At 68.5% G+C, this 55048-nt stretch carries 54 protein-coding genes, 8 pseudogenes and 1 riboswitch (1 of these 63 only partly in view); of the genes and pseudogenes, 27 read left to right on the forward strand and 35 right to left on the reverse strand.

The window, feature by feature from the left end; translation table 11 throughout:
* Positions 1-6: 6 nt before the first annotated feature.
* The 3 genes from RUTHE_RS13955 to RUTHE_RS13965 all read right to left on the reverse strand — a co-directional run bounded on the left by RUTHE_RS13955 (position 7) and on the right by RUTHE_RS13965 (position 1864).
* Positions 7-237: a hypothetical protein gene (locus RUTHE_RS13955; protein ID WP_021099120.1), complete on the reverse strand. Its 231-nt coding sequence runs from the start codon at positions 235-237 to the stop codon at positions 7-9.
* Complete coding sequence (gene mads1, locus RUTHE_RS13960) at positions 230-439, reverse strand: methylation-associated defense system helix-turn-helix domain-containing protein MAD1 (RefSeq protein WP_021099121.1); 210 nt, start codon at positions 437-439, stop codon at positions 230-232. Before mads1 ends, RUTHE_RS13955 begins: the two co-directional genes overlap by 8 nt.
* Before the next feature lie 270 nt (positions 440-709).
* A complete protein-coding gene (locus tag RUTHE_RS13965) occupies positions 710-1864 on the reverse strand; it encodes a tyrosine-type recombinase/integrase (protein ID WP_021099122.1) in 1155 nt (384 codons plus the stop codon).
* 221 nt (positions 1865-2085) lie between these two features.
* Between RUTHE_RS13965 and RUTHE_RS13970 the strand changes: the two are divergent.
* Both RUTHE_RS13970 and RUTHE_RS13975 read left to right on the forward strand, forming a co-directional pair.
* A pseudogene (locus RUTHE_RS13970) lies at positions 2086-3524 on the forward strand (DUF6880 family protein).
* A 123-nt stretch (positions 3525-3647) separates the two neighbouring features.
* Positions 3648-4304: a hypothetical protein gene (locus tag RUTHE_RS13975; RefSeq protein WP_021099124.1), complete on the forward strand. Its 657-nt coding sequence runs from the start codon at positions 3648-3650 to the stop codon at positions 4302-4304.
* Between the two features lie 647 nt (positions 4305-4951).
* Here the strand turns inward: RUTHE_RS13975 and RUTHE_RS17860 are convergent.
* The 11 genes and pseudogenes from RUTHE_RS17860 to puuE form a co-directional block, all read right to left on the reverse strand.
* A pseudogene (locus RUTHE_RS17860) lies at positions 4952-5498 on the reverse strand (ABC transporter ATP-binding protein); the annotation flags it as partial.
* Positions 5499-5857: 359 nt separating this feature from the next.
* Complete coding sequence (locus RUTHE_RS17865) at positions 5858-6484, reverse strand: hypothetical protein (RefSeq protein ID WP_021099127.1); 627 nt, start codon at positions 6482-6484, stop codon at positions 5858-5860.
* Positions 6485-6689: 205 nt separating this feature from the next.
* Positions 6690-7598, reverse strand: coding sequence for an oxidoreductase (locus RUTHE_RS17870; protein WP_021099128.1), 909 nt, complete (start codon positions 7596-7598; stop codon positions 6690-6692).
* Between the two features lie 194 nt (positions 7599-7792).
* Positions 7793-8788, reverse strand: a complete 996-nt coding sequence (locus RUTHE_RS13990) for a LysR family transcriptional regulator (protein ID WP_021099129.1) — start codon at positions 8786-8788, stop codon at positions 7793-7795.
* Between the two features lie 21 nt (positions 8789-8809).
* Positions 8810-9310: an aldehyde dehydrogenase family protein gene (locus tag RUTHE_RS17145; RefSeq protein ID WP_211217766.1), complete on the reverse strand. Its 501-nt coding sequence runs from the start codon at positions 9308-9310 to the stop codon at positions 8810-8812.
* Between the two features lie 50 nt (positions 9311-9360).
* Positions 9361-10036 (reverse strand): annotated as a pseudogene (locus RUTHE_RS14000) (DUF1028 domain-containing protein).
* A 64-nt stretch (positions 10037-10100) separates the two neighbouring features.
* Positions 10101-10523, reverse strand: a complete 423-nt coding sequence (locus tag RUTHE_RS16860) for a RidA family protein (RefSeq protein WP_169578846.1) — start codon at positions 10521-10523, stop codon at positions 10101-10103.
* A 192-nt stretch (positions 10524-10715) separates the two neighbouring features.
* Positions 10716-11954: pseudogene (locus RUTHE_RS14005) on the reverse strand (flavin-containing monooxygenase); the annotation flags it as partial.
* A 266-nt stretch (positions 11955-12220) separates the two neighbouring features.
* Positions 12221-12712, reverse strand: a complete 492-nt coding sequence (locus RUTHE_RS14010; protein WP_021099133.1) for an ureidoglycolate lyase — start codon at positions 12710-12712, stop codon at positions 12221-12223.
* Positions 12709-13530, reverse strand: coding sequence for a bifunctional allantoicase/(S)-ureidoglycine aminohydrolase (locus tag RUTHE_RS14015; RefSeq protein WP_021099134.1), 822 nt, complete (start codon positions 13528-13530; stop codon positions 12709-12711). The genes RUTHE_RS14010 and RUTHE_RS14015 overlap by 4 nt, the downstream gene beginning before the upstream one ends.
* The gene (puuE, locus tag RUTHE_RS14020) at positions 13527-14933 is read right to left on the reverse strand and encodes an allantoinase PuuE (protein WP_021099135.1); all 1407 of its coding nucleotides are present in this window, start codon (positions 14931-14933) and stop codon (positions 13527-13529) included. The genes RUTHE_RS14015 and puuE overlap by 4 nt, the downstream gene beginning before the upstream one ends.
* Before the next feature lie 78 nt (positions 14934-15011).
* On the opposite strand from puuE, the gene uraH reads away from it, so the two are divergent.
* From uraH to smpB, 3 genes and pseudogenes are all read left to right on the forward strand, one after another.
* Complete coding sequence (gene uraH, locus RUTHE_RS14025; protein ID WP_021099136.1) at positions 15012-15365, forward strand: hydroxyisourate hydrolase; 354 nt, start codon at positions 15012-15014, stop codon at positions 15363-15365.
* Positions 15366-15440: 75 nt separating this feature from the next.
* Positions 15441-16657: pseudogene (locus RUTHE_RS14030) on the forward strand (urate hydroxylase PuuD).
* Positions 16658-16728: 71 nt separating this feature from the next.
* Positions 16729-17199, forward strand: coding sequence for an SsrA-binding protein SmpB (smpB, locus tag RUTHE_RS14035; protein WP_021099139.1), 471 nt, complete (start codon positions 16729-16731; stop codon positions 17197-17199).
* A 5-nt stretch (positions 17200-17204) separates the two neighbouring features.
* On the opposite strand, the gene RUTHE_RS14040 is transcribed toward smpB, so the two are convergent.
* Together RUTHE_RS14040 and RUTHE_RS14045 are read right to left on the reverse strand one after the other, a co-directional pair.
* Positions 17205-18050 (reverse strand): SDR family NAD(P)-dependent oxidoreductase, encoded by an 846-nt coding sequence (locus RUTHE_RS14040; RefSeq protein ID WP_021099140.1) that lies wholly within the window; start codon positions 18048-18050, stop codon positions 17205-17207.
* Positions 18051-18118: 68 nt separating this feature from the next.
* Entirely contained in the window at positions 18119-18466 is a 348-nt protein-coding gene (locus tag RUTHE_RS14045) for an SH3 domain-containing protein (protein ID WP_021099141.1), read from the reverse strand.
* Positions 18467-18922: 456 nt separating this feature from the next.
* Here RUTHE_RS14045 and RUTHE_RS14050 point away from each other — a divergent pair.
* Positions 18923-21284 (forward strand): annotated as a pseudogene (locus RUTHE_RS14050) (DNA topoisomerase IV subunit A).
* 157 nt (positions 21285-21441) lie between these two features.
* Here the strand turns inward: RUTHE_RS14050 and RUTHE_RS14055 are convergent.
* The 5 genes from RUTHE_RS14055 to RUTHE_RS14075 all read right to left on the reverse strand — a co-directional run bounded on the left by RUTHE_RS14055 (position 21442) and on the right by RUTHE_RS14075 (position 26136).
* On the reverse strand, positions 21442-22629 hold the full coding sequence (locus RUTHE_RS14055) for a TRAP transporter large permease (RefSeq protein ID WP_021099143.1): 1188 nt from the start codon (positions 22627-22629) through the stop codon (positions 21442-21444).
* Positions 22630-22716: 87 nt separating this feature from the next.
* Positions 22717-23235 (reverse strand): TRAP transporter small permease, encoded by a 519-nt coding sequence (locus RUTHE_RS14060; protein WP_021099144.1) that lies wholly within the window; start codon positions 23233-23235, stop codon positions 22717-22719.
* Between the two features lie 77 nt (positions 23236-23312).
* On the reverse strand, positions 23313-24293 hold the full coding sequence (locus RUTHE_RS14065; protein ID WP_021099145.1) for a C4-dicarboxylate TRAP transporter substrate-binding protein: 981 nt from the start codon (positions 24291-24293) through the stop codon (positions 23313-23315).
* Between the two features lie 29 nt (positions 24294-24322).
* Entirely contained in the window at positions 24323-25390 is a 1068-nt protein-coding gene (locus RUTHE_RS14070; RefSeq protein WP_021099146.1) for an Ldh family oxidoreductase, read from the reverse strand.
* A complete protein-coding gene (locus RUTHE_RS14075; RefSeq protein ID WP_021099147.1) occupies positions 25387-26136 on the reverse strand; it encodes an SDR family oxidoreductase in 750 nt (249 codons plus the stop codon). The genes RUTHE_RS14070 and RUTHE_RS14075 overlap by 4 nt, the downstream gene beginning before the upstream one ends.
* Positions 26137-26256: 120 nt before the next feature.
* Here RUTHE_RS14075 and RUTHE_RS14080 point away from each other — a divergent pair, with 120 nt between their 5' ends.
* Both RUTHE_RS14080 and RUTHE_RS14085 read left to right on the forward strand, forming a co-directional pair.
* On the forward strand, positions 26257-27252 hold the full coding sequence (locus tag RUTHE_RS14080; protein WP_021099148.1) for a GntR family transcriptional regulator: 996 nt from the start codon (positions 26257-26259) through the stop codon (positions 27250-27252).
* Positions 27253-27338: 86 nt separating this feature from the next.
* Positions 27339-28544 carry a GTP-binding protein gene (locus RUTHE_RS14085; protein ID WP_021099149.1) on the forward strand — a complete coding sequence of 402 codons (1206 nt, stop codon included), beginning with the start codon at positions 27339-27341 and terminating at the stop codon, positions 28542-28544.
* A gap of 646 nt (positions 28545-29190) precedes the next feature.
* Here RUTHE_RS14085 and RUTHE_RS14090 read toward each other — a convergent pair.
* The 5 genes and pseudogenes from RUTHE_RS14090 to RUTHE_RS14110 form a co-directional block, all read right to left on the reverse strand.
* Positions 29191-29955, reverse strand: coding sequence for a 3-oxoacyl-ACP reductase (locus RUTHE_RS14090; RefSeq protein WP_021099150.1), 765 nt, complete (start codon positions 29953-29955; stop codon positions 29191-29193).
* Positions 29952-30758, reverse strand: a complete 807-nt coding sequence (thiD, locus tag RUTHE_RS14095) for a bifunctional hydroxymethylpyrimidine kinase/phosphomethylpyrimidine kinase (protein WP_021099151.1) — start codon at positions 30756-30758, stop codon at positions 29952-29954. Before thiD ends, RUTHE_RS14090 begins: the two co-directional genes overlap by 4 nt.
* Positions 30755-31372: a thiamine phosphate synthase gene (thiE, locus tag RUTHE_RS14100; protein WP_021099152.1), complete on the reverse strand. Its 618-nt coding sequence runs from the start codon at positions 31370-31372 to the stop codon at positions 30755-30757. Before thiE ends, thiD begins: the two co-directional genes overlap by 4 nt.
* Positions 31369-32156 (reverse strand): annotated as a pseudogene (gene thiM, locus RUTHE_RS14105) (hydroxyethylthiazole kinase). Before thiM ends, thiE begins: the two are co-directional and overlap by 4 nt.
* A gap of 58 nt (positions 32157-32214) precedes the next feature.
* Positions 32215-32313: riboswitch (TPP riboswitch) on the reverse strand.
* Positions 32314-32340: 27 nt separating this feature from the next.
* Positions 32341-33105, reverse strand: coding sequence for a VOC family protein (locus tag RUTHE_RS14110; protein WP_021099154.1), 765 nt, complete (start codon positions 33103-33105; stop codon positions 32341-32343).
* A gap of 335 nt (positions 33106-33440) precedes the next feature.
* Between RUTHE_RS14110 and RUTHE_RS14115 the strand changes: the two genes are divergently transcribed.
* From RUTHE_RS14115 to RUTHE_RS17160, 5 genes are read left to right on the forward strand one after another with little or no spacing between them, the layout of a single operon-like run.
* A complete protein-coding gene (locus RUTHE_RS14115; protein WP_021099155.1) occupies positions 33441-34883 on the forward strand; it encodes an aldehyde dehydrogenase family protein in 1443 nt (480 codons plus the stop codon).
* A 26-nt stretch (positions 34884-34909) separates the two neighbouring features.
* Positions 34910-35668, forward strand: a complete 759-nt coding sequence (locus RUTHE_RS14120) for a siderophore-interacting protein (RefSeq protein WP_021099156.1) — start codon at positions 34910-34912, stop codon at positions 35666-35668.
* A 40-nt stretch (positions 35669-35708) separates the two neighbouring features.
* Positions 35709-36389, forward strand: coding sequence for a Glycine cleavage system T protein (aminomethyltransferase) (locus RUTHE_RS18805; protein WP_021099157.1), 681 nt, complete (start codon positions 35709-35711; stop codon positions 36387-36389).
* Positions 36340-36843, forward strand: a complete 504-nt coding sequence (locus tag RUTHE_RS18810) for a hypothetical protein (RefSeq protein WP_021099158.1) — start codon at positions 36340-36342, stop codon at positions 36841-36843. Before RUTHE_RS18805 ends, RUTHE_RS18810 begins: the two co-directional genes overlap by 50 nt.
* Positions 36840-37064 carry a hypothetical protein gene (locus RUTHE_RS17160; RefSeq protein ID WP_021099159.1) on the forward strand — a complete coding sequence of 75 codons (225 nt, stop codon included), beginning with the start codon at positions 36840-36842 and terminating at the stop codon, positions 37062-37064. The genes RUTHE_RS18810 and RUTHE_RS17160 overlap by 4 nt, the downstream gene beginning before the upstream one ends.
* A gap of 97 nt (positions 37065-37161) precedes the next feature.
* Here RUTHE_RS17160 and RUTHE_RS14130 read toward each other — a convergent pair whose 3' ends face one another.
* The 5 genes from RUTHE_RS14130 to RUTHE_RS16710 are packed head-to-tail and all read right to left on the reverse strand — an operon-like array spanning position 37162 to position 39835.
* Positions 37162-37350, reverse strand: a complete 189-nt coding sequence (locus RUTHE_RS14130; RefSeq protein ID WP_021099160.1) for a hypothetical protein — start codon at positions 37348-37350, stop codon at positions 37162-37164.
* 11 nt (positions 37351-37361) lie between these two features.
* Positions 37362-38807, reverse strand: a complete 1446-nt coding sequence (locus RUTHE_RS14135; RefSeq protein ID WP_021099161.1) for an NAD-dependent succinate-semialdehyde dehydrogenase — start codon at positions 38805-38807, stop codon at positions 37362-37364.
* The gene (locus RUTHE_RS17165; RefSeq protein ID WP_021099162.1) at positions 38804-39103 is read right to left on the reverse strand and encodes an alpha/beta fold hydrolase; all 300 of its coding nucleotides are present in this window, start codon (positions 39101-39103) and stop codon (positions 38804-38806) included. Before RUTHE_RS17165 ends, RUTHE_RS14135 begins: the two co-directional genes overlap by 4 nt.
* Entirely contained in the window at positions 39100-39576 is a 477-nt protein-coding gene (locus tag RUTHE_RS17170) for an alpha/beta fold hydrolase (RefSeq protein WP_021099163.1), read from the reverse strand. The genes RUTHE_RS17165 and RUTHE_RS17170 overlap by 4 nt, the downstream gene beginning before the upstream one ends.
* Before the next feature lie 25 nt (positions 39577-39601).
* The gene (locus RUTHE_RS16710) at positions 39602-39835 is read right to left on the reverse strand and encodes a hypothetical protein (protein ID WP_021099164.1); all 234 of its coding nucleotides are present in this window, start codon (positions 39833-39835) and stop codon (positions 39602-39604) included.
* 220 nt (positions 39836-40055) lie between these two features.
* On the opposite strand from RUTHE_RS16710, the gene RUTHE_RS14150 reads away from it, so the two are divergent.
* The 3 genes from RUTHE_RS14150 to RUTHE_RS16545 all read left to right on the forward strand — a co-directional run bounded on the left by RUTHE_RS14150 (position 40056) and on the right by RUTHE_RS16545 (position 41744).
* On the forward strand, positions 40056-40514 hold the full coding sequence (locus tag RUTHE_RS14150; RefSeq protein WP_021099165.1) for a VOC family protein: 459 nt from the start codon (positions 40056-40058) through the stop codon (positions 40512-40514).
* A gap of 10 nt (positions 40515-40524) precedes the next feature.
* On the forward strand, positions 40525-40890 hold the full coding sequence (locus RUTHE_RS14155; RefSeq protein ID WP_021099166.1) for a GlcG/HbpS family heme-binding protein: 366 nt from the start codon (positions 40525-40527) through the stop codon (positions 40888-40890).
* A gap of 92 nt (positions 40891-40982) precedes the next feature.
* A complete protein-coding gene (locus RUTHE_RS16545; protein ID WP_021099167.1) occupies positions 40983-41744 on the forward strand; it encodes a hypothetical protein in 762 nt (253 codons plus the stop codon).
* Positions 41745-41868: 124 nt separating this feature from the next.
* Here RUTHE_RS16545 and RUTHE_RS16550 read toward each other — a convergent pair whose 3' ends face one another.
* From RUTHE_RS16550 to RUTHE_RS14175, 3 genes and pseudogenes are all read right to left on the reverse strand, one after another.
* Positions 41869-42402 (reverse strand): MBL fold metallo-hydrolase, encoded by a 534-nt coding sequence (locus RUTHE_RS16550; RefSeq protein ID WP_021099168.1) that lies wholly within the window; start codon positions 42400-42402, stop codon positions 41869-41871.
* Positions 42353-42751, reverse strand: a pseudogene (locus RUTHE_RS18710) (MBL fold metallo-hydrolase); the annotation flags it as partial. The gene RUTHE_RS16550 and the pseudogene RUTHE_RS18710, both read right to left, overlap by 50 nt.
* 4 nt (positions 42752-42755) lie before the next feature.
* Entirely contained in the window at positions 42756-43817 is a 1062-nt protein-coding gene (locus RUTHE_RS14175) for an Ldh family oxidoreductase (RefSeq protein ID WP_021099169.1), read from the reverse strand.
* A gap of 208 nt (positions 43818-44025) precedes the next feature.
* Between RUTHE_RS14175 and RUTHE_RS14180 the strand changes: the two genes are divergently transcribed.
* From RUTHE_RS14180 to RUTHE_RS14200, 5 genes are read left to right on the forward strand one after another with little or no spacing between them, the layout of a single operon-like run.
* Positions 44026-44433, forward strand: a complete 408-nt coding sequence (locus tag RUTHE_RS14180) for a cupin domain-containing protein (protein WP_040645887.1) — start codon at positions 44026-44028, stop codon at positions 44431-44433.
* Positions 44434-44436: 3 nt separating this feature from the next.
* On the forward strand, positions 44437-45330 hold the full coding sequence (locus tag RUTHE_RS14185) for a LysR family transcriptional regulator (RefSeq protein WP_021099171.1): 894 nt from the start codon (positions 44437-44439) through the stop codon (positions 45328-45330).
* 41 nt (positions 45331-45371) lie between these two features.
* Entirely contained in the window at positions 45372-46532 is a 1161-nt protein-coding gene (lhgO, locus tag RUTHE_RS14190; protein ID WP_021099172.1) for an L-2-hydroxyglutarate oxidase, read from the forward strand.
* Positions 46529-47707 (forward strand): MFS transporter, encoded by a 1179-nt coding sequence (locus tag RUTHE_RS15660; protein WP_021099173.1) that lies wholly within the window; start codon positions 46529-46531, stop codon positions 47705-47707. Before lhgO ends, RUTHE_RS15660 begins: the two co-directional genes overlap by 4 nt.
* Positions 47704-47937 carry a hypothetical protein gene (locus RUTHE_RS14200; RefSeq protein ID WP_021099174.1) on the forward strand — a complete coding sequence of 78 codons (234 nt, stop codon included), beginning with the start codon at positions 47704-47706 and terminating at the stop codon, positions 47935-47937. The genes RUTHE_RS15660 and RUTHE_RS14200 overlap by 4 nt, the downstream gene beginning before the upstream one ends.
* Positions 47938-47966: 29 nt before the next feature.
* Here the strand turns inward: RUTHE_RS14200 and RUTHE_RS14205 are convergent, their stop codons facing one another.
* On the reverse strand, positions 47967-48515 hold the full coding sequence (locus tag RUTHE_RS14205) for a carboxymuconolactone decarboxylase family protein (RefSeq protein WP_021099175.1): 549 nt from the start codon (positions 48513-48515) through the stop codon (positions 47967-47969).
* 242 nt (positions 48516-48757) lie between these two features.
* On the opposite strand from RUTHE_RS14205, the gene RUTHE_RS15665 reads away from it, so the two are divergent.
* The 6 genes from RUTHE_RS15665 to RUTHE_RS14235 form a co-directional block, all read left to right on the forward strand.
* Entirely contained in the window at positions 48758-49861 is a 1104-nt protein-coding gene (locus RUTHE_RS15665; RefSeq protein ID WP_021099176.1) for a VOC family protein, read from the forward strand.
* A gap of 45 nt (positions 49862-49906) precedes the next feature.
* Positions 49907-50920 (forward strand): TRAP transporter substrate-binding protein DctP, encoded by a 1014-nt coding sequence (gene dctP / locus RUTHE_RS14215; protein WP_021099177.1) that lies wholly within the window; start codon positions 49907-49909, stop codon positions 50918-50920.
* A 67-nt stretch (positions 50921-50987) separates the two neighbouring features.
* Positions 50988-51494, forward strand: a complete 507-nt coding sequence (locus RUTHE_RS15670) for a TRAP transporter small permease (protein ID WP_021099178.1) — start codon at positions 50988-50990, stop codon at positions 51492-51494.
* A 1-nt stretch (position 51495) separates the two neighbouring features.
* Complete coding sequence (locus RUTHE_RS14225; protein ID WP_021099179.1) at positions 51496-52797, forward strand: TRAP transporter large permease; 1302 nt, start codon at positions 51496-51498, stop codon at positions 52795-52797.
* Between the two features lie 121 nt (positions 52798-52918).
* On the forward strand, positions 52919-53776 hold the full coding sequence (locus RUTHE_RS14230; RefSeq protein WP_021099180.1) for an amidohydrolase family protein: 858 nt from the start codon (positions 52919-52921) through the stop codon (positions 53774-53776).
* Between the two features lie 91 nt (positions 53777-53867).
* Positions 53868-55048 carry the 5' portion of a thiamine pyrophosphate-dependent enzyme gene (locus RUTHE_RS14235; RefSeq protein WP_021099181.1) on the forward strand. Its footprint extends 526 nt past the window's final position, so 1181 of the gene's 1707 nt are visible here — the first part of the coding sequence; it begins with the start codon at positions 53868-53870; its stop codon lies off the right edge, out of view.

Raw genomic sequence — 55048 nt, forward strand, 5'->3', positions numbered from 1 at the left:
ATGAAATTACACCAGCTCCTCGGACGCTAACTCGTCATCCGCACCGAGGAGAAGTGCGCCCTGCTTCTGGCTTTTCCGCTGCTTCTTCGTCTTGGGCACCGGCGTGATCAGGTCCGAGCGGCGCCGTGACTCGATGATTCGGTTCGTTGGCTGGCCATCTGCATCCAGTTCCCAATGGCGGCCCGGATATTCGTAGGGGGAATTCAGGATTGGCTTTTCGAAGAACTGCTCAGACATTGGGGGAGTCCTTTGCCGCGTTCCCCTTCACCACCGCCTTCTGTTCATCGATCCACCGATCAATATCGTCGTGCTTGAACCGCCATTGGCCCCGAACCTTGAACGCCGGGATCTGGCCGGTTTGCGCCATCGTGTAGACAGTCTTCTCTGCAACCTTCAACAAAACGGCGACCTCTGGCAAAGTGAGAATGGGGTCCGTCATGGACCTGCTCCCTCTCGAATGTGATGAGGGGGAGGGTGCCAGACTTTGCCAGACATTGCTAGGGCATGATTGCTGCAGGTTGCGCACGGACATCCTGAAATCATTCTTTCGGGAAGCCCTGACGTGGTCGGCGTTGCGTGCTTTGCAGGACAAAGAGCTCGGAGCCTTGGCAAGCGACGCGCCTGCTGTCCCGCGGGTCTATGACGTCAAAGCACGAACCAACGATCCCAAGAGAAACGTTCAAGCGTGATAGCCGATCTCCAACACCAATTATCCCAAGGATTGCCGCAGGTTCTGCGCCACTGCGTCCGCCGCCATCCGCACCGGCTCGACCGCCAGATGGGCGTAGCGCCCCGTGGTCTGGACCTGCGTGTGGCCGAGGAGCTTGCCGATCATCGGCAGGCCCTGACCCGACGCCACGGCTGTGGACGCGAAGGTGTGGCGCAAGTCGTGGATGCGGACGTCCTTTACCCCGGCACGGGCGCGGACGCGCTGCCAGAAGGGTTGCAGATCACTCAGCGGCTTGCCGGGCAGGGTGCCGGTGATCACCCACGGGTTGCCGTCGATGCGCTGGGCATCCCGCAGCAGGTCTACCACTGGCTGGCCGACGTGGACGACCTTCGCCCCTGTCTTGGAATCCGGCAGGCGCAGGGCAGGGACGTCAAGATCGACGTACGCCCACTTCAACGTCATGATCTCGTTCAGCCGACACCCGGTCAGGATGAGGAGACGGGCGGCGAGGATGGCCGAGGGCAGTGCCACCCCTTCCGCCTCCATCTCGCGCAGCACTTCGCCGATGCGGCGGAGTTCGGCCGCGCTGAGGAACCGCTCGCGCTTCTCTTCGGGGTACTTCCGGATGTGCTTTCGCGGATTTGTGCTGTCCGGACGCAGCCCCCACATTTCTGCAAGGCTGAACATCTTCGAGACCACTTCGAGGCAGCGGTTCGCCTGATAGGGGATGTGACGCATGTCGTGATGGAACTTCGCCACGTCCGCCCGGGTGATGCCCGTGACCGTCAGCTGCCCGAGCGCGGGCAGGATGAAGCGTTCGAGGTTCCGGCGATATTCCTTGGCTGTGCTGGCCTTCACGCGGATCGCGATGTGTTCCCTGTCGAACCGCTCGGCCAGTTCCTTGATCGTGATCGCCTTGCGCCCCGCGTCGCGATCGGCGGCGGGGTCCGCGCCGTTGCGCGCGGCGGCGACGATGGAGATGGCGCGGTTGCGCGCCTGCTCGCAGGTCAGCACCGTGCTGGGCCCGAGGCTGATCCGCCGGGACCGGCGTCCGGCGCGGTACTGGACCGCGTAGCCCTTGCGCCCGCTCGGCAGCACCCGAAGTCCGAAGCCTGGGATGTCGCTGTCCCAGACGAAGTATTCGGTGGCGCGGGCTTCCGCGGCGTCGACGAGGCGTTTGGTGATCCTGGGCATGGCACTCTTCGGTGGTTCTTTCGCCGTTCCACAGTGCTGAAGCGCGGGCGACAGTCAACGAACACATTGAAATTGCGAAGAAAAAGGAAATTCCCCGTATTGCCGAGTAGGGGGATTCCACGCTCTGGCGCGGGGAATCGGTGAGCCCATCGAATCACATCGCAGGTTCCGGACCCTGCGACCCGCTGATAAGCTGGCCTGCAAACGATATCGGGGCTCCAATGGCTTCCAAGACTACCCTCAATGCAAAGAACCTCGAGGCGCTGGGTGCGGAGCGCCTGGCGCAACTCCTTATCGAGATCAGCACCGGCAATGCGGCCGCCAAGCGGAAGCTGCGGCTCGCGCTGGCGGGTGCGCAGAGCCCGAGGGAGGCCGCGCGGGAGATCACCAAGCGGCTGACCAGCATTGCCCGCGCCCGCAGCTTCGTTACCTGGAGAACCGCAAGGCATTGGTCGATGACCTCGAAACCCAGCGGCGCGCCATCGTCGAGCGGATTGCTCCCGCGGATCCGCAAGAGGCGCTGACGCTGATGTGGCGGTTCATGGGCGTCGCGACGCCGGTGTTCGAGCGCTGCGACGATTCCAGCGGCACGGTCATCGACATCTTCCACCAGGCCTGCGCCGATCTGGGCGCGCTGGCGAAGGTCGCCCGGCCGGAACCGAAGGCGCTGGCGCGGCAGGTTCTCGACGCGCTGCAGGACAATGGCTATGGCCAGTATGACGATCTGATCGCTCTCCTGGCGCCGGCGCTCGGTCCCGCTGGTCTGGAGTATCTGAAGGAGCTGGTCGAGGAGCTCGGGCGCACGCCGGTGCCCGTGCCACCGAAAGGCGATTGGGAACAGGTGGGCTGGGGCACTGGCGGCCCCCGATATGCCCACGAGATGGCGGAACGCGCGCGGCAGAGCACCGTCTCGATGGCGCTCAAGGACATCGGCGATGCGCTGGGCGACGTCGATGGTTTCATCGCCCAATATGAACCAGAGACGCGCCGGGTTCCGAAGATCGCAGCCGAGATCGCGCAGCGGCTTCTGGGCGCGGGCCGTGCGGAGGATGCGCTCGGCTTCATCGAGCGGGCCGAGTTCGGCAATAACGGCTGGATCCCGAGGGAATGGACCGAGACGCGCCTCGCGGTGCTTGAAGCGCTGGGCCGCTTAGACGAGGCTCAGGCCTTCCGTTGGGAAACCTTCGAGCGGACCCTATCGGTCGAGCATCTGCGCGCCTATCTCAAGCGGCTGCCTGACTTCGATGACATCGAGGCCGAAGAGAGGGCGATGGCGCAGGCCACGGCCCATCCAAGCTTTCTTGCTGCGCTTCAGTTCTTCCTCGACTGGCCGGCGCTGGATCGCGCCGCGGAACTGCTGGTGGCCCGGCATTCGGAGATCGACGGGGATCACTTCGAGTATCTGGTGCCCGCGGCGGAGGCATTGTCAGAGCGTTATCCACTGGCGGCGACGCTGGCGCTGCGCGCGATGATCGACTTCACGTTGACCAAGGCGCGCTCGAAACGATATCGCCATGCCGCCGACCACCTGACCGAGTGCGCCCGGCTCGCGGAGGATATCCAGGACTTCGGCGCATTCGAGACGCACGACGCCTACGTCGCCCGGTTGAAGGAAGAGCACGGCAGAAAGTTCGGCTTCTGGTCGCTGGCCGAAGGCTGATGACACGCGACCGCGTGGGGTCACGCCACGACCGAGCGGCACGCGCCGCTCGAAAGGGGTCATCTGTTATGGCGCTCGCACGGCCAATATCCTAACCTTTGCCCCGAGCCGACAGGAGACGTGATGGCAGCGCGGGGCAAGAAACAGTCAGTCGATGATGGTGCGATCCGGGCGCTCCTCAAGCACTACGCGTGCCCGCTGCCGTATCATCAGGTCCGTGCACGCTTCATGGGCAACATCGCGACGCCGGACGTGAATGCATCGCCCATGCAGGAAATCCACCGTGTCTGGGACGACGAACTTCCCGTCTTCGAGGACAAGGGCGAGGCGGAAGCTTTCTTCGGCACCCTGCTGCAGAGCTTGTGGAACGGCCTCAGCGTGCACCAGAAGCGCAGCGACCCTTTCAAGCTCGCCCGGGTGAAGATCGCACCGGCCAGCCACGCGTATCTCGGGCGCCTCGCCAGGGTTCGGCGCGAGGAACTCGACGGCTTTATCGACGGGCTTTTCGCGGGACAGGACGAGATGGATTTCCCTGAAAGCGCACACAGGGCAATCGGCATTCTGGGAGAGCTGCGCGCATTGTTCGCGGCGACCGAAAACCTTGCGGCCGATGCGCCGGGCTCGACTGACACATCGACCATGGAGGACACCGCAAAGCACCTTCGCGAACTAACCCGGATCGCAGAGACCGAGATCAACACGATCATCCAGGCCTGTCGCAAGGCACGCCAGCAGATGCTCGAAACCTATGTGATCGAGCGGCCGGAAACCCTGCACTGATGGTTTTGTTACCGGAAAATCAAGTCTCGGCCCGTTGGAAGCATCGTGGAAGCACGAGGCCGAAATATGCTGCGCAATTCTCACAGATCGCGCGAAGCGAGGTCGATTTGCCGGGATCGGCAAGTGTCGGAAATTGCGTAAGAACTCGCGGTTCCGAGTGATTGTTCATGGTTCGTTCGGCACGGCTCATAACCTGAAGGCCGCAGGTTCAAATCCTGCCCCCGCAACCAAATCTCTCAAAGAATAAGCCGCTTAAGAGTCTCCCGAACGGGAGACCTTTTGCGTTCCGCGTCCGTGTCAACACCGGGTCAACAAAAACCCCACGGCGCCCGTCAACAAATGACGCCGACTCATGGACGAAGGCCCGTCATGGCGACCATCGCGTCCTCGAAGCGTGCCAGAGCGTTGAGCCCCTTTCCGAGCCAGTAGTCGTGCTTCTCGTTGTGGACGACATGCTCGAAGCCATGCGCAGTCATGAGGTCGGGGGATCCCTGTTCGCGGACGAACACCTTCGAGAAATACCAATGCAATGCCTGCCGGTTCAGGCCGCCAAGCTTCTGGCCGCGGAAATAGACCATCAGCTGCATCCGACCGATCCGACAGTCGTAGTCTGGGTAATGAGCGACCCGCTCGAAGGAAGATGATGCCGTGTCGTGCTGCAGGTCCTTGAGCTCGAGCCGCATCGCCTTGCGCAGCTTGAGGTCGAGGACCGAGAGCGCCTCATCGAGCAGCAGCACCCGCGGCTCGGGCGCCCGCGCGGGCCGACGCCACGCGCTGCTGCTGCTACTGGTCGCCCGAGAGCTGCGCGGGCCTGCGCCCGGCGAAGTCCGACAGCCGAACGAGTTCGCGCAACTCGCCCGCCCGGCGCCGCGCCTGCTGGCGTGATCGCCCCGCATCTCGACTTCGAAGGCGACGTTCTCGAGCACCGTCATGTGCGGGAACAGCGCAGAGTTCTGGACTTGCTGTTGACGGGGTGCCGGTTGGGCGGCAGTCCCGCGATGCGTTCGCCGAAGAGCAGGATCTTGCCCTCGGTGACATCCTCGAAGCCGGCGATCATCCGCAACAGCGTGGTCTTGCCGCAGCCCGAGGGCCCAAGCAGGGTGAAGAATCCGTTGTCCCGGATGGACAGCGAAATCCGCTTGAGTGCGCCATTTCGCCGTAGCGCTTGACCGCATTCCCGACATCCCCGGACATCGATGGCCGCAGCGGGTGATCGGGACAAGCAGGCCTCCTCTCGGCCTGCGCGGAGGGGCGGCCTTTCCAGCAAGCTCACTACGCGGCTGTGCCGGCGAAGAAACGAGTTCCTCAGCGCGTGTTAGGACGAGCCCAAGACAGGCAGAACGCCCGCGCCGGCGTCCGGATCGCCGCCCGAATGGGCGGGGGTCGCGCGGGGGACCGGTCACGGCCAGTCCGGCGTGAGTTCCGTGATCTCGCGCCGGAAGGCGGGCGTGTCGAGCTCGCGCGCGAGCGGTGCCCGGCCTAGGTGGCCCAGGCGATGGGCCCGGGTGCCTCGGCATCGCCGATCAGGCGGACGTTGAGGATGCCCGCATCGGTCAGGTCTCCTGCCGCGCCGCGAGGTCGCGGAAGAGCCGATCTTCGCCCTGGCGCGATGCGACCCTCACCACCGCATCACAGCCATGGGACCCCGTGGTGCCGGTGTAGAGGCAGTTCGACACCGCATGCCCCGCACCGATGGCGGTCACGCCGCGCTTGAGCACGATCTCGACCCCGAGCCCGGCCAGGTGCTGGTGGATGGCTGCCTGTTCGAGCGTGTTGCGCGTCCAGTCGCTGACATGGGCCGCGGGGGTGATCAGGCTGACCTCGCAGCCACGGATCGCCAGCAGCGCGGCCAACACCCCGCCCATATGGTAATGGTTGTCCCCAGCGATCACCACGCCGCCCGTGGGCAGGTTGCCCTCCATGATGTTGTCGGGGATGCACAGTGGCATGCCGGGATCGATGGGGAAGGGGACCACATGCTGGCGGTTGACCCTGTCGCGGCGCCAGCGAGCGCCGGTGGCGATGCAGACATGTTCGAAGCCGAACCCCAGAATGCTGTCGGCATCAAGCCGGCTGTCGAGGTAGATCTCCACATTGGACCGTCGGCGGATCTGGTGTTCGCGGCCGTCAGCCACCCGTCCCCAGGCCGAAAGACCCGGCAGCCTGCGATCGCGCGACACCGCCCGCCGAGCTGGGTGGTCGCCTTGGCCAGCGCCCGTCGTAGCCGCGCAGAGCCGGCGCGCGCGGCCTCGCGCCCCGCCGGCCCCGCGCCCACCACCAGCACGCTACGGCTCTCGCCCTTGGGGTTCATCCGCTCGGAATGCCAGCCCTTGCGCCATTCCTCCATGAAGGGGGGGGTCCGGGTGCAGCGGCTGAGCGACATGGTCATGTCGCCGGTGATGCAGATGTTGCAGCCGATGCATTCGCGGATGTCCTCGATGGGGCCTTTCTCGATCTTCTTCGGCAGGAAGGGGGCGGCGATCGAGGGACAGGCGCACCCGATGAGGAGAATGCCGGCGCGGATCTGGCGTACCATCGCATCGGGAGAGGTGAAGCGCCCCACGCGAAAGGGCGGTCGGTCAGGCCGCGGATGCCGCGCACCAGTGCTTCCTGCGACGCGTCCTCCTGGAAGCGCGATGGCCCCGAGCACTCCTCCCACGTGCCCTGAGCCAGATCCCACAGGTCGGGCAGTTTGCGGTTCAGCGCGATGAAGTCGCGCAGCTCGGCATTGGAAAAGCCGAGCGCGCCGATGCTCTCGTCGAGCAACAGGCACAGCGTGATCGCCATTCGCTCGCCGACCGCCTCGCGCAGGAAGCGCGAGCGGTTCTCGAGGCTGCCGCCGTATTCGTCTCTGCGCTGGTTGGTGGCGCGGCTCAGGAACTGCTGGAAGATGCCGAAGCCGTGCGCGCCGTAGAGGCAGATCAGGTCGAACCTGGCGGTCTGCGCGCGACGGGCGGCCATGACGAACCAGCGGCGCAGGTCGCGGATGTCCTGCCGGTCGAGCGCGCGCGCCTGCACCGGATCGCAGGTGAAGGTCCGGCGGGGCATGGCCGAGACCGCCAGCAGCACCTCGCGGGTGTAGAGGTTGGGCCCGTTGACCCCCGGATAGGCGAGCTGGATGCCGGCCAGCGCGCCATGGCTCTTCATCCGCTCGGCCATGCGGGAAAGCAGGGGGATCTCGCGGCCCTCCCACAGCCTCAGCTCGATGACGGAGGTGATCTCGGAACTGGGGTGGATCTCGCATTGTTCGGTGAAGATCACGCCCCAGCCGCCTTCCGCCTTGATGCCGCGCATCGCCTCCGCCGTCGCAATGGGGCATCGGATAGAAGTGGTTCCTGGCGGTCAGGGGCCGATGCGGATCGGCTCGAAGAGGATGTCGTAGCGGGGATCGCGCATCGTGCGGTCTCCTTGCGGTTGTTCAGTCCGGCCCGGAAGGAACGATAGAAGGCCGCCCGCGCCCAGCAAGGCCGGGCTTGCGGAAGCCGGGATTAGCTTTTCCCTGAGGCGCGGTTCTCGCAGGTGAGGCGAGCCGTCCGGGGCGCATCGGCCGTAGCGGGGAAGCCGCCCAGTCCGGGCACCGCGCCCGCGGCCACGCGTCTGCGGCAATGATCGATGAACAGACGGATGACGGCGAGGCTGCCGGCTTCCTGCGCCATCAGGAGGCCGAGGCGCATCGGGCGCAGATCGCCCGCCATGGGAATGAAGCGCAACTTCCTTCCATCGGGGGCCTCGTCGGTCAGGGGGCGGATGTTGGCGATCGAGAAGCCGTAGCCGTTGGCCACCAGACTGCGCATCACTGCGATGTCCCGGGTGCGCTCGGCGATCCGGGGGCGGGCACCCTCGCGCGGGAACAGCGACAGGAAGTAGTCCGCGCTGAAGGGCAGGTCGAGCAGCACCATGGGATGGTCGCGCAGCTCCTCCACCGACACGGTCGGCCGCTCGGCCAGAGGATGCGTCTCGGCCACCAGCGCGTAGGGGGGCAGCTCGGCCAGGGTGACGAAGCGCAGGTCGGTGGGGATATCGAGGTTGTAGGTCAGGGCGATGTCGATCTCGGCCCGGCGGATGTAGCTGAAGATCTCGGCCTGATCGAGCTCGCGCTGGGTGACGCGGATCCCGGGATGCGCGGTCTCGAAGCTGCGGCGCAGATCGGGCAGGATCATCTGCGCAATGGTCAGGAGGCAGCCCAGCGCCAGGGGCCGGTTCGGCACGCCCGAGATGTCGCCGGCCAGGATGGCCAGCCGCTCGGCCTCGCGCAGCACGTTGCGCGCCTGATCCATCATCGTCTGTCCCGCGGGGGTCAGCGTCAGCCCGTGCGCGTGCTGGCGGATGAACAGGGGCAGGCCGAACTCCTTCTCGAGCTGCGCGATCGCCGCCGAGATCGAGGGCGAAGAGACATGCAGGCGGTCGGAGGCCAGCGCGATCGACCCCGCCTCGCCCACGGCGACAAAATACTCGAGCTGGCGCAATGTATAGCGGATGGCCAAGGCGCCCCCCGGGTCGCGCCGTCACGCCCTGTACTTGGTCCAGACGGTCTTGAGCGCGGTATACTTCTCGAGCGAGGGCAGCGAAAGGTCGCATCCGAAGCCCGACTGCTTCATGCCGCCGAAGGGCGTCTGGGGCGACAGCGCATCGACGGTGTTGACCGAGACCGTGCCGGCCACCAGCTGCGTGGTGGCCTTGCTCCGCTCGATGGAGCCCATGATGCGACGCGTCTGGGCAGGTCGATGGTCGCGGCATCGGTGACCAGCTTCCCCATGTCGAGGCTGTCGAGCAGGGCCAGCTCGTCGCGATGGGCCGGGATGGTCTCGGCGAGCTTCAGGAGCGCCGCCTTGCGCTCGCCCGTCGCAGGCGGCCACGCGCGCCCGCACTTCGCCGGTCGCCGGGTTGATGCTGTCGAAGATCTCGCCCGAGGCTGCATCGACGAAGCGGCCGTTGATGAAGGCCTTGTCGCGGAACGGAATCCATCCAGCCAGCGCGTGCCAGTCGTCGCGGGACAGTTCAGGCATGGGCCCCCCTGTTTCGGGGTTGGTCGGTGGCGGTCGCGGCGCGGCGTCGCTCATTCGTCCCCCGGAACGCCGAAGGACGGGGCCTGCCGGGGGTCGAGCGCCCGCAGCACATAGGCCTCCATCTGCGGCCGGTAGACCTCCCAGGCCCGGGCCAGGGCCGCGACGGGGCAGTCGTCGCTCCAGTCGCAGCGCAGATCGACGAGCGGCCAGGACTGGACATCGACGACCATCAGGCCGGCGGAATGCACCGGGCCCGCCTCGCCTCCAGCGTCGAGACCGGCCCTGAGGGCCGCCAGCAGCCGGTCGCCCAGATGCCCCTCCGCGGTGGCGAAGGCCGCGAGCATCGCCTGCGGCACGGCCGCATCCGCAAGCAGGTTGCCCGCCGCGGCCACATCGCGTGCCTGCGCCTCGGCCCAGAGCCCCCAGGGCCCTGGTGCCGGAGTGGATGGCGCTCGCCCCGCGGGTGTCCACCGCCAGCACCTGCCGGTATTCGGGGAAGGCCGCGCGGCGGGACATCTCGGCCACGGCCTCGGGCGCCGACATCCCGCCCTGCATCAGATCGAGCGTCAGCGGCCCCAGCCGCGGGTCGGTCACGTTCTGCGTGGCTACCGCGCCCACCCGCGCCCGGGCATGTGCGCAGCGCGCCGCCACCGCCGGCGAGGACGAGGCGATGGCCACCCCGAACATCCCCGTCTTGGCACAGCGCGCCACAAGCGAGAAGGTCATCGTCGCGATCCCTCCCTGCCTCCGTGCGGTTCCGCCCGCCGCCGGTCCGCTGCCCGCCCCGACCTCACGCCTCGTCCGGGATCACCGCGATCGCGTCGATCTCCACCAGCCATTCGGGGCGCGCGAGGGCCTGCACCACGAGGCCGGTCGAAACCGGGTGCACGCCCCGGATGTACTGGCCCATGGTGCGGTAGACGGCCTCGCGGTGGCGCACGTCGGTCAGATAGACCACGATCTTGACGAGATGCTCCATGCGCCCGCCGGCCTCCTCGATCAGCTGACGGATGTTCTGCATGACCTTGTGGGTCTGCTCGGCGGGATCGTGGCTCGCGATGTTGGTGCCGTCGTCGAGGTTCTGCGGGCACTGCCCGCGCAGCCAGACCGTGCGGCCGCCGCGCGTGACCACCGCGTGGCAGAGGTCGTTGTCGAGCTTCTGTTCGGGGTAGGTGTCGCGGGTGTTGAACCTGCGGATCCGGGTATGCGCCATCGGCTTCTCCTCAACGGGTTGGCGGTCGTCGGGGCAGGGGTGCCGGGGCCGCGCCGGCGCCGCCCATGCAGGCAGGATCGCACCGCTGGGCAAGGCTGCGAAATTACGCTCTGTCTCATCATTGCTGAGGTCGGGTCTAAGTCCGTGTCGCGTGACCCTGGCCCTGAGGGGCGCAGGCCGGCGCGAGGGAAGGTAGGCGAGGTAGTTGCGCTGGATCTCGATCTGGTCGGCGATGTGTTTCGCATCGTGCCAGACCCCCCACAGGAAGGACGAACCCCGCCGCGACTGCCAGGGCAGGCCGAGGAAATACACCCCCGGTTCGCTCGACACCCCGCGCTGGTGGCGCGGCCGGCCCTGCGCGTCGAAGGCATCCACCTTGAGCCAGCCGAAGTCCTGCCGGAAGCCGGTTGCCCAGATGATCGCGCCTACGCCGGCGCGCTTGAGGTCGAGCGCGGGGATCGGGCGGATCAGGCAGTCGGGATCGGGGAAGGGCTGGCGCGCCTGCGGCTCCTCGGGCAGGTCGAGCCCATAGCGCGCCGCATGGGCGTCGGCCGCATCGAGCAGCCTCAGATAGCTCGCGTCGCCTCGGGCGAGGTTCCGCGCGAGATCGTCTGCGAAGGCGATCACGCCGTCCTCGCAGGCCCGGGCGGACCCCACGAGCGTGATGCCCTCGCCTGCGAGTCTGCGGAAATCGACCGTCCGGCCGCCATAGGCCCCGCTCACCGCGATGGTCACGTGCTCGGCGCCGGGCGTGGGCGCAGCGATGTCCCAGAGCCCCAGCACACCCAGCCACCAGACGAAATCGCGGCCCCGATAGGCACGCGGAGGCCGCTCATGCGGGCCGACGCAGAGATAGACCTTGCGCCCGGCGCGGTTGAGCTCGTCGGCGATCTGCGCCCCGGAGGAGCCCGCACCGACCACCAGGACCGCGCCGTCCGGCAACTGGCCAGGGTTACGGTAGTGGAAGGAATGGATCTGCATCACCGGCACCGCGGCCGGCACGAGCGGTGGAATGACCGGGATCTGGAAGGCTCCGGTGGCCGCCACGATGCGTTGGGTCTCGATCTCGCCTTCGCTGGTCTGCACGCGAAAGCCGCTCTGCCCCGCGATGCGCTCGGCCCGCAGCACCTCGACGCCGGTGCGGATGGGTGCCTTCACCATGCGCGCATAGGCCTCGAGATAGTCCGCCACCGCGTCCTTGGGAACGAAGGCATCCGGGTTGAAGCCCCGGAATTCGAGATGGGGAAAGCGGTCGTGCCAGGCCGGGCCGTTGGCAACGAGCGAATCCCACCGCCCGCTGCGCCAGGCCTCGGCAATACGGGCCTTCTCGAGCACGAGATGCGGAATGCCTTTGGCGCCCAGATGCTCGCTCATCGCGATCCCGGCCTGACCGCCGCCGACCACGAGCGTGTCGATCTTCTCCGCTGCCATGTCACGACCCTCGCTGCGAGCCGCCCCCCCCGTGACGGGGGCTGCCCGCGTCGGCCTCCGCAGGGGCTGCCGCAAGATGTCCGGCGGTCCCGCGCGCCAGGCTCCCACGGCCCCGGCCGCCGCAAAAGAACGCTTTGGCTTACCGTTGCTTCGTCTCTGCCTAACGGGTGGCCGAGTAAGCCGCCGACTGCGTTCCCTCACGCGCCGGGTTGCCTCCGTTGGCGAGGGGGAGAGCCGGGGTCTGGCGGAGGCGGTCCGGCCGTGGGTCAGGCGACGGTCAGCGGCTCGGGCAGCCAGAATTCCTCGAGATTCGCCCCCGGCGGCTCGCCCTCGGGCGCGATGCGATCCACGACTGCGAACAGCCCCGGCTCATGCAGGGGTGTCAGGACCCCGTGCCAGCAGCCGCGGCGCAGATTGACCCCCTGTCCTGGCGCCGCGAGGAAGGCGCGGATGCGGCCCGGCAGGGCCTGCTGTCCTTCGGCGACGATGACGAGGAAGGGATCCGCTGTCATCGGCAGGAAGGCCTGCGATCCGAGCGGATGACGTTCCACCATCTCGAGGCGGTAGGGAAGGCTGCGCGGCCGGGCACGGAAGAGGCTGATCCCCGCCCGGCCGCCTGCGACGAAGTCGAGCTGCGCGCGGTCGTGCCAGCGCCCGCAGAGCCCCCGGTTGATGAGGCGGTCGGGCTCTCCCGTGGCGTCGAGCACCTCGCCGAAGGGGGCAAAGGCCGCGGCCGTCAGGGGCTCGATGCCGATCACGGCGCGCCCCGGAAGGTCAGCGCCGGATGACGGTTCACATCCTTGTAGAGCAGGTAGCGGAAGGGGCCGTCGCCCGTGGCGATGCAGGCCTGCGGGCAGAAGGCGCGCAGCCACATGAAGTCGCCGGGTCCGACCTCGTGCCAGCGGTCGTTGAGCAGATAGCGCGCCGTCCCCTCGAGGACATAGAGGCCGTGTTCCATCACATGCGTCTCGGCAAAGGGGATGCGCCCGCCGGGACGGAAGGTGACGATATTCACATGCATGTCGTGGCGCAGATCCTGCGGATCGACGAAGCGCGTCGTCCCCCATTGTTCCGTTCCCGGCATCCAGTTCACGGGAGTCTGCGCGTCCGAGGTCAGCAGGAACTCCGGCACCGCAAGACCGTCTACCGGAATGTAGCGTCGCCGGATCCAGTGGAGACGAAGCCGGGTCGTGGCGCGGATCGCCCAGGGGCGTCCGGGGGGAAGATAGGCATAGCTGCCGGCGGTCAGCGCGTGATGCCCCCCTGCCGCCCAGAGCCGGCCTTCGCCCTCGGCCACGAACAGCACCCCTTCGGCATGGAAGTCCGGCTCGGGATCTTCCGAGCCGCCACCGGCCTCCACCTCGACGGCAAGCTGCGCGAAGGTCTCGGCAAAGCCGGACAGCGGACGGGCGAGGATCCAGGCCCGCGTCCGTTCCCATCTGGGCAGCAGGCTGGTGACGATGTCGCGCTGCACCGCGGCGGGGATCAGGGCATAGGCCGCGGTGAAGATGGCGCCATTGGCAGCGGGATCGCCGGTCTGATCAGGCAGTCCGCCAGGGGGAAAGGCATAGGTCATGGCAGGATCGTCTTCAGCCGCAGAAGGACGATGCGTTCGACCTGACGGAGGGCCTCGGCCGCCTCGGCGGCGGTCTCCTGGGTCAGCCGCCGCTCGAAGGCAGACAGGATCGAGGCCTTGTCGTGGTCGCGTACCGCGATGATGAAGGGAAAGCCGTGCCGCGCGACATAGGCGGCATTGAGGGCCTCGAAACGCGCCCTCTCGGCATCTGTCAGGGCATCGAGGCCGGCACTGGCCTGCTCGGCGGCCGAATCGGCTGTCAGGCGCCGCGCCTGCGCGAGCCGCCCTGCCAGATCCGGATGGGCACGCAGCACCGAGAGCTGCTCCTCCTCCGATGCGCTCCGGAGCACCCGGGCGAATGCATGAGCCAGGCCCTCGGCGCTGTCATGGGCCGGCCCCAGCTCGAGCATCCAGGCGCGCTCGGCCACCCAGGGGGAATGTTCGACGATGCCGCCGAAGCGTTCGACGAAGCGTTCGCGCGTCATGGCCGAAGGGCGTTCGGAGGGGCGGGGCGGATGGCGGCTGCGCCAATGCGCGGCGATCTGGCCCCGGGTGGCGAACCAGACGCCCCCCTTCTGTGCGGCATGGCGGAGGAATTGCTGCAATCCCGCCGCCTTGCCCGGTCGTCCGGCGAGGCGGCAATGCAGCCCGACCGACATCATCCGTCCCCCTTCGGCATGCAGGACATCGAAGCTGTCGCAGAGATAATCGCCGAAATCCCGTCCCGTGACCCAGCCGGGCGAGACGGCGAAGCGCATGTCGTTGGCCTCGAGCGTGTAGGGAATCACGAGCTGATCGCGTCCGCCCAGATGGATCCAGTGCGGCAGGTCGTCGTCATAGGCGTCCGAGATCCAGTCGAACAGGCCTGTCTCCGCCACGAGACGCACGGTGTTGATGCTGCAGCGTCCCGTATACCAGCCACGGGGCCTCTCTCCCACCACTTCGGCATGAAGGCGGATCGCCTCGGCGATCTGGGTGCGCTCCGTCGCCTCGTCCATGTCGCGGTGTTCGATCCATTTCAGGCCATGCGAGGCGATCTCCCAGCCGGCGGCCTTCATCGCACTGACCTGTTCGGGCGACCGGGCAAGCGCGCTGGCCACCCCGAAGACCGTCACCGGCAGATCCCGCAGCATCCGATGGAGCCGCCAGAACCCCGCCCTCGCACCGTAGTCGTAGATGGACTCCATGTTCCAGTGCCGCATGCCCGGCCAGGGCTGGGCGCCGGCGATGTCGGACAGGAAGGCCTCCGAGGCGGCATCGCCATGGAGCAGGCAGTTCTCGCCGCCCTCCTCGTAATTCAGCACGAGGGAAACGGCCACGCGCGCATCCCCGGGCCAGTCCGCCTCGGGCGGGGTCGGGCCGTGGCCGCGCAGATCTCGAAGATATCGGGGAGCCTCCAGCATGGGTCCGAAGGTGACGCGACATGCAGGGACTTGCAACCCGCCCCGCCTGCCCGGAAACTGTCGTCAGGAGGAACCGGAATGGCAGAGGGCTGGCTGACGACCCATGTGCTCGATACCGCGAGGGGGGTGCCGGCGGCAGGCATGCGGGTTGTCCTCGATCGGCTTGCCGATGGGCGGCGCGAGCGTCTGGCCGAGGCGGTCACCAACGCCGACGGACGCACCGACGCACCGATCCTGCCGAAGGAGCGCTTTGCCCCCGGTCTCTACGAGCTGACCTTCCATGCCGGCGCCTATCTGCGCGCGCAGGGTGCCTGCCTGACCGACCCGCCCTTCCTGGACGAGGTGCCGATCCGTTTCGGCATGCAGGCCGGGCATTACCATGTCCCGCTGCTGCTCTCGCCCTTCGGCTATTCGACCTATCGCGGCTCCTGACCCGGCGTCCACCGTCCCGCCTCTTCCCGCAGGCACCGCCGCCCGCTAGCCTGACCGGAAGAGAAGGGGGACAGGATGTATGATCTCGCAGTGATCGCACATTGGGCCGAGTTTGCCGTGCGCTGGCTTCATGTGATCACGGCCATCGCCTGGATCGGCTCATCCTTCTACTTCATCGCCCTCGACCTCGGCTTGCACCGCGACCGGCAGCTGGCCTCCGGTGCCGATGGGGAGGAATGGCAGGTCCATGGCGGCGGCTTCTATCACATCCAGAAATATCTCGTCGCGCCGGAGCGGATGCCCTCCGACCTCGTCTGGTTCAAATGGGAGAGCTATTCCACCTGGCTTTCGGGTTTCGCCCTGCTGGTTCTTGTCTACTGGATCGGGGGCGAGCTGTTCCTGATCGATCCGCAGGTGGCCGATATCCCGCTCTGGCAGGGCATCGTCCTGTCAGGCGCGAGCCTCGCCTTCGGCTGGCTCGCCTATGACGCGATGTGCCGTTCGCGCTTCGGGAACGAGCCGTTTCGCCTCATGCTCGGCCTCTTCGGGCTGATCGTCCTGATGGCGCTGTTCTACACCTCGGTCTTCTCGGGTCGGGCGGCGCTTCTGCATATGGGCGCCTTCACGGCCACGCTGATGACGGGCAACGTGTTCTTCGTCATCATCCCCAACCAGAAGATCGTCGTGGCCGACTTGATCGCGGGCCGCCGGCCTGACCCGGAATACGGCCGCATCGCCAAGCAGCGCAGCACCCACAACAACTATCTGACGCTGCCTGTCATCTTCCTGATGCTGTCGAATCACTATCCGCTGGCCTTCGGGGGCGATCATGCCTGGGCCATCGCCTGTCTGGTCTTCCTGATGGGGGTGACGATCCGGCACTGGTTCAACACGGTCCATGCCCGCAAGGGGCGCCGCACTGGACCTGGGCGGCAACGGTGGTGATCTTCCTCCTGATCGTCTTTCTGTCCGTCCCCCGTGCCTTCACCTATGACGCGACCGCAGAGGCGATGCCGCCGGCAGCCGCCCGCCATGCCGAAGCCGAGGGCTTTGCGGCGGTGCGCGACGTGGTCCAGAGCCGCTGCGCCATGTGTCACGCGGCCGAACCGGGCTGGGGCAACCTGTACTGGCCGCCGAAGGGGGTCATGCTCGAGACCGATGCCCAGATCGCGGCCCATGCACGGGAGATCTATCTTCAGGCCGGTCTGAGCCGCGCCATGCCCCCGGCCAACATCACCGGCCTGACCGAGGAGGAGCGCGCGCTCATCCGCGCCTGGTATCGGGGAAGCTGAGCCGCCTTGTCCCTGTCCGCTCCGGGCAGGCGGCTTGACGCGGCCCCCTCCGCGGCGCATCTCGGAGCGTCATGGTCGAGAAACCCAGTCCCAACCGCAAGCTCATCGCCGAGAACCGGCGCGCCCGCCACGACTATGCCATCGAGGACGATCTCGAAGCCGGGATCGTGCTGATGGGAAGCGAGGTGAAATCGCTGCGTCACGGCAAGGCGAATATCGCCGAGAGCTATGCCGCCGTCGAGGACGGGGAGCTGTGGCTCGTCAATGCCTATATCGCGCCCTATGAACCGGCCCGGACCTGGGGACATGAGGAGCGCCGCCGTCGCAAGCTCCTGGCCAGCCGTCGCGAGATTGCCCGGCTCTGGTCCGCCACCCGGCGCGAAGGAATGACCATCGTGCCGCTGTCCATGTATTTCAACGACAAGGGTCGCGTGAAGCTCAAGCTCGGTATCGCCAAGGGCAAGAAGCTCCACGACAAGCGCGCGAGCGAGGCTGAACGCGACTGGAACCGCCAGAAGCGCCGTCTGCTCAAGGAAGGGTAGGGGTTTCAGGCGCGCCGGGTGATGCGGTCCATGACGCGGGTCGGCAGGATGCGCCGCAGCACCGAAGCCGCCCTTGCCGGCACCGTGACCGTGTAGCGCGGCCGCGGCCGCGGGCTTTCGAGCGCCCGCACCAGCACCGCACTGACGGCCGCAGGAGACAGTTCCCAGCGATCCTTGCGTGCGGGTGGATCATAGAGACGGTGCAGCAGGCTCTCGTATTCGGCGGCGCGTGCCGAGGCGCGCCAGTCGATCCAGCGTTCGAAATGCGGCACCGCGTTTTCGCGGATGCGGGTGGCGATGGGGCCCGGCTCGATCAGGATCACCTCGATCCCGGTGCCCGCCATCTCGAGCCGCAGCACATCCGTCAGCCCCTCGAGGGCGAATTTCGTCGCCACATAGGCGCCACGCCAGCGCGCGCCCACGAGGCCGAGGACCGACGAGCAGTTGACGATGCGCCCCGCGCCGCGCGCCCGCATGGCCGGAATCACCCGCCGTGTCAGATCGTGCCAGCCGAAGAGATTGGCCTGGAAGATCGCCTCGAGCGCGCCGCGCGGCAGATCCTCCACCGCTCCGGGGCAGGCATGGGCCCCGTTGTTGAACAGCGCATCGAGCCGCCCTTCCGTTCGCTCCAGCGCCTCGGCCGCGCCGCGTTCGACCGAGAGGGGATCGGCGTAATCGAGGGGAAAGCTCTCGAAACCCTCCTGGCGGAGCCGTTCGCAATCCGCTGGCTTGCGGCAGGAAGCGAGGACGCGCCAGCCGCGGCCGCGCAGCGTCCGGGCGGCATCGAGCCCGATGCCCGAGGAACAGCCGGTGATCAGGATGCTGCGCGAAGGCGCGGTCAAGGTCGTCATGGTCCGGGGGCCCCTTTCGCGTCCGTGCCTGACGCGGCAGGAGGACGGGCGCAAGGGGGGGCGTCCTGTCACCCGTCCGGGAGAGGGGCCAGATAGCGGGCCGACATCCACCCTTCGGTTCCGTCTTCGCCGCGCACGCGCAGCCAGTTCCCCTCGGCCCCGAGCACCTCCGTGCGCTGGCCGGCGACAAGCTGTCCCACCACCTCGAAGCCGGTGCCCGGACCGGCCCGCATGTTCACGCGATCACCCGTCACGATGCGGAACCCTCCCGGAATGCCGGACGCATCGCCCGCAGCTGCTGCATCGGCAGCGGTGCCGGTGGCGGTCTGCGGTGCGACAAGGGCGGTGGCAAGGGCCTCCTCGATGCGGCCGGCCAGATCGGGGGCGATGGTGGCCAGCGCGTCTCCGGGGGGCAAGAGGGCTCTCGGGCAGGGGTGCTCGCGTGCCCGCTGCGAGAGCGTCGAGCGCGGCCGGTGCCGTATCGGCGCGCGTGACCTGGGGTGTCGCGGCCCCGGAAGGCAGGCTGACGGGCGCCGCATCGGGATCGGGCGCGGTCACCGTGGCAAGGGGTCCTGTGCCGTTTCTGCCGCCCGCTCCGTCCGCCGGCGCGATGTCCGCTTCCGCGGTGACCGTCCCGGGCACGAAGTCGGCGCCGCCCGACAGTTCCCAGTAGAGCCAGCCGAGGAACAGGAAGGACAGGAGGATGAAGACTCTCATGGCCGCCTCTCGGTCGTTGGTCGTTGCGCGCCCATTTCCAAGGGGCCGATCGGGGCTCTGGCCCCCAACGGCATCCCATATAGCGCAGGAGGCGCGACAGATCAGCGTCCCCGTCGCGCCTTGCGGAGACGACTCCGATGTTCTAGCGAAGTTCCATGACCTCAGCCCCTCCGCCTTCCTCCGGGGACGGCGCTGCCGCCCTCCTGTCCGAGCCGCTGCGCCGCGCCATCGGCGAACGCTATCTGACCTATGCCCTGTCCACGATCATGCATCGCGCGCTGCCCGATGCGCGCGACGGCCTCAAGCCGGTGCACAGGCGCATCCTGTTCGCGATGCGCGAACTCCGGCTGACGCCGGAGGGGGGGTTCCGCAAGTCGGCCAAGATCTCGGGCGATGTGATGGGCAACTATCACCCGCACGGGGATGCCGCGATCTATGATGCGATGGCCCGCCTCGCGCAGGATTTCGCCATGCGCTACCCGCTGGTCGAGGGGCAGGGCAATTTCGGCAATATCGACGGCGACAACCCTGCCGCTGCCCGCTACACCGAGGCGCGCCTCACCCCCCTGGCCATGGCGATGATGGAGGGGCTTGACGAGGATGCGGTGGATCTGCGGCCGAACTATGATGGCACGCTGACCGAACCCGTCGTGCTGCCTGCGGCGGTGCCGCATCTTCTGGCCAACGGGGCCTCGGGCATCGCGGTGGGGATGGCGACCGCGATCCCGCCGCACAATCTCGACGAACTGATCGGCGCCTGCCTCGAGTTGATCCGCAGGCCGGACCTGCCGGATGACGCGCTGCTGACGCATGTGCCGGGGCCGGATTTCCCGACGGGGGGTGTCCTGGTCGAACCGCCCGAATCGATCGCCCAGGCCTACCGCACCGGGCGCGGCTCCTTCCGCCTGCGCGCAAGATGGACCGTGGAGGAGCTGGGCCGCGGGGCACGGCAGATCGTCGTCACCGAGATTCCTTACGGCGTGGCCAAATCCCGCCTGATCGAGAAGCTGGCCGAGATCGTCTCGAGCCGCAAACTTCCTGCCCTGGCCGATATCCGTGACGAGAGCGCGGGCGATGTACGCATCGTGCTTGAACCGAAGTCCCGTTCGGTCGATCCCGAGCAGCTCATGGGGATGCTGTTCCGTCTTTCGGATCTCGAGGTGCGGGTGCCGCTCAACATGAATGTGCTGATCGACGGTGTCACGCCGAAGGTCTGCTCGCTGCGGGAGGTGCTGCAGGCCTTCCTCGCCCACCGGCGCGAGGTATTGCGGCGGCGCTCTACGCATCGGCTCGCGCGGATCGCGCAGCGGCTCGAGGTGCTGGGCGGGCTTCTGCTGGCCTTTCTCAATCTCGACCGCGTGATCGACATCATCCGTTATGACGAGGACCCCAAGGGCGCCCTGATGGCCGAGGACTGGGCCCGGCCGCAGCCCCGCGCCGCTTCGGAGGAAGCCTATCTTTCCCCTCTGGTGCGGCAGGATGCAGCCTCTCCCGGATTGCGCATGACCGAGACGCAGGCCGAGGCGATCCTCAACATGCGGCTGCGCAGCCTGCGGCGGCTCGAGGAGATGGCGCTCGTCTCCGAGCGTGAGACGCTCGAGGCCGAGCAGAGGGAACTGCTGGCCCTGCTGGCCGATGAGGCTCTGCAATGGAAGGCGATCGCCGCCGATCTGCGCGAGATGCGCAAGCGTTTCGGGGCGAAGGCTCCGGGGGGCGCGCGCCGCACCGCCATCGAGGCAGCGCCCGAGGCCCCACCGATCACGCCCGAAGCCATGGTCGAGCGCGAACCCGTCACGGTGGTGCTGTCCGAGATGGGCTGGATCCGGGCACTCAAGGGCCATGGGGCCGGCGCCGAGCTGCGCTACAAGGACGGGGACCGCGGGCGCTTTCTTCTGGATGCCTGGACGACGGACAGGCTGCTGGTGCTGGGGGCGAACGGACGGCTCTATACGCTGGCAGTGGCCAACCTGCCCGGCGGGCGCGGCATGGGCGAACCCTTGCGCCTGATGATCGATCTCGATCTCGATTCGTCGGTCGTGGCAGTTCGGGTGCACCGGCCGGGGGGGATGCTGCTGATCGCCTCGGATGCGGGGTACGGATTCCTGCTATCCGAGGATGAGGCGCTGGCCCAGACGCGGGCAGGGCGCGTGGTGCTCAATCTGCCCGAAGGGGCACGGGCCGCGCATCTGGTGCCTGTCGAGGGCGACCATGTCGCCTGCATCGGACAGAACCGCAAGATGCTGATCTTTCCGATCTCCGAGCTGCCCCGGATGGGACGGGGCAAGGGCGTGCGGCTTCAGAGCTTCCGCGATGGCGGGCTGGCGGATGTCATCACCCTGAACCTGGCCGAGGGGCTGTCCTGGGCGCGTGGAGGGGGGCAAGGTGCGGCGCGAGCCCGACCTGACCGAATGGCTGGGCCGGCGGGGTCAGGCGGGTCGCATGGCGCCGCGCGGCTTTCCCCGCGACAACCGCTTTGCCCCTCTGCCGAAGGGAGAGGGGGCGAAGGGGGAGGGCTGAGATCCTGCGGCCATCCGGCTGGCCTCTGCCCCGTAAAGGCCCGTGAAGGCCCGTGAAGGCAGTCCGATCCCGGACGGCGATCCCGGAGGTGCTGCAGGAGGAGCCACGCCGGCATGGCCGGGCCGGACCGGATCGGGGCGCCGGCCTTTGGCCCGCTCTAGTAGAGCAGGTTCGGCAGGAACAGCACCAGCCCCGGCATGAACACCAGCGCCATCACCACAAGGGCAAGCGCCAGGAACAGCGGTACGGAGGCACGGCTGTATTCTCCGACGGGAACGCGCAGGATCGCACAGACGGCATACATGGCTGCTCCGACCGGGGGGGTGAAGTTGCCGAGGGTGGCCGCGATGATGAAGACCATCCCGAAATGCACCGGGTCGGCCCCCATGCCATGCATGATGGGCAGCACGATGGGCGTGAGCATGATGATGAGGATGGTGGCATCGATGAAGAACCCCGCCGCCAGGACCATCAGCGCGATGAGGAGCATCAGCGCCTCGCGGCTCTCGGTGAGACCGAGCATGGCGCGGGCGATGTCCTCGGGCAGACGTTCGAGGATGATGCCATAGGAAAAGGGCGCGCTGAGCGCGATCAGCAGCATCACCCCGCCGATATCGGCCAGCGAGGTCTCGATCGCCTCGTTCAGGCCGCGTCGGGTCAGTTCCCGGTAGATGACGATTCCGATCACCAGCGCATAGAACACGGCAAAGGCGCCGATCTCGGACGGTGTGAAGAGCCCCGAACGCAGACCGATCAGCAGCACGACGGGGAACAGCATCGCCCAGAAGCCCGCCCCCAGTGCCGAGATCAGCTCGGCCGGGCGGGCGCGGCGCATGCGCTCGGGCGGCCAGCCGCCGCGCCGGGCGATGACCGCGGTGGTCACCGCCAGCGCCAGCCACAGGCACAGTGCGGGCAGGATGCCGGCAGCGAACAGCCGCCCGATCGAGACATTGCCGATCGAGCCGTAGAGGATCATCCCGATCCCCGGGGGGATGATCGGCGTCAGCACGGCCCCGAAGGAGAGGATTCCGGCGACGAAGCCGCGCGACATGCCGCGGGCGATCATCTCCCCGCCGATCATGCGCGCCTGCATGGCCGCATCGGCAATGGCCGAGCCCGACACGCCGCCCATCAGGCCCGACAGGACCAGCGAGGCCTGCGCCAAGCCGCCGCGCAGCCGCCCCGTCAGCAGCGTGGCCAGATCGAGAAGCCGCACGGTGATGCCGCAGCGGTTCATCAGGTTGCCGGCCAGGATGAAGAGCGGAATCGCCAGCAGGGAAAAGTTCTGCGTCTGGGAGATGGCCTGCTGGGCAGGCTGGGTGAAGGGCAGCTCCGGATGCTGCATGAAGAATACCGCCCCCGCCGCCGGCAATGGCAAAGGCGACCGGCAGGCCCATGACCAGAAGCAGCACGAAGACGATGGCCACAAGGATCATAGGCCGGCCCTTTCATCGCTGTGCAGAAGGCGCCGGATCCGCCCGATCGTGGTGACGAGCATCAGTGCCGAACCCACTGGCAGCGCCATTGTCACCCAGGAATACGACACCCCCGGAATGCCCTGAAAGCTGCGCGCCCGGCTGACCCAGGCCAGCCAGCAGCCGGCGATCACCCCATAGATCAGGATCGCGGCGATGATCCCCAGATTGACCAGTGTCAGGATGCGCCGCGCGCGGTCGGGCAGGCGGCTTGAGAACAGGTCGAAGGCGATCAGCCGGTCCTGACGCCAGGCGATGTCGGCGGCCAGGAAGGTGGCCCAGGCGAAGAAGCAGGTTGCCAGGTCGATCGTCAGGTTGAGCGGGCGCCCCACCATGCGCGCCACGCCGCCGGTCAGGATCATCGCCACCATGGCGACAAGAAAGAAGCCCGCCAGACCCAGCTCGGCCCGTTGCAGCCAGGCGATGAGTCGCCCCTTCCGTCCCGTGTCCTCAGGCCGCCTGTCCTCCTCGGTCATGTCCTGATGTCCTGTGCTGCCTGCGGACCGATGCGCGGCACCGGATCGGCCCCGCGCCCCGATCCTGTCCGGCCCGTTCAGCGGCCCATGTCGGCCAGAAGCTGCGCCCGCGCCTCGGTGAGGCCCAGCACCTCATAGGCTCTTTCGCCGGCCGTGCGGAACGCCTCGATGTCCACATCCTCGACGATCGTCATGCCGCGGCGGATGAGTTCGGCCTTGGCCTCTTCCAGCGCGCCGGCAATCCTGGCCGATGTCTCCTGGCCGGCGGCGCGGCACTCCTCGGTCAGGGCGGCCTGCAGCTCGGCGGGCAGGCCGTCGAACCATGCCTCGCTGACGATCTGGAAATTCACGAGCAGGATATGGCCGGTTTCGTTGGCGTGGCTCAGGACCTCGTTGAGATTGGCTGCGGTGATGTTGGTGTAGACAAGTTCGGCGCCGTCCACCGCGCGGCTCTGAAGCCCCGTATAGATGTCGCCGAAGCTCATCGCGACCGGGGTGGCGCCGAGGGCGCGGATCGATTCCTGCCAGATCGGCGCCGGGGGCGTGCGGATACGCAGCCCGTCGAGATCCTCCGGTGTGCGCACGGGGCGGTTGGTGAAGAAGTGGCGCTGCCCCTGCACCCAGTCGAAGCAGACGACGCGGATGCCGTGATCCTCGGCCAACGCCTCGATCCAGCCCTGCATGGTGGGTGAATCGGCCAGTGCGAAGGCCTCTTGCATGTCCGCCACCATGTAGGGGCCGTTGACCACCGCGATCCCCGGCACATAGTTGCCAAGCCGCGCCGCATCCGTGTTCTGGCCGACATTGGCCCCCTGGCGGAGCTGTTCGATGATATCCTCTTCCACGCCCAGTTGCGCGGAGTGATAGACCTCGATCTGCAGCTGCCCGCCGGTGCGTTCGGCGACACGATCGGCCCAGGCCAGAAATCCCTGATGGAAGGGTTCGTTCGGCCCCAGCACATGGTTGAAGCGCAGGACAAAGCTGTCCTGCGCCTGTGCCGAAAGCGCCGCGGCGGCCGTCATGGCCAGCGTGGCGATGCTGATCTTCACGGCGGTCATTGTCAGTCCTCCCTCTGATGGTCTGCCCTTCACGGGTTGCCCGTCACCGCGGTCGGCATCGGGATCGAGGCCGCGGCGGCGATCTCCTCCATGGCGGCGATGGTGGATGGGTCGAGGGGCACGCCCTCCCGCTGGCGGCGGGCGGCTTCCTCCCATTCCCGGTCGCCGGGGGCGAGCACGCGCCCCCCCTCGACCGGGCGGCTGCCACGAAGCAGGGCCAGATACCGGCCCATCCCGTCCAGAAAGGCCTGTGCGCCGGCAAAGGCCGCCGGGTCCAGGGCAAGAACGAAGGCGCCCATGCGCCGCGGCGTGGACCAGTCCGGCCCCTGCATCGGCAGGATCTCGGGGCTGAGATTCATCCCCGTCATGACCGCCGACAGCACCTCGGCCAGTCCGGCCAGTCCGGCGCCCTTGTAGCCCTGTTCGCGCCCCAGCGGTGCGAGCATCGCCACGCCGGCGGGGTCGGTGGTATCGCGCCCCTCGGCATCCGAAGCCGTGCCCTCCGGAAGGGCCTGTTTCAGGGACTGTGCAAGCTTCACCCTGTTGAAGGGAATGGCGCTGGTGGCCATGTCGAACAGCCAGGGATAGCCCGGGGCAGGGGCGGCGGCGGCGATCGGGTTGGTGCCGTGGAACCGCTCGGCCCCGTCATGCAGCCGCACGAAGGCGTCCGAGTTGCACATCACCAGGCCGAACAATCCGGCTCGTGCGATCTCGAGCGCATAGGCCCCAGCCGGCCCGAAATGCGAGCTGCGCACCACCGCCACCGCAGCGGCACCGCTGACGCGGGCGAGCTCCACCGCATGGGTCGCCGCCAGATAGGTGCCGCGTGCGCCATGCCCGTCATCGGCATCGACGATGCCGCTGCCGGGTCGGGTCCTGCGGAATCGCAGCCGCGGCTGGCCATTCACCCGCCCTTCGCGGATGGCGCGGACATAATGCGGCAGCAGGCGGAAGCCGTGGCTGTCGATCCCGTGCAGACTGCCATGCAGCATCGCCCGCGTGGCGTCCTGCGCGCTGGGCCCGTCGGCGCCGGCGGCACGCAACGCCGCCTCGGAGAAGAGGCAGAGCGACTTGGCGGCAAAGCGGGTCACGGTCACAGCGTCTGCCCTCCGTCGACGACGATGACCGATCCGGTCATGAAGGCGGCTTCGTCCGAAGCCATCCAGACCGCTGCCGCCGCCATTTCCTGCGGGGTGCCGAGCCGGCCCATCGGCTGGCGCGCGATGAAGGCACGGCGTGTCGCCTCTGGGTCGGCGCTCGAATGGATGCGTTCCTCGAGCGAGGGCGAGGCCGTGGTGCCCGGGCACAGCGCGTTGCAGCGCACGCCCGCGGCGATGGAGTCGCGCGCGACCGATTTGGTCAGCCCGATCAGCGCCGCCTTGGTGGTGCCATAGGCGCAGCGCCCGGCCACACCACTGATGCTGGAGGCGACAGAGGCCACGTTGACGATGCTGCCCCGCCGACGCGCGATCATCCCCGGCAGGACCAGCCGGATCATCCGCACCGGCCCCATCACGTTGATCGCCCAGCTGCGGGCCCAGTCCTCCTCGCTGTTGTCGAGCAGTGTACCATCCGCCACCCAGCCGGCGCAGTTGACGAGAATGTCGACCTCTTCCTGCCCCAGGCTGGAGCCCAGCGCCTCCACCGACGCCGCATCGCCGACATCCAGAGCGACCGGACGGATGGCCGGATGATGCCCTGGCAGATCGGCCATCTTGTCCGCCGTCCGGCTGGCCGCGATCACCCGGGCCCCCTCGGCCGCGAAGGCCAAGGCGATGGCGCGGCCGATCCCCTGTCCTGCCCCCGTCACCAGAGCGCATCTGCCCTGCAGCCGTCCTGTCATGGCCCCTCCCTGCCGGGCGATTTTTGTATATTGTATACTGTATACGTTATGGCGGGTGCGGTGCAAGACCCGGCCCCCGGCGATCCTTCCGGGCGGCAGGGCAAGCTGGTATGGTGACGCATGGACCAGCGCGCGAGGACATCTGCACCGCAGACCGGGGCGGACAGTTATCTCTACCGGCGCGTGGCGGCCCTTCTGTCCGGAGAGATCGCGCAGGGGCGGATTGCCCGCGGAACCCGCCTGTATGAAAGCCGCGTTGCGGCGCGCTTTGGCATCTCGCGCAGTCCGGCGCGTCAGGCGCTGGAACTGCTGGCGCGCGAGGGTGTGCTTCAGGCCGTGGCCGCGCCGTCACGCGGCTTCGTGGTGGCGGACCGCAACGCCGCGCCGGAGAAAGGGCCAGAGGCGGCGAATCTGCCCGATCTGCCGCTGACCACGCGGCCGGCCTGGGAACGGATCCATGGCGCGGTTGTCGATGCCATCGCCAGCCGGATCGTCCTGTCCTCCTGGTGGATCAACGAAACGGCTCTGGGCGAGCATTTCGGCGTCTCCCGGACTGTGGCGCGCGAGGTCCTGGCCCGGCTTCAGGCGCAGGGCCTGGTGACCGTGGAGGGAAAACGCTGGATCGCCCCGCAGCTGACCGAGCAACGTGTGGACGAGCTCTATGACATGCGTGCGATCCTGGAATGCGCCGCCCTGCGCAAGGCGGCCCCTGGCTTTCCGCGGGCCCGTCTGCTCCAGATGCATGACCGCCTCCAGAAGGCCCTGGTCGGGCACCCCTCGGGCGAGGAGCTCGACCGACTCGAGGCCGATCTTCACGTGGACTTCCTCCAGTCCTGCCCGAACCGGATGCTACAACGTGCCGTCAGCCAGCATCAGGCCCTTCTGCTGGCGCACCGGTTCTTCTACCGCTGGACGGCGCGGATGTTCGATGTCGAACCCTTCCTGGCCGAGCATCTCCGGATTCTGGATCATGTCCTGGAAGGGCGCATCGACAACGCCGCCGAAACCCTGGACGCCCATCTGATGGCGTCCAAGCGCCGCGCCATGATGCGGATCGATCTGGTGCGGGCGATGATGCAGCCCGACGATCCGGGCTATCTGCGCCCGGCCGACTGACCCGGCTGCCTTGCACCATGCCGCACGGGGTTGCAGGGCCGGGATCCTCGCGGATAATGTTATGTTATAACGTAAAGGATATTCCCATGCCCGATACCCGCCTTCCCGTGACCGTGCTGTCCGGCTTTCTCGGCGCCGGCAAGACGACCCTCCTGAACCATGTGCTCAACAACCGGCAGGGCCGCCGTGTGGCCGTGATCGTCAACGACATGTCCGAAATCAACATCGATGCCGACCTCGTGCGCGAGGGAACGGATCTGAGCCGGACCGAAGAACGCCTTGTCGAGATGACCAATGGCTGCATCTGCTGCACCCTGCGCGAGGACCTTCTGACCGAGGTGCGGCGCCTGGCGGCGGAAAGACGCTTCGACCATCTCCTCATCGAAAGCACGGGCATCGCCGAACCCCTGCCGGTTGCCGCGACCTTCGAATTCCGCGACGCAGCAGGCCGCAGCCTGTCGGATGTCGCACGCCTCGACACCATGGTGACCGTGGTGGATGCGGTGAACCTCCTGCGGGATTTCGCAAGCCATGATTTCCTACGCGACAGGGGCGAATCCCTGGGCGAGGGCGATGACCGCACGCTCGTGACCCTGCTCACCGACCAGATCGAGTTTGCCGATGTGATCATCCTCAACAAGGTCACCGATGCCGGTCCCCAACGGGTGGATGCAGCACGCCGGATCATCAGGGCCCTCAATCCCGATGCCCGCCTGATCGAGACCGACCATGCCCGGGTCGATCCGGCCGCGATCCTCGGGACCGGGCTCTTCGACTTCGACAAGGCGCATCAGCATCCGCTCTGGGCCAAGGAACTCTACGGGTTCGCAGACCACACGCCGGAGACAGAGGAATACGGCATCGCCTCCTTCGTCTATCGTGTCCGCCGCCCCTTCGACCCCGCCCGCATCCATGCCGTGCTCAACGGCGATCTGCCGGGCGTGATCCGTGCCAAGGGACATTTCTGGATCGCCACACGCCTGGATTGGGTGGCCGAATTCAGCCTGGCCGGTGCCATCTCCTCGGTCGTGCCGCTCGGCCGCTGGTGGGCAGCGGTCCCCAGACAACGCTGGCCCGGTCATCCCGAAGCTCTGGCCGAGATCCGCAGGCGATGGATCGAACCCTGGGGCGACCGGCGGCAGGAACTGGTGTTCATCGGGGCGGGTCTCGATAGCGCCGCGCTGCAGGCACAGCTCGACGCCGCCCTTGTGCCCGACGAGCGCTTCGCCCCCGAAAGCTGGGCCGACCTGCCCGACCCCTTCCCCCGATGGCAGCAGCGCAGTGCCGCCTGAGAGGACAACGCAGCGCAGTGCCGCATGAGCGTCGGTAGGGCCCCGATGGTGCCCCCGAGGATGGCGCCACCCGAGGGCGCCCATGCCGCGGTTGCGCGTGACAGCGGTCATGCCCCTGACAGCGGCCCGCGCGCCCCTGACGGCCGCAGGCAGGACGCCCCCCCGACGGGCAGGACCCCCTCACGGTGCCCATGACCAAGAGCGGCCGCGACGGCAGCCATGGCGGCCATGACGGCGGCCATGACGGCGGCCTGTGCGGGGGGCCGCCGGGACGGTGGGCCGGAACGGAGGCCCTATCGCTCCTTCGGTGCCGCGACAGCACCCCGGGGGAGTGGCCCGGCCGGATCCCCAGACCGCCCGCAGCCCGCCCGCAGAGAAACCGCAGACAGACCCCAGGCCGCCCGATGCCCGCAGACAGACCGCCGCAGGACCCGAACCAAAGAGCAGACGGACCCAAGACCAGGCCCGCCAGAGCCGACCCCCCGGCCGCCCCCCCGCGGGGCGACCGGCCGGATGAACGGCCCCTGCGAATCACCCTGCCACAAACAGGTTAAAATCCCGTTAACACCGCAGGGAACACCGCAGGGAACACCGCCGCTCGCCCCGCCGGAGCCAAGCCGCAGACAGCGCCCGCCTCAGCCGCGGATCAGCCGCAGACCAGCCCCCCATCGACGATCAGATTCTGCCCCGTGATCGCCCGCGCCCAGGGCGAGGCGAAGAACAGGACGGCATCCGCCATCTCCTCGGGCGTGGTGACGCGGCCCAGCGGAGTCTGGGCGGCGATCAGATCGAAGACCGCGGGGGGGGTGGCGGCGCTGGCATCGGTGACGCGCAAAAGCCCGCCCGACACCATGTTCACCGTGACCCCGAGGGGGCCCAGATCCCGCGCCGCACTGCGGGTGAAGGCCAGAAGCGCCCCCTTGGCCGCGATATAGTCATGATAGGGAACCACCGGATTCTGCATCAGATTGGTGCCGATGGTGATCACCCGGCCAAAGCCCCGCGCGGCGAAATGGGGCCGCAGCGCCTGAAGGCAGCAGAGAGCCCCGCCGACGGCCGTTTCCATCTGGCGCGCCAGATCGGCCCAGGTCAGACGGTCGAGCGGGGTCCGGGCATCTCCGTTGAAGGCGAAGTCGGCCAGGGCATTGTGCACCAGCACATCCGGCGGCCCGAAGCGGTCGGCGATCTGCGCGACCATATGCGCCACCTCCTCAGGCCGGGTGACATCGGCCCCGAAGGCCGCCGTGCGGCTGCCCAGTTCGGCGGCCAGCCCTTCGGCGGCCTGCCGGCTGTTGCGGTAGTTGATCGCCACGCGGGCCCCTTCGCGTGCGAAGGCGCGGGCGATGGCGGCGCCGAGGCCCCGGCCGCCGCCGGTCACGAGCACGGTGAGTTCCGAAAGGGAAGGAGTCATGCGCAGGGTCCTGTCCGAAAGGCGTGGAAATGATGAACAGGCCCGTGCCCCCGGCCCACCGTCAGGGCCTCGGCCCCGGCGATGGCCGCAGAGAGCCAGGCCTTGGCCCGGGCAGCGGCCTCATCGAGCGGCAGCCCCTGCCCGAGGAACGCCGCCAGCGCGGCAGAGAGCGAGCAGCCGGTTCCGTGGCTGTGGCGCGTGGCATGGCGGGGGCCCGGCAGCCAGATGAGCCTGTCGGCCGTGGCCAGCAGGTCCGGGCTGTCCGCTGTGCCGAGATGCCCGCCCTTGAGCAGCACCGCCTGCGGCCCCAGACCGAGAAGCGCGCGTGCCTGGGCCTCCATCTCTGCGCGCGTGCGGGCCTCGGCGGTGCCGAGCAGGTCGGCCGCTTCGGGCAGGTTCGGCGTGATCACCCTGGCCAGGGGGAGCAGGCTGCGCAGGGCCGCGACGGCCTCGGGCACAAGAAGGCGGTCGCCGCTCTTGGCGACCATGACGGGATCGAGCACCACGGGGGCTTCGAGACCCGCCAAGGCCCGGGCCACGGCGGCGATGATCCCGGCGCTGCCCAGCATGCCGATCTTGACCGCGTCGATCCGGATATCGGCGCGGATGGCCGCGATCTGGGCGGCGACGAAATCCGGGTCCACCAGCAGCAGCCCTGTCACGCCGCAGCTGTTCTGGGCTGTCAGGGCGGTGATGACCGCCATGGCATAGCCTCCGCAGGCCGAGATCGCCTTGATGTCGGCCTGGATGCCGGCCCCGCCCGAAGGGTCCGATCCGGCGATGGACAGGATGTTCGGGATCATGCCGCGGCCTCCCATTCCCGCAGAAGGGCGCGGGTGGCAGCCTCGGGATCGCGGGCATGCATCACCGCCGAGACGACTGCCATTCCCGCCGCACCGGCCCGTCGGAGCGCCGACGCATCCCCCGGCCCGAGCCCGTCGATGGCGATGACCGGCACCGGCGAACGCGCCGTGATCCTTGCAAGGCCCGCAAGGCCCAGCGGGGGCGCATGGTCGGGCTTGGTCGCCGTGGCGCGCACCGGCCCTGCGCCGACATAGTCCACCACGCCGGGGGGGATGGCGGCGCATTGGGCCTCGGTCTCGATCGACAGGCCGAGCAGCCGCCCCGGCCCGAGCCGCGCCCGTGCCGCCACGGGATCGCCATCCCCCTGACCCAGATGCAGCCCGTCTGCCTTGGCGGCCAGGGCCACCTCCAGCCGGTCGTTGACGATCAGACGGACGCCGAGGGCGCGCAGCTCGGCCCCCAGGGCGCGGGCCAGCGGCACCAGTTCGGCATCCGTCGCGGTCTTGTCGCGCAGTTGCACCGCCCAGGCGCCACCGCGGGCGGCTGCGCGGGCCTGATCCATGACGGGCAGGGGAGCCAGCGGATCGGTGATCGCGTAGACGGGGCCGATCATGCCGGGGTCACCCTGGCGCCGGCATCGAGCGCCGCCGGCGTCAGCGCTGCCAGGGCATCGAGGAAGGCCGGCTGGAAGCTGCCCGGCCCCGGGCCGATCGGGCCGCGGTTTCGCCGGCAAGCCCGTAGAAGGCCAGCGCGGCCGTCGTCGCCGCGAGCGCCGGCTGACCGACGCAGAAGGCCGCGATGACGCCATTCAGCGCACAGCCCAGCGCCGTGACGCGCGGCATCAGCGGATGGCCGTTCGCCACGCGATAGGCCTCTTTGCCGTCGGTCACGTAATCCACGGGGCCGGAGACGGCGACGATGCCGCCCGTCCGGCACGCCAGCAGGCGGGCGGCTTCGGCCGCGGCCTCGACGCTGTCGCCGGCATCGACCCCGCGCGCTGCGCCTTCGAGCCCCGCCAGAGCCCTGATCTCGGACGCATTGCCCCGGATGACGGTCGGCCGCAGGGCGATCAGCCGCTCCGACAGCGCCTGCCGGAAGCGCGTCGCCCCGACGCCCACCGGGTCGAACACCCAGGGACGGCCGGCCCCGTTCATGACGGCGGCCGCCTCTTCCATCGCGGTGCCCCAGTCCGGATCGGCCGTGCCGATGTTCACGGTGAGCGCATGGGCGAGGGTCGCGAATTCGGCCGCTTCCTCGCGTGCATGGACCATGGCCGGCGAGGCCCCTGCCGCGATCAGGACATTCGCCATCACGGCCATGGCGACGAAATTGGTGATGTTGTGCACCAGTGGCGCGGTCTCGCGCATCCGTGCGAGGCAGGATCCCGGTTCGTCCATCTTTCTCTCCCCCGGCGGGCGCGGGGGGTGGCGATACGGGATCGGGCAAGGGCCGCCCGGGCACGCATCGCGGACTCCCTACGCCAGCATGATCTGGTTCAGGTTCGAAGGGTGCTTCTCAGCCCGCGGTCGCCCGCGGACGCCCCTGTCCGTGCCTGCAGGGAATGTCAGGCCGCCGGGACTGTCAATCCCCCGTCCCGGCCGGATCCGGACCGGACGATCTGATCATCCAGATGTTGTGACCGGGGTTCTTCTCCCAGACCCGCGTCTGCCAGTCCTTGTCCATCCGATCCATGTCGGCCACGAATTCCAGCCGCCCGCCGCAGGGCGCATGCACGAAGCGGTAGACATTGGAGCCCAGCCTGTGCCGTCCGGGGCGGCGGCTTTCCTTCCAGCCGGCCTCGATCATCCGGTTGCCGGCCTCCATCACCGCATCGAAATCCCACAGCTCCACGGCGATGTGGTTGATCCCGGCCCGGTCCGGCCGGAAGCAGAGAAAGAAGTTGTGATGCTCCACATCGCCTTCGGCCTGCAGGAAGGTGCCGGTGTCGAGCACCTTGTCCACGGGCTTGAACCCCAGCGGGCCGCACCAGAAGGCCAAGGCAGCCTCGTTCGCGGCCCGGGGGATGTTGTAGGCGCAATGCACGATGCGCAGGGCAGGGGGGCTGCCATAGGCCGACAGCCTTTCATTCACGCGGCCACGGTGATCGCCCTGGTTTCGCTGGCGCAACCGGACCGGGGCGGCTTCGCGCGCCATCACCCGGAAGCCGAGGGCAAGACCGGTCGGATCGCGGCTGTGCAGGCCCTCGCCCTCGCGACGGGCCGCCGGACCCAGTCGATCGGCCAGGATCGCCAGATCGGCCGCCCTCTCCACCCCCCAGACGAGTTCGCGCAGGGTGGGCCCCGGTTCCACGGCGGGCGGCAGGGCCGGATCGTCGGCCGGGCGCAAGGTGACGATCTGGTTCTCCAGGGTGCGGAAGCGCCGGACCGGCCCCCCATTGGGCCCCCGTCGGGCCCCCCGTCGGGCAGACTCTCGAACCCGGCATCCGCGAAGAAACGTGCCGAGGCCTCCATGTCGTCCACCCCGTAGACGACCTCCTCGATCCGAACGATCCCCATCGCATCCTCCCTTTCCCCTGGCGCTCCACGGCCGCAGCATAAGCCGGATCGCGCGGCCCGCCCCCCCCCCGATTGTCGATCCTGTCATGACTTCGCGTTGCAGGAGTGGGGCAGGCCAGACGGCGGTCGGACGATTATGGTCCCCCCGGGAACGGGAGGACCGGCATGGACGGGTTCGCAAACCTGATCGGCGGAGAATGGATCGCGGGGACCGACTGGACGGAGGATGTCAATCCGTCGGACCTGTCGGACAGGATCGGCCGCTTTCCGCGCGGCACGGCCGCGGATGTGAACGCCGCCGTCGCCGCCGCGCGCCAGGCCCAGCCCCTCTGGGCCGGTGCGACACCGGCCGAGCGCCATGCCGTGCTGTCCCGCATCGCCGCGCGGATCCTGGCCGATGCCGAACGGCTCGGGCGGGAACTGTCGCGCGAGCAGGGCAAGACCCTGGCCGAGGGCCGCGCCGAGGCGATCCGCGCCGGGCAGATCTTCGACTTCCATGCCGGCGAGGCCCTGCGGCAGGAGGGCCTGGCCATCCCCTCGTTGCGCGCAGGCGTCGAGATCGAGGTCACCCGCGTGCCGGTCGGCACGGTGGGGGTGATCACCCCCTGGAACTATCCGCTGGCGATCCCGGCCTGGAAGATCGCCCCGGCCCTGGCCTGGGGCAATGCGGTGATCTTCAAGCCCGCCGATCTGGTGCCGCATTCGGCGGTGCTGCTGGCACGGATCATCGCCGAATCCGGCCTGCCGGCGGGGGTCTTCAACCTGGTCATGGGGCGCGGTTCGGTGGTGGGAGAGGCGATGCTGACCCATCCCCACATCGATGCGATCAGCATCACCGGATCGCAGGCGACGGGGCTGCGCGTCGCACAGGCCGCCGCCGCCCGCTTCCCGCTCAAGAAGGTCCAGCTCGAACTGGGGGGAAAGAACCCCCTGGTGGTGCTGGACGATGCGGATCTGGCGGTGGCGGTGCCGGCGGCGATCAACGGCGCCTTCCACGGCACCGGCCAGCGCTGCACGGCCTCGTCCCGGCTGATCGTCACCGAAGGCATCCATGACCGTTTCGTCGCCGCCCTGACCGAGGCGATGCAGGGGCTGACCGTCGGGCATGCGCTCGACCCCGCGACGGTGGTGGGACCGGTGGTCGATGCCGGACAGTTGCAGCAGAACCTCGACTACATCGCCATCGGCCGCGCCGAGGGTGCGCGTCTGATCGTCGGCGGCGAGCGGCTCGAGCGGCCGACCGAAGGCTTCTACATGGCCCCGGCCCTGTTCACCGAGGCGACGAACGCCATGCGCATCTGCCGCGAGGAGATCTTCGGCCCCATCGCCGCGGTCATCCGGGTGCGCGACTACGAGGAGGCCCTCGCCGTCGCCAACGACACGGAATTCGGCCTGTCTGCGGGCATCTGCACGACCAGCCTGAAGCATGCGCATCATTTCCGGCGGCATGCGGCGGCGGGCCTGGTGATGGTGAACCTGCCGACGGCCGGGGTGGATTTCCATGTCCCCTTCGGCGGGCGGAAGGGCAGCAGCCACGGGCCGCGTGAACAGGGGCGTGCCGCGGTCGAGTTCTACACCACAACCCGGACGGCCTATCTGGCGCCCTGACCGGCCCTTCCTTCACGGATCCCCCGATGAGCCTGACCCTGACCCGCCTGCGCCACGGTCCCCGGTTCCGCCGCCTGATCCTGCAGGGGCGCGAGAGGCTGACACCGGGGATGATGCGGCTGCGCTTCACCTCGCCCGAGATGGCCGGCTTTGCCGCCCCCGGCTTCGACGACCATGTCCGGCTGTTCTTTCCGCCCCCTGGCGCGGAACTGCCGGCACCCCGTCAGGGCGAAGGGCGGCTGGTCTGGCCCGATCCCGTCCCGGCGGCGCGCGATTTCACCCCGCGCCGCCATGATCCGGAGCGGGGCATCCTGACCATCGACTTCGTGCTGCACGAAGGGGGGGTGGCGTCGGACTGGGCCCTGCATGCCCCGCCGGGGGCGGCCATCGGGATGGGCGGGCCGCGCGGATCCGTCCTGATCGAGGGACAGGCCGATCACGAGATCCTTCTGGGCGATGCCACCGCCCTGCCGGCCATCGCCAGACGGCTCGAGACGCTGCCCGGGGGACAGCGGGCGATCGTCCGCATCGAGGTGACCGACCGGCAGGAGGAGCTGCCCCTGCCGATCCCGCCGGGGGTCGATCTGCGCTGGCTCCATTCCGGCAGGGGAGAGACGCTGGCCCGATGGGGCGAAGCGCTGGATCTGCCCCCGGGCGAGGTCTTCGTCTTCTGCGCGGGCGAGGCGGCGACGGTGTCCCGGATCCGCGCCCGTCTCGATGCGCTGGGCCATCCCGAAGGGCTGCGCCGTCTGGCCAATTACTGGCGCGCGGGGACAGCGGGCTGAGATTTGCGCTGACAGAATCAGACAGGGGGGGAGATCCAGGATGACTCAGGAGCCGTCGCCGCAACCGCCGGACAGTCTCGAGGAGGCGATTGCCCGTGCGGGTTCGCCGATGCATCTGCTGTGGAAGCCGGGCGTGCCGCACTGGTCGGTGCCGGTGGTGCCGCCCGAACATGCGGGATGGGCGGCCGAACAGGCGGCCTGGCGCGAGGGCGTGGTGCTCAAGGAGCTGTCCCATCACATGTGGGACCTGTTCATCGAGGGGCCCGATGCGCTGGATCTGCTGCGTCACGTCAGCGCCAATGACTACGAGCATTTCGCGATCGGCCAGGCCAAGCAGTTCATCCCCGTCACCCCGCGCGGCCATATCGTCACCGACGGCATCCTGATGCGCAGCGGCGAACAGTCCTTCATCCTGTCCGGGGTCCCCGCCGCGCAGACATGGGTGCGCTATCATGCCGCCCGCTCCGGGGCGGCGGTGACGCTGGAATCCGACCCCGATTCCTCGGTCCGCCGGGATCGCCCGCCGCGGCTGTTCCGCCTCCAGATCCAGGGGCCGCGGGCGCTCGAGGTGGTGGCCAGGGCCTTCGGGGGGCCCCGTGCCGGCGATGAAGTTCTTCCATTCCGTGGAGGTCGAGCTGGCCGGTCACCGGCTGCGCGCCTTCCGTCACGGCATGGCCGGGCAGGCGGGATACGAGTTCATCGGCGACTGGGCCGGCCATGATGCGGTGGAGCAGGCCCTTCTCATGGCCGGGGAACCCAGCGGCCTGATCCGGGTGGGGGGCAAGGCCTATTTCACCAACGGCATCGAATCGGGCTGGATTCCGACGCCGACGCCCGGCATCTACACCGACCCCGATCTGGCCGATTACCGCCGGTTCATCCCCTTCATGTCCTTCGAGGCCCAGCGCGGCCTTTCAGGCAGCTTCTTCTCTCCTGACATCGAAGCCTATTACTGCACCCCCTGGGAACTGGGCTATGGGCGTTCGATCGCCTTCAATCACGACTTCATCGGGCGCGAGGCGCTGGAGGCCGCGCGGGACCGGACGAGGCGGCAGCGGATGACGCTGGTCTTCGACCCGGAGGATGTCCGGCGCGTCTTCGGGAGTCTCTCTCGGATTACCGGCTGTCCTATCAGCGCCACCGGATCGAGGCCGGGGGCCGGCTTGTCGGCATGACCTTCTACAGCGCCATCATTGCGCCCGTGGGCACGATGCTGTCTCTGGTCCTGATCGATCGCGATCACGCCGAGCCCGGCCGGCAGGTCGAGGTCGTCTGGGGCGATCACCCCGGGCCGGGCACCGATCCGGAGGCCGATCCGGGACTGCCGCGCATCAGGGCAAGGGTCGCCCCCTCGCCCTTCGATGCCTATGCGCGCGAGAAATACCGCGCCGACTGATGCCCGGTGGCGCCTGACGCTGCCGCATGACCGCCGCAGGATACCGGCCGCTGTCACGGCAGCGGCCGGCTTCGCCGAAGCCGGCCCTGCGGCCCTGTCAGTGATCGTGATCCTGACTCATGACATGCAGGGCAAAATGCCGGGCATGGGCGCGCGTGACGAAGGGGCCGAAGACGGTCCTGTCCCCGTCCTCGTCCAGCAGGACATACCAGCCCTCGCGGGGATGATCGGCATCCCCTTCGCGGCCTTCATGATGATAGGGTTCGCCGACGACGGGTTCCGGCATGGACGGGATCCTCATTCCAGACGGTGCGATACGCGCTTGGCATAGAGATAGCTGTGAAGGCCTTCGGGCCCGCCTTCGCGGCCATGGCCGGATTCCTTGACCCCGCCCGAGGGCGCCTCGTGCACCGAACCGCCGGTATGGTTGATCGAGAGGATCCCGGCCTCGAACCCCGCCACGAGCCTTTCGGCCGTCGCCGCCGAGCGCGTGAAGCCATAGGCCGCAAGACCATAGGGTGTGGCATTGGCCTCGGCCATGGCGGCGTCGAGATCCGCAAAGCGCCGCAAGGGGGCGACCGGACCGAAGGGTTCGACCTGCATGATCTCGGCCTCGGGCGGGACATCGGCCAGGACCGTCGGTTCGAAGAAGAAGCCTTCGTTGCCGATCCGCTTGCCCCCGGTCAGGAGGCGGGCCCCCCGCGCCAGGGCATCGGCTACCATCCGCTCCATGGCCTCGATTCGGCGGGGATTGGCCATCGGGCCCATGGTCACCCCATCGGCAAGCCCGTTCCCGACCCGCAGGGCCCGGGCCTCGGCCACGACGGCTTCGGCAAAGCGGTCGAACAACGTCTCATGCACGAGAAAGCGCGATGGCGCGGTGCAGACCTGACCGGCATTCGCGAACTTGCCCGCGGCCGAACGCCGTGCGGCCAGAACCGGATCGGCATCGGCACAGACGATCACCGGCGCATGCCCGCCCAGCTCCATCAGGGAGGGCTTCATCACCTGCGCGGCGAGGCCGGCGATCTGCTTGCCCACCGGAACCGAACCCGTGAAGGCGACCATGCGGATGCGCGGATCGGCGATCAGGGTCTGCGAGATCATCGGCGGATCGCCGAAGACGAGATTGACCACCCCCGGCGGCAGGCCGGCCACCTCCAGCGCGCGGATGATCGCGCAGGCGGTGGCGGGGGTCTCCTCGGAGTATTTGATGACCAGCGTGCAACCGGCGGCGAGGGCGGGCGACAGCTTGCGCAGGGGGCCGCCGGCCGGAAAGTTCCAGGGCACGAAGGCCGCCACCGGCCCCACCGGCGCATGGCGCACCGTCAGCAGGGTGCCGGGATCGCCCGGGATGATCCGCCCATAGGCGCGGCGGGCCTCTTCGGCATAGTAGGACAGGGTGCCGGCGGCACGCATCACCTCGGCCCGTGATTCCGCCACAGGCTTGCCCTGTTCCAGCGTGGCGATGCGGGCGATCTCGGCGGCCCGCTCGCGGATCAGGGCCTCGGCCCGGTGCAGGATCGGCCCGCGCCCGCCCGCACCCAGCGCGGCCCAGGCCGGAAAGGCCCGTGCCGCCGCCGCGACGGCCCTGTCGAGATCCGCCGCCGAGGCATGGGGAACCTCGCCGATCACGCGCCCGGTCGCCGGGTTCAGGACCGGCTGCCGCCGGCCCGATGTGCCATCCGTCCATTCCCCGTCCAGGAAAAGGCGGGGGGCGGGATAATGCTCCGACGGGGTCATGGGGCCAGAAACTCCTGCATGGCCTTGTGCACCTCGGCGTTGAACAGGGCCGGGCGTTCCCAGTACATCGAATGGGGGGCATCGGGAACGATGGACAGGGTCGATCCGGGAAGCCGGGCATGGGCGGCCCGGACCGTCTCGGGGCGGAGCACGGCATCCGCCTCGCCGGCCAGGAAATGCACCCGGATCCCGGCCGCCAGGACCTCGGCCGTGGTCGGCCCGGCGGCCGCGAGATTGCGCAGGTCCTGCATCCGGGCCGCGTTGAAGCCGCCCTGGGCCCGGAACAGCCAGGTCATGTCGGGCGGGCCTGCTGGAACGCCCGTGACATCAGCCGGTCGATCACCGGCAGGGTCTCGGCCCGGGCCCGGTCCGCCGCCACCAGCGCCTTCAGGTCCGGGTCGGACAGGCCGCCGAGCGAATGGGCAAGGATCACCCCGATCACCCGTTCCGGGGCCGTCACCGCGAGCCGCAGACAAGGCGCGGCGCCGATCGACTGACCCAGAAGGACGGCGCGATCCACTGCCGCATGATCCAGAACGGCAAGGAGATCATCCATGAAATCGAGGCTGTCCGGCCCGCCTTCCACCGGATCGGAGAGGCCGAAGCCGCGCAGATCGGGCAGGATGACGGTGAACCATTGCGCGAGATAGGGCACCTGCTGCCACCAGGCGGCATGATGGCCGCCCGAGCCATGGACCAGCATGAGGGCCGGCCCGGCGCCATGCGTTTCGTAGTAGATCCTGACCCCTTTCGATGAGGTGACGGGCATTGCGGCGTTCCTCCCGGACCGACTGTCAGCGGGCAGCGGGCCGGCGGGCCGGCCGCCCTGCCGGAGCGCCATCCGTCGGGGCGATCTCGTCCGGACCATCCACCAGATGTTCCGTGACGCTGCGCGATCCGGCGGTCACGAAATCCTGCAGACCGGATCCACCCGGCCCCCGCATGCCTGCCCGTGCCTCGGCCCGCGCTGCCGCCCGCGCCTCTGCCCGCCGCGACCGTCCTGCCCCGGATTCCGGTCTGTCCATCATTCCGACACCCTCGCTTGCCTGCTGCGCTGCTGGTGCCGAGCCTAGGTCGCCCGGGCCCGCATCAGGTAGGGGGTGCATGGGACCATAACCGTGCGCCATGTGCGACAATCCGGACATGTTTCTGTCGCGCCGGTTGCAACATAGCCGTCCCTTGCGGTGCCTTGCCTGCGGCAGGAGGCAGGGCCATTCTCGGGCCGATCAAAGGCCCAAGGAGGCGCGGATGAAGGCCGAGATGCCGAAGGACTGGCGCGACAAGCCTCACTCCATCCACCATGTCAATTTCCCGACCACCGATCCCGAGCGCACCAAGGAATGGTACGGGCGCGTCTTCGGCCTTGAGCATCAGGATGTCAGCCGCTTTTCCAACACCAAGGTGCTGCTGCTGACGCGGAACAATTTCGACCTGCATTTCACCCCCTGCACCCCCGAACAGATGGTGCGCATGGCGCCCTTCCATTTCGCCATCGAGGTCTATGACTGGGACGGTTTCCTGGCCCATCTGAAGAAATGCGGGGTGCGGCATACCAAGCCGGTCGAACGGCCGCAGAACCGGTCCAAGTTCTGCTATATCCACGATCCCGACGGCACCATGATCGAGCTTGTCTGGCATGGCGACCGCGAGGATGTGCCCGCCTGGCAGCCGGGAGACCGGCCGCCGGCTCCGACCGAACCGCAATAGGATCACCGCCATGCTGACACTGGAGGATGCGCGGGCGCTTGTCGCCGCGGCGCAGGCCGAGGCACGCCGCATCGGCAAGCCCATGACCGTCTGTGTCGTCGATGCCGGCGGATTCGTCCTGGCGCTTGAACGGATGGACGGGGCCCGGCCGCTCACCCCGTCGATCGCCCAGGCCAAGGCCTATACGGCCGCCATCATGCAGCGCCCCGCCTCGATGCTGAAGGGATGGGCCGAAAGCCAGCCCGGCTTCTTCGCGCAGGTGAGTCGGATGGGCCATCAGCCGATCGTCGCGGCCGATGGCGGCCTGACCATCGCACGGGACAGGCGGATCCTCGGGGGGGCTGGGCCTGTCCGGAGGAACCGGGCCCGAGGATGAGGCGGCGGGCCTCGCCGCCCTGACGGCGCTGGGCTACGACACCCGCTTTGCCGAATGGAACACCCTGCGCCCCTCTGCCGAAGGAAAGGATCATGGCTGATACCTTCGTCTATCGCGCCGATCCGCCGGCCCGTCTGGCCGCCTCGGAGGACCTCTCCGCCCTGGCCCGGATGCAGCAGGAGGCCGGCCTGGATGTCGTCACCCCCGGCAGCCCCGTCACGGAGGACGAACTGCGCCGCAGCCCGCATGACGCCATCGCCCGCCTTTCGGCCGAGCTGGGGGCGGTCCGCTCTGCCGTCCCGGCTCCGGTGAAGCTGGCCCTGCCGCTGCCGGGGCTTCTGGGCCTCGATCCGATGCTGCTGCAGGGCCTGATGGGCAACCTGATCGATGAAGGGACGCGGATCCTGCAGCTTCACGCGGCGGCCTATGCCGACCCCGACCGCGATCCGTCCGACGACGGCTTCGTCCTGTCCGGCCTGCCGCGACCCGAGGGCTTCCGCCTGGCCGTCGATCTGGGGGCCCTGGCCGACTGGAGCGCCGACCGGCTGGCGGTGGTGACCGCCGAACTGGGGGCGGACCGCCATGTCCTGGCCATCGGTCCGGATGACGATCTGTCGCGGCTCTCTGCGCTGCCCGGGGACAGCATGGCCGTCCTCGGCCTGATCGACCCCGCCGGGGGCGAGGAGACCGATGCCATCCTGACGCGGATCGATGCGGCCGCCGCAGTCCTGGACGAGGACCGCCTGGCCCTGACGGTGCGCGGCGGTCTGGACGGACAGGCGGCCGACACGCAGGCCCGCGTCCTGCGGCAGCTGGCCGATGTCGCGGTCCGGTTCTGGGGATTTGCGATGTAGCCTGCCCGCCGCGGTGCCCCCGCCCGGACTGCGGGACATCGCGCCTGGCGGGGGCCTGGCGGGGGGCCTGGCGGGGGGGCCTGGCGGGCGCGCTGCTGCCGGATCGCCCGGCGGATCGCGGGGATCACAGGGTGCGGCCGTCCAGATAGCGGAAGGCAAAGACCTCTCCGCGCCGGATGACCGTTCCTGCCACGGGATAGGCGAAGTGGGCGGGCAGCACGATGAGGCCGCTGTCCGCCACCTCCTCCAGAAAGGCGCGGCGCGTCGCCGCGGCGGCAAGCGGATCCTCGCAGAAACAGGTGGACAGGTCCGGCAGCCGCAGCTGCAACGGATTGTGCAGGATGTCGGCCGCGAAGACGACCTGTCCCGCGCCGGTCTCCAGATCGATGCGCACCATGCCGGGGCTGTGGCCGAAGGCGGGACGGAAGCGCAGCCCGGATCCGAAATCGTGGTCTGCCGGGACCCTCTGCGCCACACCCGCCGTCAGCAGGGGGGCGATGCTGTCCATCCAGATGCGCCCGGCCAGATCGTCCCCTGCCAGGGCCCGCCGTTCCCAGAAGGCACAGTCCTCTGCCGGGAACCAGTAGGTGGCATGGGGGAAAGGTCGGCACCCAGGACCCCTTCTGCAGTCGGGTGGCCCAGCCGACATGGTCCACATGCAGATGGGTGCAGATCACATGCGTCACCTGCTCCGGGGTCACCCCGGCGCGCGCCAGCCCGCGCAGCCAGTCGTCCTTGGGATAGCCGAAATGGGGTGGGCGCGCCTTGCCTTCGCCGACGCAGCAGTCGATCAGCCAGACCTCGCCCGGCCGTTTCACGACAAAGGACTGATAGCTGTGCATCAGGCGCCCCGTCGCGGGCGAGAAGACCGTCGGCCCCATCGCGGTCAGGATCGGGTCCCCGACTGACGGATCGTAGCCGGGGAAGAGATCCGCGGGGTGACGCTGGGGCCCTTCCCGTTCGGTGACGGTCCAGATCTCGGCCCCGCCAAGGGACAGCAGGCGCATGGCCTCAGCCCCGATGGGGCAGGGGGGGCAGCCCGGCCTTCGCGGCCAGATCCTCCAGCTCCGTGGCCAGACGCGGCGGCAGGGGAATGCCGGCGGCCCGACGCTCTGCCGCCGTCGCGGCGCCGCGGTCGCCCGGGACGGTCACGGCCCTGCTGCCGCTCAGGCGCGGAAGGCCACGGATCGCCGCCAGCGTCTCGGCCACGGCGGCGGCGAAACGCTCTGCCGGGCCGAAACAGGCCGGATCGAGGATGATCAGGGCGGCATTCTGCCGGTGTCGTTTTGCCCCGGGCGCCCCGCCATGAAGCGGGGCAAGGATCGGATAGCCCCCCAGAACCGATGTCAGCAGCTCGAAGGCCAGCGACAGGCCGGCGCCCTTGATCCCGCCAAGGGGCAGGGGCATCCGGGCCTTTGCCGGATCGGTCGTGGGTTCGCCCTCGGCCGTCACGGCGCAGCCCTCTGGCAGGGGTTCGCCGCGCAATTCGTACTGGCGGATCTGACCCAGTGCGATCATCGCGGTGGCCATGTCGATCAGGAAGGGGGGGGCATCGGCCGCGGGAATGCCGATGGCCAGGGGGCTGGTCGCCACGGCGGCGCCCCGCACACCCGGCCAGGCCATGTTCGGCATGCCGGCCAGCATCACGATCCCGATCAGATCCTGCCGCGCCACGGCCTCGGCATAGGCGCCGATGGCCCCGGCATGCACCATGCCCTTCACCTGCACCCAGGCGACGCCCTGGCCCTGATCCCGCGCGATGCGCGCCCCGACGGCGACCGCCCGTGCCATGGCCACGGCCCCCGGCGCATGGTCGGCCTCGATCAGGGCAACGGCGGGGGCCAGGATCCGCTCCGACATCTGCGGCTCACGGTTGGCCTCGCCCGATGCGAAGAGCTCGAGATACCGCGGCAGGCGGGCGATGCCATGGCTGTCCACCCCGCGCAGGCTGGCCCAGAGCAGGGCTTCCGACAGGCGGGCGGCATGGGCTTCGGGCACGGCATGGGCGGCCAGCAGGGCACGGGCAAAACGGTCGAGATCCTCCGGGGCAACGCGGATGGGGGATGGGGGCATCGGAACTCTCCTCGGTCTCGGCCGAGCCTAGCCCCGGCCGCGCCGCGCCCGTCAGACCCGGTGCGGTGCCGGTAACGTTGCGCGCCGTGCACCAATCCGGCGCCGGAACCCTGCTAGGATCATCCCGACATCAGGGAATCAGGACATGCCGATGCACAGGCCCCCCGAATCATCATCCGGTTCATCCGTTGCCCCCCCGGCCCGCGCGATGGTGATGAAGATCGCGCAGATCCCCGCCATCGCCCGCGGCAGCGGGATCCTGACCTGGCCGCTGGCCACGCATGGCACCGTGCCCTATGCGAACTTCACCACCGGCATCAGCGTCTATCCGGTCGGGCAGGGTGCGCCGATGCACTGGCACAACTGCGACGAACAGGTCACCCTCCTCGAAGGCGAGGGCGAGGTGGAAATCGATGGCGTGGTGACGCCGCTCCGGCCCTATGATTCCACCTATATCGAGGCCGGTCTGGCGCATTGCTTCCGCAACACCGGGGCAGGTCCGATGCGGATCCTGTGGATCTACGACAGCATCCGCGTGACGCGGACCTTCGTGGCGGACGGCATCGAGGTGGAACATCTGTCCGCCCGGGACATGATGGGGCAGACGGACGGTTGAGGCATGGACCATTTCCTGACCATGCGCTCCTTCGTGGAGGTGGTGAAGAAGGGCAGCTACACCAAGGCGGCAACCTTTCTCGGCACCTCGCGGGCCCTGGTCAGTCGCCATATCCTGGATCTGGAGGAGCGGTTGCAGGTGCGTCTGCTCAACCGCACGACGCGATCGATCACCCTGACCGAACAGGGCCGGGACTATTACGAGTTCTGCGAGCGCATCCTGCGGGAGATCGAGGAGACGGAGGCGGCGATCTCCGGCAGCATGCGCGAGGCGCAGGGAAGCCTGGCCATCGTGGCGCCGAAATGGATCGGCAATTACGAGATCGCCGATGCGGTGACGGCCTTTTCTCTCGAATATCCCGAGATCAGCGTGAAGCTGTCCCTCGGCGGCATGGCTCCGAACGCCTATGACTTCATCGAGCGGGGTTTCGATGTCGCCCTGCACACCAGGCGCATTCCGGACAGCCTGATCCGGGCAAAGCTGATCGCGCAGATCGCCTTCGTGCTCTGCGCCGCGCCGGCCTATCTCGAGCAGGCGCCACGGCTCGAGGGGCCGGAGGACCTCGCGCTGCACAAGGGCCTGATCCAGTCGAACGATCCCGTCTGGCGCTTCGAGCGCAACGGCGAGATCTACAAGCCGCGCATCCGGCAGGCCTTTTCGTCCAACACCTATCTTGTCCTGCGCAAGGCGGCCCTGAAGGGCCTGGGGGTGGCGATGCTGCCCCTGCCGCTGGTCCGGGACGACCTGACAGCCGGGACGCTGGTGCAGGTCCTCCCCGATCAGGAGATCGAGGAACGTCCGCTCTTTGCCGCCTTTGCCCCGGGGCCGGTCACGCCGCAGAAGGTGCGGCTCTTCATCGATTTCCTGGCGCAATGGTTCCGTCACCATCCGATCTGAGGACCCATGCGATACGATTTCTGCGTGATCGGGGGGGCATCGTGGGCCTGGCCACGGCACGGGCCATCCTCTCCCGCCGGCCCGGGGCCAGCCTGGTCCTTCTGGAGAAGGAGACCGTGCTCGGCTCGCATCAGACGGGGCACAATTCGGGGGTGATCCATTCCGGCATCTATTACGCGCCGGGGTCGCTCAAGGCGAAGCTCTGCCGCGAAGGATCGGAGCGCACGAAGGACTTCTGCGCCCGGCACGGCATCCCCGTCGAGAACCGGGGCAAGCTCATCGTGGCCACACGGGAAGACGAGCTGCCCCGCCTGGCGGCGCTCGAGGAGCGGGCCGCCCGCAACGGCATTGCGGTGGAACGGCTCGATGCCGCCGGCATCGCCGAGCGCGAGCCCAACATTACCGGCCTGGCCGCCCTCTTCGTGCCGGCCGCCGCGATCGCGAGCTATCGGGCCGTGCTCGAGGCCCTGGCGCGCGATCTGGCGGCAGCCGGGGGCGAGCTGCGGTTCGGCAGCGCCCCGATGGCCATCCGCGAGGAAAGCGGCGGCGTCATCCTGGATCTGTCCGACGGGTCGATCCGGGCCGGCCGTCTGGTGGCCTGTGCGGGATTGCAGTCCGACCGCGTGGCCCGGATGGCCGGATTGCGGATCGCCCATCGCATCGTCCCCTTCAGGGGCGAGTACTGGCGTCTGGCGCCGCGCCGGCAGGGGATCGTCCACGCCATGATCTATCCGGTGCCCGATCCGGCGATGCCCTTCCTCGGGGTCCATCTGACGCCGATGATCGACGGATCGGTGACCGTCGGGCCGAATGCCGTCCTCGGCCTGTCGCGCGAGGGCTACCGGAAGGGATCCGTCTCGCTGCGCGACGTGGCGGACATGGCTGCCTTCCCGGGCTTCTGGCTGGCGCTCCTGCGCAATGTCCGCCACGGCTTGGCCGAGCTGCGCAACTCCCTGTCCAAGAGGGTCTATCTGGAGCTCTGCCGGCGCTACTGCCCCTCGCTTTCCCTCGGGGACCTGCTGCCGATGGAGGCCGGCATCCGGGCGCAGGCCGTCATGCGGGACGGCAGCCTGCAGCATGATTTCCTGTTCGGGCAGACCGACCGGATGCTGCATGTGCTGAATGCCCCCTCTCCGGCGGCAACCTCGGCCCTGCCGATCGGGGACATGGTGGCCGACCGGCTGCTGGGATCGGCGGCATGACCGGATCGCGCGGGGCGCTGGCTGCCGTGGGGGTGGTCGGCATCCCCATCTTCCTGGCCATCGCCAACCAGACCATGATCTCGGTCGCCCTTCCGGCCATGGGGCGGGATCTGGGAGAATTCGCGCGTCTGCCCTGGCTGGTGATCGGCTACATGTTCGCCCTGACGGTTGCCGGCCCGGTCTACGGCCTGCTCGGCGACAGCCATGGCCGGGGCCGGATGCTCCGGCTGGCTCTGGCTGTCTATGCGGCAGGGGCGGTTCTGGCCGCGCTTGCCCCCTCCATCGTGCTGCTGATCCTCGGGCGGATCATGCAGGGTCTTGGCGGCGGCGGTCTGATGTCGCTCAGTCAGGCGCTGATCGCCGATCTGGTGCCGCCCCGGGAAAGGGGCCGGGCCCAGGGCTATGTGGCCAGCATCGGCACGATGGCATCCGCTCTCGGACCGATCCTCGGAGGCCTTGTCGTCGCGGCCTTCGGGTGGCGAACCCTTCTGGCCGGGACCGTTCCGTTGGCAGCCCTGGCCGCGGCAATCCTGTGGCGCGCGGATCTGCGCGAGGAGCCGGGACCGCGCCACCCCTTCGATCTGGCCGGTTTCCTGTGGCTGAATGCCTTCACGGCATCGCTGATCATCGGGATCGAGGCCGCCAGGGGACAGCACCGGACCGCTCTCATGCTGCTGGCCGGTCTGGCGGCGCTGATCAGTCTGACAGCCCTGCGTCGCGCGATGACGCACAGCCCGAACCCCATCCTGCCGCCGGCGCTGTTCGCGCTGCCTGCCATCGCCCGGGCGAATGGCATGGTCGCCTGCCACGGGGCGGCGCTGGTCTCGCTGACGACCATCCTGCCCCTGTGGCAGTCGGTCCTGCGCGGTGATGGGGTCCTCCAGATCAGCATGACCATGCTGGCGCTGACCCTGGCCTTCGGGCTGAGCGGGGTCCTGACCGGCAACCTGATCACCCTGACCGGCCGCACCGCGACCTTCCCGACCCTCGCCCTGCCTCTGGCCGCGGCGGGCATCGCGGTGCTGGCCACGGCCGGGCCGAGCCTCTCGCGCCTTCTGCTGATGGGCCTCTATCTCTGGATCGGGCTGTTCATGGGAACGGTCATGTCGGTGATCCACACGACCGTGCAGGATGCGGCCCCGACGAACTGCGCGGACGGGCGGCAGGCGCCGTGACCTTCTTCCGCTCCATCGGCGCGGTCCTGGGAACGGCGACGGTCTCGCTCGTGCTGTTCGGACTGTCGGCGCCCGGCGCGGATTCCGCTGCGCTGACCGGAGTGGCCTTGTCGGAGAGTGCCCGCGCGGAATGGGCCCAGGCCTTCCGCTGGGCGCTGTTCGTGGTCGTCGGCTTTGTCATGGCCGGATGGAGCCTGGCGGCGACGACGCCGGCGCGTCGGATCGGCTGAGACCGGCCGGAGACGGCCGCTGCCGGCGGTCAGGCCGGCAGCAGCGCCTCGTCACCGTCGGGAAGATCCACGCGGAACGCGTTCAGCGCCAGGGCGACCATGCAGAAATTGCCGATCAGGGCGGTGAACTCGACAGCCCGGCGGGCATCGAACAGGCCGACCAGCGCATTCCAGGACCGATCCGAAACCTGATGATCCCGCAGCAGTTCGCTGGCGAAATCATAGACGATCCGTTCGGCGTCGGAGCGCAGGGGCGGCTCGCGCCTCTCGCGGATGGCATCGATCTGTTCCTGCGTGAGGCCATGCCGGAGCGCGAAGCGGACATGGGCCCGCCACATGTATTGCGAGGTGAAGGCGCGTGCCACCAGCAGCACGGCGATTTCCTTCAGCGCCATCGGAATGTCGGTCTCGAACCGCAGATAGGCACCGAGGCTCTCCACCCTGTCGCAGAGCTCCGGCGAGTGGAGCCAGGCGTTGAACGGCCCCCTGACCCCGCCGCGCCGGGCGGCGATCCGGTCATGCAGCGCCTTCTGTGCGTCATCCATCTGCGCGGGATCGAGCGTGGCAAGCCGGCCCATCCTGTCCCTCCCTTGTTGAAACGGACTGGTCATCCCCTGTCGGAGGGGTCCTGCCCAGACCGGCGGGATGCAACATAGCCGTCATCATGCTGCGACAGCGTCGGTGCCCGATGGCATTGTAAACGCCTGCGTTACGCTATGGTGGTGCCATCCCCACTCCTCGCTGCCGGCCTATCCGTCGCAGTCTCGGGGTGAAGCCCGACCATGACGGTCGGCCGTCCGACCAGGCGAGGGGGAGCGCCGTGACCGAACCCTTCAAGCGCATCGATCATGTCGTCTTCAATGTACGGGATCTCGATGCCGCGATCCGGTTCTATACCGAGGTCGTGGGCATGACGGTGACGCTGCATGCCCCGGAACGGCGCCGGGCCTTCCTGTCCTTCGGCGAGCGTTTTGCGGATCTGCGGCTGTTCGAGCACGATCCGGATGGCCCCGATGCCGACCGCAGATGGCACGGCTTCAATCATGTGGCCTTCATGCCCGAAGGCGGGCGTTCCGTGCTGGAGGCGCTGCACCGGCGGTTGCAGGACCGGGGGGTGCCGGTCGAAACCATCGAGAGCTTTGCCGAGGGCCGCCATGTCGGCCTCTATTTCCGCGATCCCGACAACAACCGGCTCGAGTTCTATCATGAGGATCCCTCCTGGATCCGGGAAAGCCGGAGTCGGATGGCGCAGGCCGTTTCAGGCCGGACCAGGGAGGAGGGAGAGCCGCGGATCGAGCTGTATCTCTGGCCGACGGCCAACGGCCTGAAGGCCTCGATCATGCTGGAACTGACCGGCCTGTCCTATCGCGTCCATCCGGTGCCGCTGGGCCCCGGGGCCGCACGGCCCGACGGCTTTGCCGACATCAGCGCCACCGGCCGCATTCCCGCCATCCTGGACCGGGATACGGACATCCGGCTGTGCGAATCGGGAGCCATCCTGATCTATCTGGCGGAATGCGTCTCCTCGCCCCTGCTGCCCCTGAACGGGAGAAGGCGGGCCGAGGTCCTGCAATGGCTGATGGCCGTGTCCTCGACCTTCAACCCCGCCATGACCGAGGCCCGCTTCTATCTCGATCAGAATCCCGGCCGGGCGCCTCTGGCCGAAGAGCGGGTGAAGGGACAGGTCGCACGGGCCTGGCGCACCATCGAGGCGGTCCTGTCGCGGCGCCCCCATCTGGCCGGCGAGGACCTGTCCATCGCCGATGTCGCCCTCTTTCCCTATTTGGCGCGCGCGGCCTCGCACGGGGTGAGACTGGGGGACTGGCCGGCCACCCGCGCCTGGTACGGGCGGCTTGCCGCGCAGCCGGCCTTCCGCAAGGGATTCGATCCGCTGGGCCGTGGGGAGGTCCCGCCCGATCCCTGACCGACAAACAGAGCAAGACTTCAGAACCGGGGAGGAGACATCGACATGACAGGACTGAAAGCCATTGCGGCCGCCGCCGCCCTTCTGGCCGCTGCCCCCGCCGCGGCACAGACGGAACTGATCTACAACAGCTATCTGCCGCCCTTCAACGAGACCTTTCAGGTCGGCATCCGGGATTTCGCCCGCCGCATCGAGGAGGAATCGGGCGGGACGATCAAGGTGACGATCCCCGATGCCTCGCTGGCGCCATCCGATCGCCAGTACGAGATGGTCCTCGACGGGATCGCCGACATGGCCCTGCTGAATATCAGCAGTGTCAGTCAGTTCGTCACCCTGAACCGGATCGGCGAGCTGCCCGGCCATGCCCCCACCGCCGAGGCGGGGTCCGTGGCTCTGTGGGAAACCTATCAGAGATACTTTGCGCCACTGCACCAGTTCGAGGGGGTGGTTGTGCTGTCCACCCATGTCCTGCCGGGGCGCCAGATCCTGTCCGTGGGATCGCGGGCCCCCAAGCGCGCCGAGGATCTCCAGGGGGCCAAGATCTGGGCGACCTCGCGCCCCCTGATCGCCGCGGCCGAGGACCTGGGCGGGGTGCCCATGGTCATCCAGTTCGGCGAGCTGCAGGAATTCGTCTCCAAGGGCAATCTCGACCTGCTCTTCATCTCGGCGGCATCGGCCGAGGCCGCCGGCGTGCTGCAGGACGTGACGCATGTGACCAAGGTTCCGGGAGGACTCGGGACCATCTCCTTCGTCATCATCATCTCCGAACAGCGCTGGAACGAACTGACCGAAGAGCAGCAGGCCGCCATCCTGCGCGCGGCCGAAGACCTTCCCCGGCGTCTCGGACAGGCCAATGATGCCAGCGAGGCCGAGGTTGCCGATGCCGTGGCCCGGATTCCCACGACCGAGCTCGACCCCGAAACCCGCGGCGGCCTGGGGCCGATCCTGGATCGGCAGATCGATGCGTGGAAGGCCGAGGCGACGACGGCCGGGATCGAAAATCCCGATGAGGTGCTGGCCTTCTACCGCTCTGTCCTCGAGCGGGAGACGGCAGACTGAGATCCTCTCATCCGGGGTTCGCCGCCCCTTTCGGGCGGCGGGCCCCGACCTGCAGGGACGCCCCATCGTGCTTCACCAGATCGACCGGATCCTCCTGGGCCTGAGCCGGATCGTCTCGGCCACGGCCTTCGTCTTCCTGACCGTCATCGCCTTCGTGGACAGCATCGGACGGATGCTGTCGATGCCGCTGCTGGGGGCGAGCGAATATGTGCAGCTCGCGCTGCTCGTGTTCTTCTTCGCCTCGATCGCGCTGGTCGTCGAAGGCGATGCCCATATCCGCGTGGGCCTGTTCGCGGATCTCTACAAAGGGCGTCTTGCGCGACTGGAGCGCTATGTCACCGGGGTTGCGGAATGTCTCGCCATGGGGCTGCTGGCCTGGATGATCTGGGATCAGGCCGACCGGCTGGCCCGCTTCGGCACCCTGTCGGCTTATCTCGGGATCCCCCTTGCGCCCTGGCTGTATGCCGCGGCCGCCCTGTCGGCGGTGGGCATGTGGTTCGCGGTCCGGCGGCTCTGGGCCGTGCATGCCGAGATGCGGCCCCGGCCGCATGCCATTCCCGACAAGGATGCCTGACATGATTGCTGCATTCGTCTTCGGCAGCCTGTTCGCACTGATCGCATTCACGCGCCTGCCGCTGGGATTCGTCATGATGGTCACGGGTGCAGCGGGAATCGCGGCCCTGCACCCCCGGGGCTGGTCGGCCGCCCTGGGCGTCGCCGAACAGCAGATTGTCGGCCTGGCCATGAATTACCAGTTCTCGGTGCTGCCCCTGTTCATCCTGATGGGGGTCTTCGTGGTGCGATCCGGCCTCGCCGAGGAGCTGTTCGACGCTGCCCGTTGCTGGATCGGCCATCTGCGGGGCGGCGTGGGCATGGCTGCGATCCTGGCCTGCGGCGGCTTCTCGGCCATGTCGGCCTCCAGTTCGGCCGCCGCCGCGACCATGGCGAAGATCGCCCTGCCCGAGCTCGAGAAGGCCCGATACGACAACGGCTTTTCGGCCGGCTCGATCGCCGCGGGGGGCACCATGGGGATTCTCATTCCCCCCTCGGGAGCGCTGATCATCTATGGCCTCCTCGTCGAGGAAAATGTGGGTGCCCTGTTCCTGGCCGGCCTCATCCCGGGCCTGATCCAGCTGCTCTTCTATGTGCTGGTCATGCTGGCCGTGGGAATGCTGTTCCCGGACTGGGCCCCGTCGGGCCGGCGGATGGACTGGTCGGCGCGGATGCGCGCCCTCTCCCGGGTCTGGGGGGTGATGCTTCTCTTCGGCCTGATCATGGTCGGTCTGGTCGAGGGCTGGTTCACCGCCACGGAGGCGGGCGGCATCGGCGCCGGCTGCGCATTTCTCTTCGCCCTGGGACGGGGCAGGATGTCCTGGCGCGTCCTGATCGACAGCCTGGGAGAGGCCGCGCGCCTTTCCACGATGATCTTCATCGTCGCCGCCGGGGCCCTGGTCCTGAACCAGTTCATCAACCTGTCCGGGGTGCCGGGCGCGGTGGTGCGCTTCATCGAGGGCCTCGGGCTGCAGCCTTTTGCGGTCCTTCTCCTGCTGATCCTGTTCTATCTGGTCCTGGGCTGTCTCATGGACGGCTTCGCGATGATCTTCCTGACCGTCCCGATCGTCGCCCCGGTGATCGCCGAGATGGGTTACGACCTGATCTGGTGGGGAATCGTGACCGTCATCGTGGTCGAGATCAGCCTGATCACCCCGCCTGTCGGGCTGAACGTCTTCATCCTGAAGGCGATGCTGCCCCGCCTGCCGATCACGCAGATCTTCAAGGGCATCACCCCCTATCTGGTCGCCGATGTGGCCCGTCTGACGCTGCTGCTGCTGTTCCCGGCCCTCGCGCTCTGGCTGCCTCATGCGACCGGCCACTGATGCCGCGCGCAGCGATCGGGATTGTCGCAGAAGGCGAACGGATAGGTCATGAAGCCGACGGCTCGCCCCGCTGCCCGGTTGCGATCAAAAGCCTTGGTATCCCTGAAGCGGAGCTTTCGTCATGCTGATCGCCGATTCCCAGGTCCATATCTGGAAAGAGGAAACACCCGACCGTCCCTGGGTGCCCGGAGCCCGGGAGAGGATGCAGCTGAATGGCCACCGGCTCGAGCCTTTCACATGGGAGGAATGCCTTGAGGAGATGAACGCGGCCGGGGTGGATCGCGTCGTGATCGTTCCGCCCAGCTGGGAAGGGGATCGCATCGATTACGGGCTCGAGGCGGCGGAGAAGCACCCAGACCGTTTCGCCGTCATGGCCCGCGTGGTCCAGAACGACCCCGTGGAAGGCGCCGCCATGATGCGCGACTACAAGACCATGCCGGGCATCAAGGGCATCCGTCTGACCTTCCATCGGCCCATCGACCGCAACTGGATGATCGACGGCACCTGCGACTGGATCTGGCCCCTCGCCGAGGAGCTGGAAATCCCCATCATGGTCCATGCTCCCATCTGGAAGACCGAGCTTGGTGCCATCGCCAGACGCCATCCGGGGCTGAAGATCATCATCGACCATATGGGCATCATGGCCCGCTGCGTGGACGATGCGATCGGATACTGGGTGCAGGAAACCGCCGATCTGCACGTGCACCCCAACATCTTCGTCAAGGTGTCGGCCGTGCCGGGCTATTCCACCCATCCCTATCCCTATGCGAACATCACCCCCTATGTGCGGGACTGCGTGGCCCGGATGGGGGCGAACCGCTGCTTCTGGGGCACCGACCTGACCCGGATCACCCACACCAAGGGCATCACCTATCGCCAGACGGTGGAGCATTTCACCCAGCACATGGGATTCACGGAGGCCGAACTCGATCAGATCATGGGCAAGGCGCTGTGCGACACGATCGGCTGGGCCTACTGATGCCCCGGCCGCCGGCAGCAGGGGCGCAAGGTTCCGGGACGGCCGGCCGTCCGTCGGATCGGCATGGCAGGAAGAGAGGAGGGGCGCCGGCATGACCCGCTATCAGGACGGGGGAGAAGCCCTGCTCGAGGCCTTCCGGGCTCTCGGCGTGGAACATGTGTTCTGTTCGTCGGGCTCCGAATGGGCTCCGGTCTGGGAGGCCTTCACCCGGCAGACCGTGGAAGGGCGCAAGGGTCCCGCCTATCACGACCTGATGCACGAGACCCTGGCCGTGGACATGGCCATCGGCTATGCCCTGGTGACCGGGCGCATGCAGGCGGTTCTGCTGCATGCGGTGCCGGGGCTGTTGCAGGGGGCCTGCGGGTTGCATGGGGCCCTGCTGTCCGAAGTGCCGGTTCTGGTCCTGTCCTCCGAAGCCAACAGCTATGGCGAGCGCCTCGGCCTGGATCCGGGCAGCCAGTGGTACCGGAATCTGAGCATCGTCGGCGGCCCCCATTCCGTGGTGGACCGGATCGCGAAATGGTCCTGCCAGGTGCCGGGGATCGAGACGCTGCATGAATTCGTCAAGCGCGCGGGCGAGATCGCCCGGCGTGTCCCGGCGGGCCCGGTCTATCTCAATGTGCCGGTCGAAGTCCTGCTGCAGCCCTGGTCGCCGCCGGACAGACGGGGACCGGTCGCCCCGCCCGGCCGCCGCATGCCCCCGGAGGAGGAGATCCGCGCCCTTGTCGCGGCGATACGGGCCGCCCGGTCCCCGATCATCGTGACAGAGAGCATCGGACGCCGGCCCGGCGGGCTGGCTGCCCTGCTGCGCTTTGCCGAAGCCTTCGGCCTTCCCGTCTACGAAAGTCAGGCCACGGTCAGCTGCAACTTTCCCCGCTCTCATCCCCTGTTCCAGGGCAGCGCAGTCGAGGCCCAACGCGGCAAGGCGGATCTGGTGCTGCTGGTCTGCGCGCGGGCGCCTTGGTATCCGCCCTCGCAGGGGTTTCCGGGGGCACGGGTGATCGTCATCGACGAGGTGCCGCAGCGGCCCTACATGGTCTATCAGGTGCTGCAGGCGGATGCCTATCTCGAAGGCGATGTGCCGGCCACGCTGCAGGCGGCCGCGGCGATGGCAGCGGCATCGGGCCTGCCGGGGGATGCGGATCCCCTGGCGGTGCGGCAGGCATCAGCCGCAGAGGGGCATCGCCGGCTTGTCGAAGGCTGGGCACGGCTCGAGGCCGAAGCCGCCGGGGAAGAGGGCATCTCTCCCATTCATCTCGCGGCCTGCCTGCG

The sequence above is a fragment of the Rubellimicrobium thermophilum DSM 16684 genome (genome assembly GCF_000442315.1).
Taxonomy (GTDB): Bacteria; Pseudomonadota; Alphaproteobacteria; order Rhodobacterales; family Rhodobacteraceae; genus Rubellimicrobium; species Rubellimicrobium thermophilum.

Coding starts and splice junctions, on each gene's coding strand:
- RUTHE_RS13955 (WP_021099120.1), bottom strand. CDS start 237: ATGTCTGAGCAGTTCTTCGAAAAGCCAATCCTGAATTCCCCCTACGAA.
- mads1 (WP_021099121.1), bottom strand. CDS start 439: ATGACGGACCCCATTCTCACTTTGCCAGAGGTCGCCGTTTTGTTGAAG.
- RUTHE_RS13965 (WP_021099122.1), bottom strand. CDS start 1,864: ATGCCCAGGATCACCAAACGCCTCGTCGACGCCGCGGAAGCCCGCGCC.
- RUTHE_RS13975 (WP_021099124.1), top strand. CDS start 3,648: ATGGCAGCGCGGGGCAAGAAACAGTCAGTCGATGATGGTGCGATCCGG.
- RUTHE_RS17870 (WP_021099128.1), bottom strand. CDS start 7,598: ATGCGCGGCATCAAGGCGGAAGGCGGCTGGGGCGTGATCTTCACCGAA.
- RUTHE_RS17145 (WP_211217766.1), bottom strand. CDS start 9,310: ATGCCTGAACTGTCCCGCGACGACTGGCACGCGCTGGCTGGATGGATT.
- RUTHE_RS16860 (WP_169578846.1), bottom strand. CDS start 10,523: ATGGCGCATACCCGGATCCGCAGGTTCAACACCCGCGACACCTACCCC.
- RUTHE_RS14015 (WP_021099134.1), bottom strand. CDS start 13,530: ATGACCTATGCCTTTCCCCCTGGCGGACTGCCTGATCAGACCGGCGAT.
- puuE (WP_021099135.1), bottom strand. CDS start 14,933: ATGCTGGAGGCTCCCCGATATCTTCGAGATCTGCGCGGCCACGGCCCG.
- uraH (WP_021099136.1), top strand. CDS start 15,012: ATGGCAGAGGGCTGGCTGACGACCCATGTGCTCGATACCGCGAGGGGG.
- smpB (WP_021099139.1), top strand. CDS start 16,729: ATGGTCGAGAAACCCAGTCCCAACCGCAAGCTCATCGCCGAGAACCGG.
- RUTHE_RS14040 (WP_021099140.1), bottom strand. CDS start 18,050: ATGACGACCTTGACCGCGCCTTCGCGCAGCATCCTGATCACCGGCTGT.
- RUTHE_RS14055 (WP_021099143.1), bottom strand. CDS start 22,629: ATGCAGCATCCGGAGCTGCCCTTCACCCAGCCTGCCCAGCAGGCCATC.
- RUTHE_RS14060 (WP_021099144.1), bottom strand. CDS start 23,235: ATGACCGAGGAGGACAGGCGGCCTGAGGACACGGGACGGAAGGGGCGA.
- RUTHE_RS14065 (WP_021099145.1), bottom strand. CDS start 24,293: ATGACCGCCGTGAAGATCAGCATCGCCACGCTGGCCATGACGGCCGCC.
- RUTHE_RS14075 (WP_021099147.1), bottom strand. CDS start 26,136: ATGACAGGACGGCTGCAGGGCAGATGCGCTCTGGTGACGGGGGCAGGA.
- RUTHE_RS14080 (WP_021099148.1), top strand. CDS start 26,257: ATGGACCAGCGCGCGAGGACATCTGCACCGCAGACCGGGGCGGACAGT.
- RUTHE_RS14085 (WP_021099149.1), top strand. CDS start 27,339: ATGCCCGATACCCGCCTTCCCGTGACCGTGCTGTCCGGCTTTCTCGGC.
- RUTHE_RS14090 (WP_021099150.1), bottom strand. CDS start 29,955: ATGACTCCTTCCCTTTCGGAACTCACCGTGCTCGTGACCGGCGGCGGC.
- thiD (WP_021099151.1), bottom strand. CDS start 30,758: ATGATCCCGAACATCCTGTCCATCGCCGGATCGGACCCTTCGGGCGGG.
- thiE (WP_021099152.1), bottom strand. CDS start 31,372: ATGATCGGCCCCGTCTACGCGATCACCGATCCGCTGGCTCCCCTGCCC.
- RUTHE_RS14115 (WP_021099155.1), top strand. CDS start 33,441: ATGGACGGGTTCGCAAACCTGATCGGCGGAGAATGGATCGCGGGGACC.
- RUTHE_RS14120 (WP_021099156.1), top strand. CDS start 34,910: ATGAGCCTGACCCTGACCCGCCTGCGCCACGGTCCCCGGTTCCGCCGC.
- RUTHE_RS18805 (WP_021099157.1), top strand. CDS start 35,709: ATGACTCAGGAGCCGTCGCCGCAACCGCCGGACAGTCTCGAGGAGGCG.
- RUTHE_RS18810 (WP_021099158.1), top strand. CDS start 36,340: ATGGCCGGGCAGGCGGGATACGAGTTCATCGGCGACTGGGCCGGCCAT.
- RUTHE_RS17160 (WP_021099159.1), top strand. CDS start 36,840: ATGACCTTCTACAGCGCCATCATTGCGCCCGTGGGCACGATGCTGTCT.
- RUTHE_RS14130 (WP_021099160.1), bottom strand. CDS start 37,350: ATGCCGGAACCCGTCGTCGGCGAACCCTATCATCATGAAGGCCGCGAA.
- RUTHE_RS14135 (WP_021099161.1), bottom strand. CDS start 38,807: ATGACCCCGTCGGAGCATTATCCCGCCCCCCGCCTTTTCCTGGACGGG.
- RUTHE_RS17165 (WP_021099162.1), bottom strand. CDS start 39,103: ATGACCTGGCTGTTCCGGGCCCAGGGCGGCTTCAACGCGGCCCGGATG.
- RUTHE_RS17170 (WP_021099163.1), bottom strand. CDS start 39,576: ATGCCCGTCACCTCATCGAAAGGGGTCAGGATCTACTACGAAACGCAT.
- RUTHE_RS16710 (WP_021099164.1), bottom strand. CDS start 39,835: ATGATGGACAGACCGGAATCCGGGGCAGGACGGTCGCGGCGGGCAGAG.
- RUTHE_RS14150 (WP_021099165.1), top strand. CDS start 40,056: ATGAAGGCCGAGATGCCGAAGGACTGGCGCGACAAGCCTCACTCCATC.
- RUTHE_RS14155 (WP_021099166.1), top strand. CDS start 40,525: ATGCTGACACTGGAGGATGCGCGGGCGCTTGTCGCCGCGGCGCAGGCC.
- RUTHE_RS16545 (WP_021099167.1), top strand. CDS start 40,983: ATGGCTGATACCTTCGTCTATCGCGCCGATCCGCCGGCCCGTCTGGCC.
- RUTHE_RS16550 (WP_021099168.1), bottom strand. CDS start 42,402: ATGTGGACCATGTCGGCTGGGCCACCCGACTGCAGAAGGGGTCCTGGG.
- RUTHE_RS14175 (WP_021099169.1), bottom strand. CDS start 43,817: ATGCCCCCATCCCCCATCCGCGTTGCCCCGGAGGATCTCGACCGTTTT.
- RUTHE_RS14180 (WP_040645887.1), top strand. CDS start 44,026: ATGGTGATGAAGATCGCGCAGATCCCCGCCATCGCCCGCGGCAGCGGG.
- RUTHE_RS14185 (WP_021099171.1), top strand. CDS start 44,437: ATGGACCATTTCCTGACCATGCGCTCCTTCGTGGAGGTGGTGAAGAAG.
- RUTHE_RS15660 (WP_021099173.1), top strand. CDS start 46,529: ATGACCGGATCGCGCGGGGCGCTGGCTGCCGTGGGGGTGGTCGGCATC.
- RUTHE_RS14205 (WP_021099175.1), bottom strand. CDS start 48,515: ATGGGCCGGCTTGCCACGCTCGATCCCGCGCAGATGGATGACGCACAG.
- dctP (WP_021099177.1), top strand. CDS start 49,907: ATGACAGGACTGAAAGCCATTGCGGCCGCCGCCGCCCTTCTGGCCGCT.
- RUTHE_RS14225 (WP_021099179.1), top strand. CDS start 51,496: ATGATTGCTGCATTCGTCTTCGGCAGCCTGTTCGCACTGATCGCATTC.
- RUTHE_RS14230 (WP_021099180.1), top strand. CDS start 52,919: ATGCTGATCGCCGATTCCCAGGTCCATATCTGGAAAGAGGAAACACCC.